The organism is Enterococcus sp. DIV2449a (assembly GCF_051711225.1).
Lineage (GTDB): Bacteria > Bacillota > Bacilli > Lactobacillales > Enterococcaceae > Enterococcus_D > Enterococcus_D casseliflavus.
In genome coordinates this window covers 2,308,701-2,366,371 of sequence record NZ_JBIOME010000001.1, presented here as the reverse complement: position 1 = coordinate 2,366,371, position 57,671 = coordinate 2,308,701, and the positions used below count along the sequence as shown (strand labels likewise).

General features: G+C 41.8%; 57 protein-coding genes, 1 tRNA gene and 1 other annotated feature (2 of these 59 cut by a window edge). Of the genes, 46 read left to right on the top strand and 12 right to left on the bottom strand.

Going from position 1 to position 57,671, the window contains the following annotated elements; all coding sequences use genetic code 11:
- Positions 1–186, top strand: a binding site (T-box leader); it begins 8 nt to the left of the window's first position.
- 127 nt (positions 187–313) lie between these two features.
- Positions 314–2,005: an arginine--tRNA ligase gene (gene argS, locus IGI76_RS11055; protein ID WP_438781543.1), complete on the top strand. Its 1,692-nt coding sequence runs from the start codon at positions 314–316 to the stop codon at positions 2,003–2,005.
- A gap of 82 nt (positions 2,006–2,087) precedes the next feature.
- Here argS and IGI76_RS11050 read toward each other — a convergent pair whose 3' ends face one another.
- Positions 2,088–2,558, bottom strand: coding sequence for an arginine repressor (locus IGI76_RS11050; protein WP_005229424.1), 471 nt, complete (start codon positions 2,556–2,558; stop codon positions 2,088–2,090).
- Between the two features lie 302 nt (positions 2,559–2,860).
- Here IGI76_RS11050 and rpsB point away from each other — a divergent pair, with 302 nt between their 5' ends.
- The 9 genes from rpsB (at position 2,861) to IGI76_RS11005 (ending at position 15,530) form a co-directional block, all read left to right on the top strand.
- A complete protein-coding gene (rpsB, locus tag IGI76_RS11045) occupies positions 2,861–3,649 on the top strand; it encodes a 30S ribosomal protein S2 (protein ID WP_005229426.1) in 789 nt (262 codons plus the stop codon).
- 110 nt (positions 3,650–3,759) lie between these two features.
- On the top strand, positions 3,760–4,641 hold the full coding sequence (gene tsf / locus IGI76_RS11040) for a translation elongation factor Ts (RefSeq protein WP_005229432.1): 882 nt from the start codon (positions 3,760–3,762) through the stop codon (positions 4,639–4,641).
- Between the two features lie 147 nt (positions 4,642–4,788).
- On the top strand, positions 4,789–5,511 hold the full coding sequence (gene pyrH / locus IGI76_RS11035) for a UMP kinase (RefSeq protein WP_005229433.1): 723 nt from the start codon (positions 4,789–4,791) through the stop codon (positions 5,509–5,511).
- A 1-nt stretch (position 5,512) separates the two neighbouring features.
- A complete protein-coding gene (gene frr, locus IGI76_RS11030) occupies positions 5,513–6,070 on the top strand; it encodes a ribosome recycling factor (RefSeq protein WP_005229434.1) in 558 nt (185 codons plus the stop codon).
- A gap of 191 nt (positions 6,071–6,261) precedes the next feature.
- The gene (locus IGI76_RS11025) at positions 6,262–7,062 is read left to right on the top strand and encodes an isoprenyl transferase (protein ID WP_015510051.1); all 801 of its coding nucleotides are present in this window, start codon (positions 6,262–6,264) and stop codon (positions 7,060–7,062) included.
- Positions 7,059–7,865: a phosphatidate cytidylyltransferase gene (locus IGI76_RS11020; RefSeq protein ID WP_010749318.1), complete on the top strand. Its 807-nt coding sequence runs from the start codon at positions 7,059–7,061 to the stop codon at positions 7,863–7,865. The genes IGI76_RS11025 and IGI76_RS11020 overlap by 4 nt, the downstream gene beginning before the upstream one ends.
- A 149-nt stretch (positions 7,866–8,014) precedes the next feature.
- A complete protein-coding gene (gene rseP / locus IGI76_RS11015; protein ID WP_005229437.1) occupies positions 8,015–9,283 on the top strand; it encodes an RIP metalloprotease RseP in 1,269 nt (422 codons plus the stop codon).
- Between the two features lie 69 nt (positions 9,284–9,352).
- A complete protein-coding gene (locus IGI76_RS11010; protein WP_005229438.1) occupies positions 9,353–11,062 on the top strand; it encodes a proline--tRNA ligase in 1,710 nt (569 codons plus the stop codon).
- A gap of 118 nt (positions 11,063–11,180) precedes the next feature.
- Complete coding sequence (locus IGI76_RS11005; RefSeq protein WP_231435235.1) at positions 11,181–15,530, top strand: PolC-type DNA polymerase III; 4,350 nt, start codon at positions 11,181–11,183, stop codon at positions 15,528–15,530.
- Between the two features lie 126 nt (positions 15,531–15,656).
- Here IGI76_RS11005 and IGI76_RS11000 read toward each other — a convergent pair whose 3' ends face one another.
- Positions 15,657–16,532 (bottom strand): IS3 family transposase, encoded by an 876-nt coding sequence (locus IGI76_RS11000; RefSeq protein WP_317726542.1) that lies wholly within the window; start codon positions 16,530–16,532, stop codon positions 15,657–15,659.
- Positions 16,502–17,068: a transposase gene (locus IGI76_RS10995; RefSeq protein WP_438781542.1), complete on the bottom strand. Its 567-nt coding sequence runs from the start codon at positions 17,066–17,068 to the stop codon at positions 16,502–16,504. The genes IGI76_RS11000 and IGI76_RS10995 overlap by 31 nt, the downstream gene beginning before the upstream one ends.
- Positions 17,069–17,366: 298 nt before the next feature.
- Between IGI76_RS10995 and IGI76_RS10990 the strand changes: the two genes are divergently transcribed.
- Both IGI76_RS10990 and IGI76_RS10985 read left to right on the top strand, forming a co-directional pair.
- Positions 17,367–17,567 (top strand): helix-turn-helix transcriptional regulator, encoded by a 201-nt coding sequence (locus tag IGI76_RS10990; RefSeq protein ID WP_231435407.1) that lies wholly within the window; start codon positions 17,367–17,369, stop codon positions 17,565–17,567.
- Positions 17,568–17,689: 122 nt separating this feature from the next.
- A complete protein-coding gene (locus IGI76_RS10985; protein WP_412045836.1) occupies positions 17,690–17,944 on the top strand; it encodes a hypothetical protein in 255 nt (84 codons plus the stop codon).
- Between the two features lie 126 nt (positions 17,945–18,070).
- On the opposite strand, the gene IGI76_RS10980 is transcribed toward IGI76_RS10985, so the two are convergent.
- From IGI76_RS10980 to IGI76_RS10970, 3 genes are all read right to left on the bottom strand, one after another.
- Positions 18,071–19,012 (bottom strand): AEC family transporter, encoded by a 942-nt coding sequence (locus tag IGI76_RS10980; protein ID WP_123834134.1) that lies wholly within the window; start codon positions 19,010–19,012, stop codon positions 18,071–18,073.
- Between the two features lie 106 nt (positions 19,013–19,118).
- A complete protein-coding gene (gene yidC, locus IGI76_RS10975; protein WP_231435405.1) occupies positions 19,119–20,048 on the bottom strand; it encodes a membrane protein insertase YidC in 930 nt (309 codons plus the stop codon).
- Between the two features lie 124 nt (positions 20,049–20,172).
- On the bottom strand, positions 20,173–20,451 hold the full coding sequence (locus IGI76_RS10970) for an acylphosphatase (RefSeq protein WP_005236969.1): 279 nt from the start codon (positions 20,449–20,451) through the stop codon (positions 20,173–20,175).
- A 95-nt stretch (positions 20,452–20,546) separates the two neighbouring features.
- Between IGI76_RS10970 and IGI76_RS10965 the strand changes: the two genes are divergently transcribed.
- Together IGI76_RS10965 and IGI76_RS10960 are read left to right on the top strand one after the other, a co-directional pair.
- Positions 20,547–21,308, top strand: a complete 762-nt coding sequence (locus IGI76_RS10965; protein ID WP_010749325.1) for a TrmH family RNA methyltransferase — start codon at positions 20,547–20,549, stop codon at positions 21,306–21,308.
- A 123-nt stretch (positions 21,309–21,431) separates the two neighbouring features.
- Positions 21,432–21,941, top strand: coding sequence for an HD domain-containing protein (locus IGI76_RS10960; protein ID WP_005229452.1), 510 nt, complete (start codon positions 21,432–21,434; stop codon positions 21,939–21,941).
- Between the two features lie 48 nt (positions 21,942–21,989).
- Here the strand turns inward: IGI76_RS10960 and IGI76_RS10955 are convergent, their stop codons facing one another.
- Positions 21,990–23,189: a YdcF family protein gene (locus IGI76_RS10955; protein ID WP_016610745.1), complete on the bottom strand. Its 1,200-nt coding sequence runs from the start codon at positions 23,187–23,189 to the stop codon at positions 21,990–21,992.
- Between the two features lie 124 nt (positions 23,190–23,313).
- Here IGI76_RS10955 and IGI76_RS10950 point away from each other — a divergent pair, with 124 nt between their 5' ends.
- Entirely contained in the window at positions 23,314–23,826 is a 513-nt protein-coding gene (locus tag IGI76_RS10950; RefSeq protein ID WP_010749327.1) for a GyrI-like domain-containing protein, read from the top strand.
- A gap of 53 nt (positions 23,827–23,879) precedes the next feature.
- On the opposite strand, the gene IGI76_RS10945 is transcribed toward IGI76_RS10950, so the two are convergent.
- The 3 genes from IGI76_RS10945 to IGI76_RS10935 form a co-directional block, all read right to left on the bottom strand.
- The gene (locus IGI76_RS10945; RefSeq protein WP_016610746.1) at positions 23,880–25,214 is read right to left on the bottom strand and encodes a serine hydrolase; all 1,335 of its coding nucleotides are present in this window, start codon (positions 25,212–25,214) and stop codon (positions 23,880–23,882) included.
- 245 nt (positions 25,215–25,459) lie between these two features.
- The gene (locus IGI76_RS10940; protein ID WP_005229460.1) at positions 25,460–25,624 is read right to left on the bottom strand and encodes a hypothetical protein; all 165 of its coding nucleotides are present in this window, start codon (positions 25,622–25,624) and stop codon (positions 25,460–25,462) included.
- 214 nt (positions 25,625–25,838) lie between these two features.
- Complete coding sequence (locus tag IGI76_RS10935; RefSeq protein WP_016610747.1) at positions 25,839–26,183, bottom strand: DUF4828 domain-containing protein; 345 nt, start codon at positions 26,181–26,183, stop codon at positions 25,839–25,841.
- A gap of 183 nt (positions 26,184–26,366) precedes the next feature.
- Between IGI76_RS10935 and sfsA the strand changes: the two genes are divergently transcribed.
- The 11 genes from sfsA to IGI76_RS10880 all read left to right on the top strand — a co-directional run bounded on the left by sfsA (position 26,367) and on the right by IGI76_RS10880 (position 36,607).
- Positions 26,367–27,092 (top strand): DNA/RNA nuclease SfsA, encoded by a 726-nt coding sequence (gene sfsA / locus IGI76_RS10930; protein ID WP_060792906.1) that lies wholly within the window; start codon positions 26,367–26,369, stop codon positions 27,090–27,092.
- 18 nt (positions 27,093–27,110) lie between these two features.
- Complete coding sequence (locus IGI76_RS10925; protein WP_438781540.1) at positions 27,111–28,112, top strand: Gfo/Idh/MocA family protein; 1,002 nt, start codon at positions 27,111–27,113, stop codon at positions 28,110–28,112.
- A 14-nt stretch (positions 28,113–28,126) separates the two neighbouring features.
- On the top strand, positions 28,127–29,401 hold the full coding sequence (locus tag IGI76_RS10920) for a DEAD/DEAH box helicase (protein WP_231435398.1): 1,275 nt from the start codon (positions 28,127–28,129) through the stop codon (positions 29,399–29,401).
- 66 nt (positions 29,402–29,467) lie between these two features.
- Positions 29,468–32,182: a sigma 54-interacting transcriptional regulator gene (locus tag IGI76_RS10915; RefSeq protein ID WP_005229469.1), complete on the top strand. Its 2,715-nt coding sequence runs from the start codon at positions 29,468–29,470 to the stop codon at positions 32,180–32,182.
- Between the two features lie 134 nt (positions 32,183–32,316).
- On the top strand, positions 32,317–32,634 hold the full coding sequence (locus tag IGI76_RS10910; protein WP_005229471.1) for a PTS sugar transporter subunit IIB: 318 nt from the start codon (positions 32,317–32,319) through the stop codon (positions 32,632–32,634).
- Positions 32,635–32,671: 37 nt separating this feature from the next.
- Positions 32,672–32,989: a PTS lactose/cellobiose transporter subunit IIA gene (locus IGI76_RS10905; RefSeq protein WP_005229473.1), complete on the top strand. Its 318-nt coding sequence runs from the start codon at positions 32,672–32,674 to the stop codon at positions 32,987–32,989.
- A gap of 81 nt (positions 32,990–33,070) precedes the next feature.
- Entirely contained in the window at positions 33,071–34,468 is a 1,398-nt protein-coding gene (locus IGI76_RS10900) for a PTS sugar transporter subunit IIC (protein WP_081116262.1), read from the top strand.
- Between the two features lie 68 nt (positions 34,469–34,536).
- Positions 34,537–34,758 carry a hypothetical protein gene (locus tag IGI76_RS10895; protein ID WP_005231914.1) on the top strand — a complete coding sequence of 74 codons (222 nt, stop codon included), beginning with the start codon at positions 34,537–34,539 and terminating at the stop codon, positions 34,756–34,758.
- A 12-nt stretch (positions 34,759–34,770) separates the two neighbouring features.
- Complete coding sequence (locus IGI76_RS10890; RefSeq protein WP_005236946.1) at positions 34,771–34,965, top strand: hypothetical protein; 195 nt, start codon at positions 34,771–34,773, stop codon at positions 34,963–34,965.
- Positions 34,952–35,365 (top strand): DUF3284 domain-containing protein, encoded by a 414-nt coding sequence (locus IGI76_RS10885; RefSeq protein WP_005229481.1) that lies wholly within the window; start codon positions 34,952–34,954, stop codon positions 35,363–35,365. Before IGI76_RS10890 ends, IGI76_RS10885 begins: the two co-directional genes overlap by 14 nt.
- A gap of 60 nt (positions 35,366–35,425) precedes the next feature.
- Positions 35,426–36,607: a GNAT family N-acetyltransferase gene (locus tag IGI76_RS10880; RefSeq protein ID WP_231435397.1), complete on the top strand. Its 1,182-nt coding sequence runs from the start codon at positions 35,426–35,428 to the stop codon at positions 36,605–36,607.
- A gap of 76 nt (positions 36,608–36,683) precedes the next feature.
- Here the strand turns inward: IGI76_RS10880 and IGI76_RS10875 are convergent.
- A tRNA-Arg gene (locus IGI76_RS10875) sits at positions 36,684–36,755 on the bottom strand.
- A 69-nt stretch (positions 36,756–36,824) separates the two neighbouring features.
- Here IGI76_RS10875 and IGI76_RS10870 point away from each other — a divergent pair.
- The 5 genes from IGI76_RS10870 (at position 36,825) to IGI76_RS10850 (ending at position 41,003) form a co-directional block, all read left to right on the top strand.
- Positions 36,825–37,757 carry a DUF7916 family protein gene (locus IGI76_RS10870; RefSeq protein ID WP_200125243.1) on the top strand — a complete coding sequence of 311 codons (933 nt, stop codon included), beginning with the start codon at positions 36,825–36,827 and terminating at the stop codon, positions 37,755–37,757.
- Between the two features lie 96 nt (positions 37,758–37,853).
- Positions 37,854–38,549, top strand: coding sequence for a ThuA domain-containing protein (locus IGI76_RS10865; protein WP_231434835.1), 696 nt, complete (start codon positions 37,854–37,856; stop codon positions 38,547–38,549).
- A gap of 107 nt (positions 38,550–38,656) precedes the next feature.
- Complete coding sequence (locus IGI76_RS10860) at positions 38,657–39,781, top strand: baeRF6 domain-containing protein (RefSeq protein ID WP_005229492.1); 1,125 nt, start codon at positions 38,657–38,659, stop codon at positions 39,779–39,781.
- Positions 39,782–40,059: 278 nt separating this feature from the next.
- Positions 40,060–40,260 (top strand): cold-shock protein, encoded by a 201-nt coding sequence (locus IGI76_RS10855; RefSeq protein WP_003126918.1) that lies wholly within the window; start codon positions 40,060–40,062, stop codon positions 40,258–40,260.
- 110 nt (positions 40,261–40,370) lie between these two features.
- The gene (locus IGI76_RS10850; RefSeq protein WP_010749341.1) at positions 40,371–41,003 is read left to right on the top strand and encodes an HD domain-containing protein; all 633 of its coding nucleotides are present in this window, start codon (positions 40,371–40,373) and stop codon (positions 41,001–41,003) included.
- A gap of 99 nt (positions 41,004–41,102) precedes the next feature.
- Here IGI76_RS10850 and IGI76_RS10845 read toward each other — a convergent pair whose 3' ends face one another.
- Positions 41,103–41,873, bottom strand: a complete 771-nt coding sequence (locus IGI76_RS10845) for an SDR family oxidoreductase (protein ID WP_015510036.1) — start codon at positions 41,871–41,873, stop codon at positions 41,103–41,105.
- Positions 41,874–42,085: 212 nt separating this feature from the next.
- Here IGI76_RS10845 and IGI76_RS10840 point away from each other — a divergent pair, with 212 nt between their 5' ends.
- The 15 genes from IGI76_RS10840 to IGI76_RS10770 all read left to right on the top strand — a co-directional run.
- Positions 42,086–44,842, top strand: a complete 2,757-nt coding sequence (locus tag IGI76_RS10840) for a helicase C-terminal domain-containing protein (protein WP_333719335.1) — start codon at positions 42,086–42,088, stop codon at positions 44,840–44,842.
- Between the two features lie 48 nt (positions 44,843–44,890).
- On the top strand, positions 44,891–45,391 hold the full coding sequence (locus tag IGI76_RS10835; protein ID WP_010749344.1) for a cell wall elongation regulator TseB-like domain-containing protein: 501 nt from the start codon (positions 44,891–44,893) through the stop codon (positions 45,389–45,391).
- 50 nt (positions 45,392–45,441) lie between these two features.
- Entirely contained in the window at positions 45,442–46,635 is a 1,194-nt protein-coding gene (locus IGI76_RS10830; RefSeq protein ID WP_086295567.1) for a pyridoxal phosphate-dependent aminotransferase, read from the top strand.
- A gap of 43 nt (positions 46,636–46,678) precedes the next feature.
- Positions 46,679–47,977, top strand: coding sequence for an asparagine--tRNA ligase (gene asnS / locus IGI76_RS10825; protein WP_005229504.1), 1,299 nt, complete (start codon positions 46,679–46,681; stop codon positions 47,975–47,977).
- 268 nt (positions 47,978–48,245) lie between these two features.
- The gene (locus tag IGI76_RS10820) at positions 48,246–49,034 is read left to right on the top strand and encodes a glycosyltransferase family 2 protein (RefSeq protein ID WP_005229506.1); all 789 of its coding nucleotides are present in this window, start codon (positions 48,246–48,248) and stop codon (positions 49,032–49,034) included.
- Positions 49,034–49,864, top strand: coding sequence for a glycosyltransferase (locus IGI76_RS10815; protein WP_438781537.1), 831 nt, complete (start codon positions 49,034–49,036; stop codon positions 49,862–49,864). The genes IGI76_RS10820 and IGI76_RS10815 overlap by 1 nt, the downstream gene beginning before the upstream one ends.
- Positions 49,861–50,565: a glycosyltransferase family 2 protein gene (locus IGI76_RS10810; RefSeq protein WP_086295564.1), complete on the top strand. Its 705-nt coding sequence runs from the start codon at positions 49,861–49,863 to the stop codon at positions 50,563–50,565. Before IGI76_RS10815 ends, IGI76_RS10810 begins: the two co-directional genes overlap by 4 nt.
- 106 nt (positions 50,566–50,671) lie before the next feature.
- A complete protein-coding gene (gene rfbA / locus IGI76_RS10805; RefSeq protein WP_060792921.1) occupies positions 50,672–51,538 on the top strand; it encodes a glucose-1-phosphate thymidylyltransferase RfbA in 867 nt (288 codons plus the stop codon).
- 15 nt (positions 51,539–51,553) lie between these two features.
- Positions 51,554–52,126 carry a dTDP-4-dehydrorhamnose 3,5-epimerase gene (rfbC, locus tag IGI76_RS10800; protein WP_060792922.1) on the top strand — a complete coding sequence of 191 codons (573 nt, stop codon included), beginning with the start codon at positions 51,554–51,556 and terminating at the stop codon, positions 52,124–52,126.
- Positions 52,127–52,138: 12 nt separating this feature from the next.
- Positions 52,139–53,167 carry a dTDP-glucose 4,6-dehydratase gene (rfbB, locus tag IGI76_RS10795; protein WP_060792923.1) on the top strand — a complete coding sequence of 343 codons (1,029 nt, stop codon included), beginning with the start codon at positions 52,139–52,141 and terminating at the stop codon, positions 53,165–53,167.
- A 42-nt stretch (positions 53,168–53,209) separates the two neighbouring features.
- On the top strand, positions 53,210–54,061 hold the full coding sequence (rfbD, locus tag IGI76_RS10790) for a dTDP-4-dehydrorhamnose reductase (protein WP_060792924.1): 852 nt from the start codon (positions 53,210–53,212) through the stop codon (positions 54,059–54,061).
- 16 nt (positions 54,062–54,077) lie between these two features.
- The gene (locus IGI76_RS10785; protein ID WP_060792925.1) at positions 54,078–55,244 is read left to right on the top strand and encodes a nucleotide sugar dehydrogenase; all 1,167 of its coding nucleotides are present in this window, start codon (positions 54,078–54,080) and stop codon (positions 55,242–55,244) included.
- A gap of 209 nt (positions 55,245–55,453) precedes the next feature.
- Positions 55,454–56,254 carry an ABC transporter permease gene (locus IGI76_RS10780; RefSeq protein WP_005229524.1) on the top strand — a complete coding sequence of 267 codons (801 nt, stop codon included), beginning with the start codon at positions 55,454–55,456 and terminating at the stop codon, positions 56,252–56,254.
- Position 56,255: 1 nt separating this feature from the next.
- Positions 56,256–57,485: an ABC transporter ATP-binding protein gene (locus IGI76_RS10775; protein ID WP_010749353.1), complete on the top strand. Its 1,230-nt coding sequence runs from the start codon at positions 56,256–56,258 to the stop codon at positions 57,483–57,485.
- Between the two features lie 26 nt (positions 57,486–57,511).
- Positions 57,512–57,671 carry the 5' end (the start) of a rhamnan synthesis F family protein gene (locus IGI76_RS10770; protein WP_086295562.1) on the top strand. It continues 2,915 nt past the right edge of the window, so 160 of the gene's 3,075 nt are visible here — the first part of the coding sequence; it begins with the start codon at positions 57,512–57,514; the stop codon falls past the right edge of the window.

The following is a 57,671-nucleotide window of genomic DNA, read 5'->3' as shown; positions in this document are numbered from 1 at the left end:
GATGAAACAAGAGAAGTAGCGATTCGAGTATCAGTTAGCGAGTTCGGGGTGGTGGAAGCCGAATTGATCAGATTGTGAAACGCACTTGTGAGAATTTGCCAAGCAAACGGAATTCTGCCGTTATCAGAAAAAAGTAGGTCCGAAAAGGACAATCAGAGTGGTACCGCGGGAAATCTCGTCTCTAGTGCATGTTATGCGCTAGAGGCTTTTTTGTTTTTATCAATAATTTCTTGCATGAAAAACATACAACTGTTTGCTTGCTTCAAACAACTTTTCATCAAAACATGGGCTCAGTCATTATAGGAGGGATACTATGAATAACAAAGAAATCGTCGCACAAGCCATCCATCAAGTAGTAAAAGAAGATCTATCGATCGAACAAGTTCAGCAATTACTGGAAAATCCAAAGTCAGCTGACCATGGGGATGTGGCATTCCCAGCCTTCTCGCTAGCAAAAGTCTATCGGAAAGCGCCGCAGCAAATTGCCGCAGACTTAGCAGAAAAAATCGATCAAGCGTCTTTTGAAAAAATTGAAGTGGTCGGTCCATATTTAAACTTCTTTATGGATAAAAAAGCAATCTCTGCCCACGTCTTAGAGATGGTTCTCAAAGAAAAAAATCATTTTGGCGATCAAACCATCGGCAATCAGCAAGCAGTACCCATCGATATGTCTTCACCAAATATTGCCAAACCCATCTCAATGGGGCATTTGCGTTCCACTGTGATCGGTAACTCAATCGGCTTTATTTTAGAAAAAATCGGTTACCAGCCAATTCGCATCAACCATTTAGGCGACTGGGGCACACAATTTGGGAAATTGATCGTGGCCTATAAAAAATGGGGGTCAGAAGAAGCGGTCAAAGCGGAACCAATCAACGAACTGTTGCGTTTGTATGTTGATTTTCACGAAGCTGCCGAGACAGATAAACAATTAGAAGATGATGCGAGAGCTTGGTTCAAGAAACTAGAAGATGGTGACCAAGAAGCAATGGATTTGTGGCAATGGTTCCGTGATGAATCATTAAAAGAATTCAATAAAATCTATGATATGTTGGAAGTTTCCTTTGATTCATTGAATGGCGAAGCTTTCTATAATGATAAAATGACAGAAGTCGTGGAATTATTAGAGGAAAAACACTTGTTGAAAGAAGACCAAGGGGCAGAGATCGTTGATTTGGCTGCGTATGACTTAAATCCAGCCTTGATCCGCAAATCCGATGGTGCGACTCTTTACATCACACGGGACATGGCCGCAGCGCTGTACCGCAAACGGACCTACAATTTTGCCAAATCATTGTACGTGGTAGGAAATGAGCAAAGTTATCACTTCAAGCAATTAAAAGCTGTTTTGAAGGAAATGGGCTTTGAGTGGGCAGATGATATGACCCACGTACCATTTGGATTGATCACCAAAGATGGGAAAAAATTATCTACGAGAAAAGGGAAGATCGTTCTTTTAGAAGAAGTATTGAATGAAGCGATCGATTCGGCGAAAGAACAAATCACTGAAAAGAACCCAACGCTTGAAAACAAAGAAGAAGTTGCAAAACAAGTCGGTGTCGGGGCAGTCGTTTTCCACGACTTGAAAAATGACCGTTTGAATAATTTCGACTTTACGCTAGAAGAAGTTGTCCGTTTTGAAGGAGAGACCGGACCCTATGTGCAATATTCTCATGCCCGTGCCATGAGCATTCTTGAAAAAGCCGACTTTGATCCTGCTGTTGTCAGCAGTTTGTCATTGGCAGATACTGAGAGCTGGGAAGTCGTCAAATTGATTCAGCGCTACCCAGAAACCGTGCTGCAAGCAGCAGAAAAATATGAACCATCCGTCATTGCTAAACATGCCATCAAATTGGCACAGGCCTTTAATAAGTATTACGCCAATGTGAAAATCTTGGCTGAAGATGCGGAAAAAGACGCACGTCTGGCTCTAGTTTATGCAGTAACGACCTTATTAAAAGAAGATTTACGGTTGCTTGGTTTACATGCACCCGACAAAATGTAACAAAAAAAGCTGTGTCCTTGTTTCGACAAAGACACAGCTTTTTTGTAGTAAAAATACAGATAGGTCACATTTGTTCGGTGTCTTATAAGACCGCGTGGTTTCTGATAAATTGATAAAAAGTTTCAGCATCTTCGTCGCTGCGGGAAATCACCGCTACTGTATCAAAGCCCGCCAACGAGCAAACTTTTTCTGGCATAGTCACTTCATCGATCGCAGCCGAAAGCAAAGGCGCATTGTCCGCAACGGTATGGATCAACGTCATAAATTGCACACGATCTACTTTAGTGACAACGTCTTCGATCATCTGTATCAAACGCTGCTCTTCTTCTTTTTCATCTTCTGACGATTGCATTCCTTGAAAAATGACAAACTTCGTCTGACCTGTTTCATCGGGCACTTTCACGATTTTCAAATCACGAATATCGCGAGAGATGGTCGCTTGCGTGGCGGAGACGCCTTGGGCTTCCAATTGCTGCAATAATTCTTCTTGCGTGCGTACAGTATGTTCAGTAATGATTTGTCTAATAAGTAAATGGCGATCAGCTTTTCGCATAGGTAAACTCCTTTAAGCATGATTGATTAAGTCAGCCTTATCATAGCAGATAAAGCCGAAAAAACCTAGATATAATAAGAAAAGAATTAGAACGTTAAAAAAAAGCTGGACCACGAATCGTAGTTTTTCATTTGAATCAGTTGCATTTCTTTTTTAGCTACTGTATACTGTTTAAGGCGTGAGTTTTTCACGTCAATCCCACATCTTGTTCCATCTGCGAAGCGGTGCTGATCGATTCAGTTCTTCAAGGAGTAAAAGAGCAAGAGAGGAAAACAAAAAAACCAAATTGGAGGAAACACAACATGGCAGTAATCTCAATGAAACAATTACTAGAAGCCGGCGTACACTTTGGTCACCAAACTCGTCGCTGGAACCCAAAAATGAAGAAATATATCTTCACAGAAAGAAACGGCATCTACATCATTGATTTGCAAAAAACAGTGAAATTAGTAGACGCAGCTTACGACTACATGAAAAATGTTGCTGAAGAAGGCGGCGTTGCATTGTTCGTAGGTACTAAAAAACAAGCACAAGAAGCAATCAAAGAAGAAGCAATCCGTTCAGGTCAATACTATGTTAACCATCGTTGGTTAGGTGGAACTTTGACAAACTGGGAAACAATCCAAAAACGTGTTGCTCGTTTGAAACAAATCAACAAAATGGAAGAAGATGGCACATTTGCTGTTCTTCCTAAAAAAGAAGTCGTTGGCTTGAACAAAGAGCGCGAACGTCTTGAAAAATTCTTAGGCGGTATCGCTGATATGCCAAGAATTCCAGATGTAATGTACGTTGTTGACCCACGTAAAGAACGTATCGCGATCCAAGAAGCACGCAAATTAAATATCCCGATCGTAGCGATGGTCGATACAAACTGTGATCCAGACGAAATCGATGTTGTTATCCCATCAAATGATGACGCTATTCGTGCCGTTAAATTGATCACTGCGAAAATGGCAGATGCTTTCATCGAAGGTAACCAAGGCGAAGACCAAGTAGCAGAAGAAGATTTTGCTGCTGAATCAACAGAAAACGCAACTTCAATCGAAGAAATCGTTGATGTTGTCGAAGGCGACAACGCATCAGCTGAATAATAAATGATGGAGCTGTTTCAAAGGCTAGGCGCCAAGCCTCACTCTCCTTTGAAACAGCTTTTTTTAAAGACAAGCAATCTTGTTTAAAAACATTTAGGAGGAAACAAAAAATGGCAGAAGTAACAGCTAAATTAGTAAAAGAATTACGCGATATGACTGGTGTAGGAATGATGGACGCAAAACGTGCATTAGTTGAAGTAGAAGGCGACATCGAAAAAGCCGTAGACTTATTACGTGAAAAAGGTATGGCAAAAGCTGCGAAGAAAAACGACCGTATTGCTGCTGAAGGTTTAGCATCTGTGGCGATCAACGGCAACACAGCAGCAATCGTTGAAGTGAACTCAGAAACTGACTTCGTTTCTAAAAACGAAATGTTCCAAGACTTAGTAAAAGAAATCGCTGAAGTAATCGCAGCAAACAAACCAGCTGATATGGATGCTGCTTTAAAATTAGAAACTTCTAAAGGCACAATGGATGCTGCGTTGATCGAAGCAACACAAGTAATCGGAGAAAAAATCAGCTTCCGTCGTTTTGAAGTTGTTGAAAAAGATGACAATGCTGCTTTCGGCGGTTACCTACACATGGGCGGACGTATTGCTGTATTGACTGTTCTTGAAGGAACAACTGACGAATCAGTTGCGAAAGATGTTGCAATGCACGTTGCAGCGATCAACCCTCGCTACGTGAACGAAGCACAAATCTCTCAAGAAGAATTGGATCATGAAAAACAAGTCTTGACAGAACAAGCATTGAACGAAGGCAAACCAGCGAACATCGTTGAAAAAATGGTTGAAGGACGCTTGAAGAAATTTAAAGCAGAAATCGCTTTGGTTGACCAACCATTCGTTAAAGACCCAGATATGACAGTTGAAAAATATGTTGCATCAAAAGGCGCAACTGTGAAATCTTTTGTCCGCTTTGAAGTCGGCGAAGGTATCGAAAAACGCGAAGACAACTTCGTTGAAGAAGTAATGAGCCAAGTGAAAAAATAATTCTGTTCCTCGAACAGATGGGAACGCATGGAAGTGCGCTCCCTTTTTTTAAGCAAAAACGGTTTTTGAAGAAATAGTGTAGATAATTTTCAACGAAAGAGCACCAATATGCTACAATAGAATTGGAGAATGTACGGAGGAATCATGATGGGCAAACCAAAATATCAACGTGTTGTATTAAAATTAAGTGGTGAAGCATTAGCGGGTGACGAAGGCTTTGGGATCAAACCACCGACGATCCAAGAGATCGTTAAAGAGATCAAGGAAGTCCACGAATTAGGCGTACAGATGGCGATCGTGGTCGGCGGCGGAAACATTTGGCGTGGACAAATCGGCGCGCAAATGGGGATGGAAAGAGCACAAGCTGATTACATGGGCATGTTAGCGACTGTGATGAATGCTTTAGCATTACAAGACACACTAGAAAACGCTGGTGTACCAACGCGTGTCCAAACTTCGATCGAAATGCGTCAAATCGCAGAGCCTTATATTCGTCGCAGAGCAGAACGTCACTTAGAAAAAGGGCGGGTCGTCATTTTTGCAGGCGGAACCGGCAACCCTTATTTCTCAACTGATACGACCGCAGCCTTACGGGCAGCTGAAATCAACGCTGATGTCATTTTGATGGCGAAAAACAATGTTGATGGCGTCTACTCAGCAGATCCTAAAACGGACCAAAGTGCTGTGAAATTTGAAGAATTGACCCATTTAGAAGTCATTTCTAAAGGATTGCAAGTAATGGATTCAACCGCAAGTTCATTAAGTATGGACAACGATATTCCATTAGTCGTATTCAACTTGAATGAGCATGGAAACATTCGCCGCGCCATTTTAGGTGAACATATTGGAACGACAGTAAGGGGGAAATAACATGGCTGACAAAATTTTAACAGAAGCAAAAGACAAAATGAAAAAAGCAGCAGAAAACTTGCAGCGGGAATTAGGACAAATCCGTGCTGGCCGCGCGAATGCGAGCATCTTAGACCGCGTAATGGTTACTTACTATGGTGTACCAACACCCTTGAACCAAATGGCTTCAATTACGATTCCAGAAGCAAGAATTTTGATGATCACACCTTTTGACAAAACAATGATCCAAGAAGTAGAAAAAGCTATCATGCAAAGTGATATTGGTATCACGCCTGCCAATGACGGAACAGTCATTCGTTTGGTGATTCCTCAATTAACGGAAGAACGTCGTAAAGAATTAGCCAAAGACGTGAAAAAAGAAGCTGAAAATGCGAAAATCGCGGTCCGTAACATTCGCCGTGATGCGATGGAAGCTTACAAGAAACAAGAAAAAGCTGGCGATATCACAGAAGATGATTTGCGTGAATCTGAAAAAGAAGTGCAAACTGCTACAGATAACAGCATCAAAGAAATCGATGCGATCGCAGCTGAAAAAGAGCAAGAGCTACTTGAGGTTTAAAAGGAATGACGAAGAGTCGCTTCAGCGGCTCTTTTTTTATGGTCGAAAGTGCCGTATGTACTTGAATATCACGACTGTTTTTTTGTTTTTTCTTAATATGGAAATCTTTTCTTGGTTTTCATAGGCAAGAAATCTGATTATTGTTATAATGTAAAAGATGAATTTCAAGAATTGGAAGAGGAGCGAATACGATGCTGCGTTTTTTTCCACAAAAAGACAAATATATCAAAGAAGCGGCTGAACATGAATTTGATCCATCACTGCCGATTCCCCAACACATCGCGATCATTATGGATGGCAATGGCAGATGGGCGCAAAACCGGCGCTTGCCAAGAGTAGCTGGTCACAAAGAAGGCATGGAGACGGTAAAAAAGATCACGAAACATGCTTCACACCTTGGTGTGAAAGTATTGACTCTTTATGCGTTTTCAACAGAGAATTGGAAACGGCCAAACGAAGAAGTGGACTTTTTGATGCAACTGCCCGTCGACTTTTTCGACACGTTTGTTCCTGAGCTGATCAAAGAAAATGTTCAAGTCAAAGTGATGGGGTTCACGGAATCTTTACCCGAACACACACAAGAAGCGGTCAAGCGAGCGATTGACCAAACCAAAGATAATACTGGGATGATCTTGAATTTTGCTTTAAATTACGGCAGCCGCGCAGAAATTTTGACTGCGGTCCAAGCCCTTTATGAAGAGCTTGCAGCTTCGGAGGAAGCCCTGCCCAAGCTCACGGAAGACATGCTGGCGACACATTTGATGACTGGTTTTTTGCCAAACGCGTTACGTGATCCTGAATTGGTGATTCGCACGAGTGGCGAAGAACGTATCAGCAACTTCTTGTTATGGCAGATTGCTTACAGCGAATTATTCTTTACGAAAGCGCTCTGGCCTGATTTCGATGCTGCTTTACTAGAAGATGCGATCGGGAGCTTTCAACAACGAAACCGGCGTTTTGGCGGTTTGAAAACGAAGGAGGAAGAAGAGTGAGACAACGTGTAATCACTGCGGTCGTCGCATTAGCCTTTTTCCTGCCAATTATTTACGTTGGCGGCATTGCCGTCGAATTGCTGGCAGCAGCGATGGCAGGGATTGGTGTTTATGAATTATTTCGGATGAAAGGACTAGCTGTTTTCAGTTTTGAAGGAATTCTTTCAATCATCGGTGCGGTGATTTTAGTTTTACCTCAAGAACGCTGGTTTTTCTTTTTGCCAGAGGGCACAGATAAAAGTGCCTTGTATTATGTAATCGTCCTTTTATTACTAGGGATCGCGGTTATTTCTAAAAATACGTATACTATCGATGAAGCTGGTTTTCCAGTGATCGTCAGCTTATATACGGGTGTCGGGTTTGAACGTTTCTTGACGGCACGTTCAGCAACAGATGGCTTAGTCGTTTTAGTTTTCGGTCTGTTTATCGTGTGGGCAACGGATATTGGGGCTTACATGGTGGGACGGCGTTACGGACAACGAAAATTATGGCCAGAGATTTCCCCTAATAAAACGATCGAAGGGGCCCTAGGCGGGATTGCTGCTGCGGTGGTCGTAGCCGGTCTGTATCTGCTAGCATTTCCAGGGAAAGATTATTTTGGACATGGTAGTGCCATCATGATCTTATTGACGGTCCTCTTTTCGATCGCTGGTCAATTCGGGGATTTAGTGGAATCGGCAATTAAACGTCATTATGGCGTGAAGGATTCAGGCAATCTTTTGCCAGGACATGGCGGGATCTTGGATCGCTTCGATAGCATGCTGTTTGTGTTTCCAATCATGTATTTATTCGGTGTTTTTTAGAAATTATTTAGAAGTGCAGGCTTGGCTTGCGCTTCTTTTTTTAAATTCTTGTTACAACGGGAATGTGAGTTCCTCAACGGGAATCGGTGTGATAAAATAAGGAAAGGCTGCCCTGAATGAGAGGGATGCTGTGAAAGAGAGGAACGAGCATGAAAACGATACTTGTATTTATCATTATCTTTTCCGTAGTGGTAGTGATTCACGAGTTTGGACACTACTTCTTTGCAAAACGGGCAGGTATTTTAGTAAGAGAGTTTGCCATCGGTATGGGGCCTAAATTGTTCGCGCATCAAGCGAAAGATGGGACGACCTACACGATTCGGATGCTGCCATTAGGCGGGTATGTCCAAATGGCGGGCTGGGGTGAAGATGAAACAGAATTAACACCAGGTATGCCAGTCTCCTTGGTTCAAGATGCAACTGGCAAAGTTATCAAAATCAATACGAGCAAAAAGATCCAATTGCCGCAAGCGATCCCTATGGAAGTGACCGACTTTGACTTGGAGGAGAAGTTGACGATCACAGGGTTCATCAATGGCAATGAACAAGAAGCGATTACGTACGCTGTGGATCATGATGCAACGATCATCCATGAAGATGGCGTTGAAGTTCGGATCGCACCTAAAGACGTTCAATTCCAGTCCGCAAAGCTTTGGCAGCGAATGCTGACGAATTTTGCTGGACCGATGAACAACTTTATTTTATCCTTGGTCTTATTCACTGGGTTGGTGTTTGCACAAGGTGGTGTTGCGAATCAAGATGCAACCATCGTGACAGGAATCGAAGCAGGAACACCGGCAGCTGAAGCAGGGCTGCAAAATGGCGATGAAATCTTAGCTGTCGAAGGTGTCGATGTTTCTAACTGGTCAGAATTAACGACTGAGATCCAAAAGTACCCAGATACTCAGATTGCTCTAGCAGTCAAACGAGGATCAGAAACACTTGATTTGACGGCAACTCCTGCGAGTCAAGAATCAGGGGAGACCACGATTGGTTTCTTAGGGATCACCGCTTCCTTAAAAACTGGGATCGGAGATATCTTACTGGGCGGCTTGCAAACGACCATTGACAATTCACTGGTGATTTTTAGAGCAGTCGGCAACTTGATTGCCCAACCAGATATCAATAAATTGGGTGGACCGGTAGCGATTTTCCAACTGTCTTCTCAAGCTGCATCGCAAGGGGTAACAACGGTGATCGCGATGATGGCGATGATTTCTATCAACTTGGGGATCTTTAATTTATTACCGATTCCTGGATTGGATGGCGGTAAGCTGGTTTTAAATATTTTAGAAGGTTTGCGAGGCAAGCCAATCAGCCAAGAAAAAGAAGGCATCATTACTCTGATTGGGTTTGGGTTTTTGATGCTGCTGATGGTTCTCGTTACCTGGAATGATATCCAACGTTTCTTCTTTTAAAAATAAGACGCACAAGCAAATCAATTGTTGATCGGGTGAACATGATTTTTTGTAGCAAAGGAGAAAAAAATGAAACAGTCAAAATGTTTGATTCCGACATTGCGGGAAACCCCCAGCGATGCGGAGACGTTAAGTCATCAACTGTTAGTTAGGGCAGGGTATATTCGACAAGTGGCGGCAGGCATTTATGTTTACTTGCCGCTAGCACAAAGGGTGTTAGAAAAGATCAAGCGGGTCATCCGTGAAGAATTGGCACAAATCGATGCCGTAGAGATGGCGATGCCTTCTTTGCTTCCGTATGAGCCATGGAAGGAGTCAGGACGTGCCTCATTGTATGGTGAATCCTTGTATCGATTAACAGATCGAAACGAACGAGAGATCGTTTTAGGACCTACTCATGAAGAGCCGTTTACGACATTGATCAAAAACGAGATCACGTCTTATAAACGGCTGCCATTGAGCTTGTATCAGATCCAAACGAAATATCGGGACGAACAGCGGCCGCGCTTTGGATTGATCCGCAGCCGCGAATTTATCATGCAAGATGGCTATTCCTTTCATGCCGATGAAGCCAGCTTAGATCAAACCTATAATCGTTACGAAATGGCTTATCATGCAATATTGAAACGCTGTGGGATCGAGTATCGGGCAGTGGTCGGGGACAATGGCTTGATGGGTGGCAGAGATTCGAAAGAATTTTTGGCATTGTCGGGGATCGGCGAAGAGCTGATCTGCTACTCGACCGAAAGCGATTATGTCGCCAATTGGAAATTAGCAACCAGTCAATACATCGCCAAAAAATCTCACGAGACCTATTTAGAATTACAAAAAGTTGTTCAGGATGAGCCTTTAACGTTAGAGGAGCTGGCGCAGGCATACGAAACAGACTTGCAAAAAATCGTTCAAGTATCTTTATTACTCGTTGACGAGCAAGTCATTATGGTGTTATTACGAGGCGATCACAGCCTCAATGAAACAAAGGTCAAGCATTACTTAGCCGCTGATCAAGTGAAGGTGCTGACTGTTGAGGAAGCGGAGTCTTATCTGACGAGTGAGACGCAGCTGCGCAGTCCCATTGCGCTTGCTGATTCGATCCAGTTGTACGCCGATCAGCATGTCCAAGATATGGCGAATCTGATCGTTCCAGCGGCAGAAAAACAAAGCTATTATCTCAATGCGAATGTGGGGCGTGATTTTCAACCATTAGCCTTTGCCGATTTTCGCTTGGTTCAAGAAGGTGATCCTTCCCCAGATGGAAAAGGAACCTTAACCTTTACGCGAGGAATCGAAGTTGGGCATATCTTCAAGTTAGGAACCAAGTACAGTGAGGCGCAAGAAGCGACGGTTGTCGATGAAAACGGCGATGAGCAGCCAATCATCATGGGCTGTTATGGGCTGGGGGTTTCTCGGCTGCTTTCAACGATCGTCGAACAATACGGCAATGAATTTGGGATCGATTGGCCCCAAGAAATTGCCCCATTTGATGTGCATATCATTCAAACGTCGATTGAAGATAGCTATCAAAATGCCTTAAGTGAAGAAGTAGAAGAAATGATGAACCAAGTCGGCTATCAAGTGCTGGTAGATGACCGCAATGAACGTGCAGGGGTCAAATTTGCAGATGCCGATTTGATTGGCTGTCCGATTCGCTTGACTATCGGTAAAAAAGCCGTAGAAGGCATCGTGGAGATCAAAATCAAGCATACTGGTGCGACCGTTGAAGTGAGAAAAGAAGAAGTCGCTTCGACCTTGACGATTTTGTTAGCCAATCAGGAATAAACAGGAACGAACAAGAATGAATAACAGATCGAGAGAGGAAATCCTTTCTCGATTTTTTAATGAAAATGAGGGCAAAAAGAGGTATACTAGTGAGTACTGAGAAAAGGAGGATCTTCAATTGTCAAAAGAAAGAGAGACCTTTGAGATATTATTAGACCAAATTGCAGCTGCCCCAAATCTTCGGCAGCATCCGTTGATGCAGACTGCCCAAATCAAACAAGTGACCGTGCATCGACAATCAAAAGCGTGGACGTTTTATTTCCAATTTGAACGTTTATTACCGGTGATGGTGTATCAGTCCTTTAAACAACATATTGAATTGGCGTTTAAAGAGATTGCGGAAGTTCGTATCATCATTGAAGCTCAAGATGGTTCCTTTGATGAGCAATTCATTCAAGAATATTGGCCATTAGCGTTAGCCAATCAAAATTGTGATCGACCACTGGTTCATCAAGTGATCAAAAACCAAATGCCTGTGCTGCAAGAGAACAAAGTGATTTTGCCAGTCAACAATGATGCGGTCATCACGATTTTGCAGCAGCAGTACTTGCCGATCATTGAGGAAAATTATAGTACCTTCGGCTTTCAAAAATTTCGGATCTTGCCGCAGCTAGACCAAGAGCAAGCGGAGGCGGCCTTAAAAGAACTTGAAGCACGCAAGGAAGAGCAAACAGCAGCGTTCCAACAACAAGCTGCTGAGAACTTAATGGCGCACGAGCAACGCAAAAAAGAAGTCAAAACAGTCGAATTTGACGGACCAATCGCCTTGGGACGTAATATTCCTGCCGATGAACCTGTGACACCGATGATCAATATCATCGAGGAAGAACGCCGAGTTACGATCCAAGGGTATGTCTTTGATAAAGAAGTCCGCGAATTGCGTTCAAAACGGAAGATTTTGATTTTGAAAATCACCGACTATACGTCATCGTTTAGTGTGAAAAAATTCTCCAACAATGAAAAAGATGAACAAGTTTTTGATGCCATCGCCAAAGGTAGTTGGGTCAAAGTACGCGGTAGCGTCCAAGAAGATACCTTCATGCGAGATCTCGTTATGAATGCGCAAGATTTGCTGGAAGTCAAACACGAAGCCCGCAAAGACTATGCACCTGAAGGCGAGAAACGGGTCGAACTCCACCTGCATTCCAATATGAGTACGATGGATGCCACCAACAACGTGGCGGATTTTGTCGCTCAAGCAGGCAAATGGGGCCATAAGGCGATTGCGATCACCGATCATGGTGGCGCACAAGGGTTTCCTGATGCCCATCATGCAGGAGAAAAGGCTGGTGTTAAAATTCTTTACGGTGTGGAAGCCAATATCGTGGATGACGGCGTAGCGGTTGCCTACAATCCTCAGCCTGTTCCACTGACCGATGCTACTTATATCGTGTTTGACGTGGAGACCACTGGGTTGTCTGCAGTATACGACACCATTATTGAGTTGGCTGCTGTGCGGATGCATAAAGGCAACGTGGAGGCATCCTTTGATGAATTTATCGATCCCGGTCATCCGTTATCGCGAACGACCGTAGAACTGACGGGAATCACCGATGAAATGGTTCGCGGGTCAAAATCAGAAGAAGAAGTCTTACGTTTGTTTCGTGAGTTTTCTGAAGGAGCCATTTTAGTTGCCCACAATGCGTCATTTGATATGGGCTTCTTAAATACCAGTTATCGAAAATACGGTATTCCAGAAGCGGAAAATCCGGTCATTGATACATTGGAACTCGCTCGTTATTTGTATCCAGAGTTTAAGCGATTCGGTTTAGGTGTCCTTTCCAAAAAATTCGGCGTCAGCTTAGAACAACATCACCGAGCGATCTACGATGCCGAGGCAACCGGTCATTTAGCATGGATCTTTGTCAAAGAAGCGATGGAAAAACATGACATGCTACTGCACGAAGAGTTGAACCGACACGTGGGGGGTGAGAACTCCTATAAAGCAGCTCGGCCTTTCCATGCCACGATTTTAGCCCGAACACAGGCGGGATTGAAGAATTTATTCAAGCTAATCTCGATGTCGAATGTGAAGTACTTCCATGATAAAGTTCCGCGGATCCCGCGCTCAGAATTGGTGAAATTGCGGGAAGGATTGTTAGTCGGAACCGCTTGTGATAAAGGAGAAGTCTTTGTCGCAATGATGCAAAAAGGGGTCGATGCAGCACGAGAACTTGCCAAGTTTTATGACTATATCGAAGTCATGCCCAAAGCAGTTTATGCCCATCTTCTGGAAACGGAGCTCGTGAAAAGCGAAAAAGACCTAGAAGACATCATTCGGAATCTGGTAAAGATGGGGGAAGAGTTAGGGAAAATCGTTGTGGCTACTGGGAATGCCCATTACCTGAACGAAGAAGATGCCATTTATCGTAAGGTCTTGATCAATTCGATGGGGGGCGCCAATCCCTTGAATCGACATAGTTTACCGGATGTACATTTCCGAACAACCGATGAGATGCTGACCGCTTTTCAGTTTTTAGGTCCAGAAGTAGCGAAAGAAATTGTAGTGACGAACCCGAATAAAATCGCTGATCTCTGTGAAAAAGTCATTCCGGTAAAAGATGATCTGTATACACCAAAGATTCCCGGATCTGAACAAGAGATCACCGACTTGAGTTACAACCGTGCCAAAGAGCTATACGGTGATCCATTACCAGAAATTGTGGAAAAACGTTTGAAAAAAGAGCTTGATTCGATCATTGGGAATGGGTTTTCCGTGATCTATTTGATCTCACAAAAACTGGTTCATAAAAGCAATGAAGACGGCTACTTAGTAGGGTCGCGGGGATCAGTCGGTTCTAGTTTTGTCGCAACTATGACCGGGATCACTGAGGTCAATCCATTAGCTCCTCATTATTATTGTCCCGATTGCCAGTATTCTGAGTTTTATGAAGACGGCTCGTATGGTTCTGGTTATGATATGCCAGAGAAAAAGTGTCCAAAATGCGGCACTCGTCTGAACAAAGATGGCCATGATATTCCTTTTGAAACATTTCTTGGCTTCCATGGCGACAAAGTCCCCGATATCGATTTGAACTTCTCAGGGGAATATCAGCCAGAAGCCCATAACTATACGAAAGTACTCTTCGGTGAAGAATACGTCTATCGTGCAGGAACGATCGGTACCGTAGCCGATAAAACAGCCTTTGGTTTCGTAAAAGGCTTTGAGCGCGATCATAATCTTCATTATCGAGCAGCCGAAGTCGATCGCCTGGCAAAAGGCGCCACTGGCGTCAAACGGACGACTGGTCAGCACCCGGGGGGGATTATCGTTATTCCCGACTATATGGATGTTTATGATTTCACCCCGATCCAATACCCAGCGGATGATCAAAATGCGGAGTGGAAAACGACCCACTTTGATTTCCATTCGATTCATGACAATATCTTGAAGCTGGATATCCTCGGACACGATGATCCGACAGTCATTCGGATGCTGCAGGATCTATCAGGTATCGATCCTAAAACGATCCCTACCGATGATCCAGAAGTGATGCGTATTTTTGGCGGCACGGATGTGTTAGGCGTGACCGAAGATCAGATTTATTCGAAAACCGGCACATTAGGCATCCCAGAATTTGGTACCCGCTTTGTGCGGGGGATGCTGGATCAAACCCATCCATCGACCTTTGCTGAACTCCTGCAGATCTCTGGTCTTTCCCATGGTACCGATGTATGGTTGGGCAATGCGGAAGAATTGATCCGTCGCGGAGATGCCAGCCTAGCGGAAGTAATCGGCTGTCGGGATGATATCATGGTGTATTTGATCCATGCTGGTTTAGATGACGGGATGGCCTTTAAAATCATGGAGACGGTCCGTAAAGGACAATGGAACAAGATCCCTGACGACTTGCGGGATACTTACTTGCAAGCGATGCGGGAGAACAATGTCCCAGAATGGTATATCGATTCTTGTTCGAAGATCAAGTACATGTTCCCGAAAGCCCATGCGGCGGCGTATGTCTTGATGGCGTTGCGGGTGGCTTACTTTAAAGTGTACTTCCCAATTCTCTATTACTGTGCTTATTTCTCTGTCCGAGCAGATGACTTTGATTTGATTGCTATGTCAAAAGGAAAAGATGCCGTAAAAGAACGGATGCAAGAAATCAATGACAAGGGAATGGATGCGTCAACGAAAGAAAAAAATCTGTTGACGGTTCTAGAATTAGCCAATGAAATGCTGGAGCGCGGCTATGAATTCGGGATGATCGATCTGTATAAATCCGATGCAGAAAATTTCGTGATCGATGGGAAAAAATTGATCGCACCGTTCCGAGCAGTACCGAGTTTAGGGCTGAACGTAGCGAAACAAATCGTGGAAGCACGAAAAGATGGTCCCTTCTTATCGAAAGAAGACCTCGCCAATCGCGGGAAAGTTTCTAAGACATTGATTGAATACATGACGGATAACGGTGTTCTAAAAGATCTACCAGATGAAAATCAGTTGTCGTTGTTCGATATGTTGTAAGCCAACGGCTGTTCACATAAAAAAAAAAGCCCATCATTGCAGCATCTAGTATTGTAGTGACCCCAAAAAGTTAGACTTTTATGGAGTGGAGAAATCCACTCCTTTTTTGTACGATAAGATTAACTGTTAGACAGCTGTTTTTACAGCTTCTCGAAACTGAACCGGACTTCGCCAATTTAATTTCTTTTTGATGCGTTTATGGTTGTAATAATAGATATATTGGTCAATTTTTGTTTTCAATTCATCTAAACTCCGATAGACTTCTCCATGAAAAATCTCTTGTTTTAATAAACCAAAGAAGTTTTCCATAGGTGAGTTATCTAAACAATTCCCTTTACGAGACATACTCTGGAAGATTTTATGCTGCTTCAATTTATTCTTATAAGCATTCATTTGATAGGCCCATCCTTGATCTGAATGGAAGGTTCTACGAAATGGACAATCATTTGTCATCTGGATTGCTTCTTCTAATCCTTCCATTATGGCTAGTGCGTTTGGTTTTTCAGAAATCCGATAAGATAGAATTTCACTATTGTAGAAATCCATGAAAGGATCTAAATACAGCTTTTTCTGACGAACGACACCTGTGGTGTCTACTTCATAATACTTAAACTCTGTGGTATCAGTTGTAATTTTTTGGTGACAGATATTTGTATAAAACCGACGATGAATACGATTTTTGGCGACAGTGCCAACCTTCCCACGATAAGAATTGTACCGTCGAGATTTTCGAGTGTAAGACTTTACTTCGATACCTAGTTTTTTTATCAGACGTTGAATCTTCTTTTTATTGACATGAATCCCTTGATTCTCTAATTCTTTTTTTAGTCGCAGACAGCCATAATCTTTATGCTCTTTGCGAATTTCAAGCATTTTTTCTTCAATTTCTTGGTCTGGGTTTGGTCTGTCAAACCGTTTCTGCCAATACATATAGGTTGCTTTAGGAAATTTCAATGTTTCAAGAAGCTCAACTAGTTTGAATGATCCTCGGAGGCTGGCGATGATTCGTGCGATTGATTCTTGCGTCTTTGCTGGGCTTCCTGTTTTCGCAGCTTCCTCAACTCTTTTAAAAAGGCATTCTCAATTTGAAGGGATCGGACTTGCTTTTCTAATACCTTGATACGATCGCGTTCTTCAGTTGTTGTATTTTCTTTTTTGTTTTCTTTTTTTCTAGTCAAAGTAAGTGGTCGCCCTTTCTCTTTTGAGAGCCCCTCAATACCTGCTTCTCTGAAATTACGCATCCAATTGGCAATAAGCGCAGGGTTGTTCATTTCTAAAGTGCTAGCAACTTCTCGATAGGACATCTCACTTGTTTGATATAACTCTAGCGCATTTAACTTAAATTGAACAGAATATTTCTGATTTTGATGTTTTCTCAATAGACCTTCCTCTCCGTATTCACGATAGGCATTCACCCAATTACTTACTTGAGACTTGCTTGAAATACCGTATTTGTTGGCAAGATACCGATATCCGCCCACGCCACTAAGATATTCTTTAACGATTTTTAGTTTTAATTCAAAAGGATATTTTGCCATACAAATAACGACCCCCAAAAGTTAGATTTTTTGGTCTAACTTTTGGGGGTCGCTTCATATAGCTAGTTTCTGCATGATGGGCTTTTTTTGTCTTGTGTATGAAAGGGGTGAACAAAGAAGGTAACTATTTTTACAGGCTTTAGGCAGTTATCAAGGATGTCACGAAATGTGGCAATCGTCAATGCTTCATTTTCACAACAAAAGAGAAGGGATTTTGTGTTTTAATATAAGAAAAGATCAGAAGGAGGAAAAAATGGTATTCCATCAGATGATAAAAGAAAGAAGAAAATAATTAGGAATGACGCAAGAAGAGTTAGCGAAAGAATTGAATGTCAGTCGCTCAGCGATTTCAAACTGGGAGATTGGAAGAAATTACCCGGATATCACTACATTGATCGAGCTAGCTCAAATGTATCAAGTTTCTTTGGATGAATTGTTTTATGATGATATCGATCTAGTAAATAAATTCGCTGAAGACAACAAGAAGAAAGAGCGCTAAAGAAAGTCAATAAGCTTTTGGTCTTCTTGTTACTTATCGGCGTCAGTTCGATCATCTATTTATTTTTGACGAGGAAACCTGAAATTGTTTTTGCCCACGAAAACGTCGCTAATCATTTCCCGATGACAAATTTCAAAGAAGAGGAAGTAAAGCGAGTAGAGGTAAAAAAGGACAAACTTTATCTCACAGTAGATCATCCACAAAACATCGCCTATTATATCGAATCCAATAAGGATGAATTGCAGGTTAATCTGTATCAAAGTAAGCAATCAAAAATCGACGAACGCATTTCCATTGAAGGACGGATTGAAATCGACCTAAGCAGTCACAATCTGGCGAAAATCAGAAAAATCGTAGTCTATAGTGACAAATCATAAGGGGAGTTACCGCTTGGACAGCGAATCAATCGAACCTTTACCATACAAAGAGAAGAAATATACTCGTTACCGAAAGAAGCGAATGCCTTTGGTAACGAGTATTTTTCGACAAAATTCGTTAACTAGCTAAAAAAAGAAAAAAAGCAAAACAGGCAGATACACCATGTACAGTAAGACGGAATAGCCTAGACAAGAAGTTGCAAATTCTTCATCCCCTTGATAGTTTCGCACAAGAATTGGGACAGAGTTTTGGACGGGCATGGAGGCTTGGATAATAAACACAGAAAGCATCAATTCAGGAACAGGGATGATTCTGCTTAATAGCCATACAACGAGGGGCGAAAGAATGAAGCGACCAAACAGGACACCAGCAATGTCTTTGGTCATTCGCAAGTTCTTGAGCCCGCCAAAGTACACGATGATCCCGATAATAAACATTGATAGAGGCGTCGTTAAATCTGCTAGGTAGCTTCCAAGGCCATCAACAAAGGAGGGCAGTGGGAATGTGAACAGCATCCAGATCAAGCCGATAATGAAACCAATCAAGGCTGGCGAAAAAATCTTTTTTAGCATGACCAATGGATGAAAGGAAATGCGGGCTTCGCCGAAATCGGGGTTATCTTTTGCTAACTCAAAAATACCGATGGTCCAAAATAATGTCGTATTTACGATGTAGTACAACAACACATAGGGAACGGCTTTTTCACCAAAAATGGCTAAATTGATCGGTAAGCCGATGAAGATCGTATTGGAAAAGGTAAACATGGCGGAAAATGCCCCTTGGTGTTTGGTTTCAACTTGCGCGAAACGGCGCCATAAATAACCGGCGAAGTAAGTGATCATCATGGAAAGCAAAGGGATGATCATCCCGGAAACTAATGAGAGAAACTCGTCTTTCGTAAAGTTTTTAATGATCGTCAAAAACATATTGGCGGGTAATGAGACATTTAACACCAGTTTTGAAAACGTATCGGCGGTTCGATTAGAAAACCATTGTTTGTAAGACAACCAATAACCGATAAACATGAGACTGAAAATGACAAAAATATTGATATATGCTTGAAACATGCGCTCACCTCTCATTTACTATAGCGAAAGGCAATAGAAGAAGCAACTGAATCCCATTTGAAAACAACAAAAAACCAAACCGCCCAATGAGCGATTTGGTCAAGAATTACTTCCGTTGCTGCTTGCCAGCGTTACGACCTTTTCCGTTAGGCTTTGTCGTGTTCAACGCTTTTTTGACAGCTTCTGTTTTTTCAGGCGTTACGTCTTTACGAGGCATAACTACCGTTTTAGGCGGATTTGCTTTCATTTCCGCTTCGACTTGGGCACGAATTTTTGGTTTCATGATGACATTCGTGATAAACGTTTGGATACAACTGAAGACCCCACCGACTACCCAATAAAGTGTCACACCAGCTGGTGCACTCATTGACATGAAAACGATCATCAATGGAGAAACGATCAACATGGTTTTCATCGTTTTTTTCTGTTCTTCCGGAATCCCAATGGTTGAGATGTATCCTTGTGCCAAGTAGGAAAGACCAGCAATCGCCACAAAGAGGATGCTTGGGTCACCTAATGATACCCCAAAGAACTCAGAGTTTTGGATTCCTTGTGTGTAACGGGCTGTGAAGTAAAGGGCAGAGAAAATCGGCATCTGAATCAGTAAAGGCAAACAACCGATACCGCCAAACATACTGACGTTGTTTTCAGAATAGATTTTTTGCATCTCCGCTTGCGCTTGCATTTGTTCTTCCCGAGTGGTTGCTTTCTTCAAATTGGCTTGCGCAATATCCACTTGAGGTTTCAGAAACTGCATTTTTTCACTTTGAATCATCGTTTTTCGAGACTGATGGATCCCTAATGGTAAGATAATGACGCGGACAACGATCGTTACGGCGATGATCGCCCAGCCGTAAGACCAGTTGAAGTTTTCAACGAGCATCGTGATCATATCACCTAAAGGTTTCACCAAAAAGCGATAAATCATTCCTGTTTCTTTCGGCGTACCATCAGCATTGGTACTGACACAGCCTGATAATGCTAATAACAGGCCAAATAATCCTGATGAAAGCAGCCATTTATTCATTTTAGACATTCTATTCTTCCTCTTCACAATAAATTTAGACAAAAATAACTATACTAAAAAAGACCGACTATTTCAATGTACAAAGAGAAATTCATTGAAAAATCAATCTTTCGACTTAGAAAACATTCAATTATCAATAATAGACTACATCAAAGCTAGTACGTTCTTTAATGGTATCGTCTGGTTGGATGTCGATTTGGTTCACTTTTCCAGCGGGAGAAGGAGAATCTTTCACTCCGGCAACAAAGGCATCGATGATTTTTTCATCTCCCATCGCTTCAATCGAAACAGAACCATCTGCCTCATTTTTTACAGATCCTGTGACCCCTAATTGATCGGCAAGCATTTTTGTGGTATAACGAAAGCCGACACCTTGGACACGCCCTTGAACATGGATTCGTAGTTTCTTCATGGACAATCCCTCCTCTGCTTTATATGATAGCGTTTTTTCAGTAAAAGAACAAGTTAGATCGATTGACTCATGCTATAATGAATCGAGGTGACAAGATGAAAGAAATTCAATCGAAAAAAAATACCTTTATCAAGGAAATCAAAAAACTAACACAAAAAAAACATCGGACACAAACCAATACCTATTTGATCGATGGCTGGCATTTGGTGCAAGAAGCATTGCATGCACAAGTACCCATCAAAGCATTGTTGGTGACCCCGCGAGGGTTAAGTGAAGCCAACGGGCAACTCGATGATTATCAGGAAGAAAGCTATTTGATCACAGAGGAGATCGCAGCGATGCTTTCTGATTTGCCAACACCACAAGGGATTTTTGCCGTGGTGGAAAAGCAAGAACAAGACTTACAGACACTGACGGGCAATTGGCTGATTTTAGATAATGTGCAAGATCCTGGAAACGTTGGCACCATGATTCGAACAGCGGATGCCGCTGGATTCAGCGGGGTTTTTCTCGGCGAAGGAACAGCCGATCTCTACAGTACCAAAGTCTTGCGCAGCATGCAAGGGAGCAACTATCATCTGCCGATCGTAGAAGGAGCGATCCCACCATTTTTAAAGCAGCTGCAGGCAGCTGGTGTGGCGATTTATGGCACCGAGTTAAACAAAGAAGCAGTCCCTTATACCGAGCTTCCTAAAGGACAAGCGGCTGCCTTCATTTTAGGCAACGAGGGGCAAGGGGTCAATCAGGAACTGTTGGCATTGACCGATAAAAATCTATATATTCCTATCTATGGTCAGGCGGAATCATTGAACGTCGCCATTGCGGCAGGTATTTTGATGTATTTTGCTGTCAGCTAGATTTTTAAGGAACTGTTAAACTATTTGAATCTATTGCACCTCACCTAGAAACTTGCAGGAATAGGTGCTATACTTTGTCTTGTAACAATCAAGCAGATCAAAAAAGGTGGCAGACAAAAATTTATGACAGAAAAATGGCAAGAAGATAGCGAATATATGTCTTACGTGGCTGACCTGTTAGAAACAGAAGCTGTAAAAAAATTAGCCAACTTTGTGCAGCATATGAACTCCACACGTTTGGAACATTCGATCAGCGTCTCTTATTATAGTTACAAATTGGCCAAGAAATGGGGCGGCGATGCTCGTGCAACAGCTCGTGCAGGACTCCTTCATGATTTATTTTATTACGATTGGCGTACTACAAAGTTTGACGAAGGTACCCATGCGTACATGCATCCACGAATCGCAGTAAAAAATGCCGAAAAAATCACTGAACTTAGTGATCTAGAAAAAGATATCATCTTGAAACATATGTGGGGAGCAACGATTGCACCGCCACGCTATAAAGAAAGCTATATCGTCACGATGGTGGACAAATATTGTGCGATCAAAGAAGCATCAGAACCCCTTACAGACAGCATGAAAGAAAAATGGCAACAACGCTTCTGGAAGAAACATCGCACGATTCAATAAGAAAAAAGTTCTTCGAACCAACTGGTTCAAAGAACTTTTTTTGTTTGTTTAGCCAAAAATAAGTTGGAGGATCGCTGCTCCTGCATAGAGAATCAGTAAGGTGATCAATACCGTTAAATGTCGTCTTTTATGCATAAAAAGGATTGCCACAAATTCTCTTAAAAAGGCATTCGGTAAATAGTAAAAGGCAGTAGGTGCTCCGATACCATCCGCTTTAAGTTGGGCTTGATCTGCATAGAGACCAGCACGAAAAATATGGTAATTGTTTGAGGCAAAGATTGCTTTGTAGCCGTTTGGCTTAAGCGAATCCATGATTTCTTTCGAAAATTTCATGTTTTCATAAGTAGTCGTGGAATTTGTTTCCACTAAAATCTCACCTTCTGGTACGCCTTGGGCAATCGCATATTCTTTCATAGCAACAGCTTCCGGCAGCTGCTCATCGCTTCCTTGTCCGCCTGACATCAGTAATCGAGGCGCGGTTTTTTTCGCTTTGAATTGCGATTCGTAGAACGAGATCGCTGTATTGATGCGTTTTGCCAATAAAGGGGAGACCGTGGTGCCATTCAAAAGGCCTGCACCTAAGACGATGATAAAGTCCTGATTATAGCGAGGATGGTTGAACTGATAAATGACTGAAATGGATAAAAAGTTCAAAAAGACTACAAACAGATACAAAAGACTTAGGGGAACAATGCCGAATAAGGTTCGGATCCAATCTGGGAAAAAGTGCAAAAGGGTATCTGAAAATAGTAAAACGGTCAAAACCACCGCTAAGATCAGGGTTAACAAATTGGCGATCGATCGCGATTCTCTTCGTAGTACGATAATGGAATTCCAGTAAAGAAAGACCACGAGTGTTGCCAAACCGAATAATAGTACAGCAACGAAGATTGCCAGTAATACAGCGAGTAAACCACCTACGAGTATGTCTTGGGTTCGGTATAAATTAATGACTAAGTAGCCGCCAAAAGCCAGCACGAACAAATTAAAAAGTAAGCCATTTACAAGTTGGTGCTTGTTGCGCCGATAAGAAAATAAAAAAAGGCCGGCGAAGGCGACGGGTATCAGAATAAAGAAACTACCTGTCCGTAATTCTGAGACAGCTAAATAAATTAGCAGGGCTAGAATCGTCCAACAACATTCAAAAAAGAAAATATCCGGATCATCTTTTTTCTTGCGCCATTTTTGAACGACGATCACGCCCGACACATAGCTGATGGCAAAAATCAGCAATTGCGTAAAATCCATGTTTTTCACTCCTTTAACGATACACTTAGTATACCGAAAAATGGCAGAAATTGCTTGTTGCTAAGGTCAAAGTTGCTGAATTTCTTGCAATTCGCTAAAATGAAGGAAAGAAGGAGGAAGGAACATGCAATTAGGTGAAGTGATTCGCGTCGAACGACCCGCTTTTTATGTGATTGGAAAAGAGGGCAAGGGGTTAGCAGAAGAAGGTGCTTCTTGGGTACCAGCGCTCTGGGAACTTGCAACAAAGGATTTTGAAGAGATCGAATTTCTCGTAAGTGATCAAAAGGCAGAAGAACTGGAGTTTTGGGGCTTGATGAGTGATGGCACCAATTGGTTAGAGCCTTGGCAAGAAACCGGTCGCTACTTGGCAGGCGTTCAAGTCCAGACAGAAAATTTTCCTCCTGTCGGTTGGGTCCGTTGGGAAATGCCCGCAATGACCTATCTCGTTGTAAAAACGGATGAAAAAAACTTAACGATGATGACTGAAAAAATGCTGATGGAAGTTTTACCAGAAAACAACGTCCAGTTGTCAGCAGCCATCCAAGAAAGGTATCTTCCTCATTTTAAGGAGGGGGAAGTTGAATTGTTTTTCCCTGTGGAGCCATTGGCAACAGCAACGGTGGAAACAGTAGAATAAAAAAAATCTGTCCGAGAAGCAGTTTTTGCTTCGGACAGATTTTTTCGTTTAGGTTAAAAAAGATTACTGAAAAAGTTGGATACGCCGCGCCAAGCACGAACAAAGATGTTGGCTTTTTCCACCGTTTGTGTTGTGATCAATCCTGCAGTCTCGTCATGATCGGAATCATCAATATAACCAAGCGTATCAGCTGGAATCGAAGCACTTACGGTACCGACTTCTGTGCCCTCAGTCAATGGCGCTTGCAGGGCAGAATCACGATAATGCTCATTAAAGTCAATGGTTGTTTCAAAGGCTGTGGCATCCATATCCCCACGCACCCATAAGGTCAAACCTTGATTTAAGGCAACGGGCACACTCAATTCTTTCCCATCTTTGACTGCAACCGTCTGGGTATCTTCTAGTTGCGCATTTTCTGGTAAAATCTCTACTTGTTCCCAAGCGTCAAACGAGTAATCCATCAAACGGCCTGTTTCAATAAAACGAACACTAGGATTTTCTGCATGACCATTGACGTTTAGCACCACGGTGATGATTCGTTGGCCATCTTTAACGGCGGTTCCGACAAAGCAGGCGCCTGCCATATCTGTCGTACCAGTCTTCAGACCGTCGACACCATCTTTCGTATTCGTAAAACCTGGAAGCATCCAGTTCCAATTGACCATCTCGACAGGCGAATAGGAACCTTCACCAAATTGTTTTGTTGAAAGGCTGGTTACTTCCAAAACATCTGGAAAGTCTTGTAACAAATGACGGGCAATCAATGCCACATCTTTTGCGGATAGTTCGTTTTCATCAGTTGAAGTTGATCCTGGGTAAATATTTTCCCCAAGATAAGCATTGTTTAAGCCAGAAGCATTGACGATCTTTGCATCGGTGATGCCCCATGATTGCACTTTTTCTTGCATTAAATCCACAAAGGCACTTTCAGACCCAGCAATCAGCTCCGCGAGCGCGACGATTGCAGCATTTGCAGATTGGATATAACTGGCATCATACAGATCTTTTACAGTATAGGTAACGTCTTGATGCAAAGGGACATTTGATAAGTTAGGGGACACGCTGAGATTTGCGGCATAATCGGAAATCGGCACAGGATCATCCCAAGCGATCGTTCCTTGTTCTACTTGCTCAGCGACAAGGTAGAGGCTGATGATCTTGGTGATGGAGGCAATACCCATGGCTGTCTCGCCATCTTGATCATACAACACTTTCCCTGTGTCAAAATCAATGGAGTAGGCGGCTTTGGCGTCAATCGAAAACTCTTGGATCTCTTCGATGCTCATTGCTGTATCATCAGCATATGAAACGAGGGGGATGCCGACAGCAGCAAAGAGGATTGCCAAAGCAGCAACGAAGGAATACCCGAACTTGGTTATTTTCTGCATATATGTAGTAGCTCCTTTTAAGTTGTATCTAAGCAAAAATTTTAACAAAGAGTATCCGCTGTTGCAATACTCTAAGAGAAAACTTAGCATTTAATTGCGAGAAGACCGCTCAAATGGGGAATGGGCGTTGTTAAACCATTACAAACTAGAAGACCTAAGGGCAACAGACAGCAAAAAAAACTTGCCTTCCTATTTAATAAAGAAGACAAGTTTTTCTGAATTGACATCGGGTCAAACGATTTCACTTAGCGACGATTGGAATGGATTCTCGGGTTTTGGTTTTGGGCTCTGACGGGAACTTTCACTGCTCTCGTTTCTTGTTGCATGGCCAATTTTGCTAAAAAGAATGTCCCAGCTAGTAACGCAGCTAAAGCAAAGATGGAAAAGAGTGAAATAAAGGTCGTTAACATAAAAATCCCTTCTTTCTGTTTAAAATAAATGTGGAAGGTAGGAATCGAACCTACACCTTAATCTATGAACGATCAAACATCACTCAACGGAACACCTTGTTCAACCACTTGTTAAGTTAATGATAGCATGGATTGCCAGGAAATGCTGATAAAAAGTCTGAGAATTGACCGAAGAAAATGTGAAGAAAACATGAACTCGATCTTCTCATGTCCCTTAGGCGATTTTTGTCAAAGAATAGTGGCAATCTTCTGCTTCATCATATAAAGTAATAACGGAGCCTTTTTGTTCCAGGACTAAATGATAGCCAAATGTGTCCAGTAACACTAATCGCATCGGAGTCAGTTCAACAATGGAAACAGGCAACGGTTTGCCTTCGATGGTCAATGAATAATCATTGGCAATTTCTAAAATGACATCTTCTTTTGTCTTTGAAGTAAAACGCCAATTTCCAATGAAATTTTGGCGGTTTTCATTTTTTTGTTTTTCCTTTCGCAACAGCAAGGAGCTGACCACGCCCGTTGCTAGAGATAAACCAATCAATAGAGACCTTTTCTTCATTTATACACGTCCTATCACTTACGATTCATCTAGTTGCACCTTGTGAACAAGATGCCCGCTTCTGCACACTAGAAAATAATTGCCATAAGTATACCATGAGAAGGTAAAAAAGCATGGTACTTTAGTTTGAAGTTTAGAAGTTTTTATCAAAATATGCTATGATTCAAAAGAGCAGGTGAGAAAATGAATTATCCGAATACCCTCTTAGCCACGTTTCTCGTTCGCGACAACCGATTCATTGCCCGATGTCTAGTCGATGGGCAAGAAGTGATCGTCCATGTGAAAAATACGGGACGAGGAAAAGAACTATTGCACAAAGGGGCACTCGTGACCCTCCAATATTGGGACAATCCGAAACGTAAAACCAATTACGATTTGATCTCAGTCAAGAAAGAAGACCAATGGATCAATATTGATAGTCAAGTACCCAATCGATTAGGCTATGAAGGCCTTTTGGATGGCACGATCCAGTTGCCAAATATCAAAGGGAAAATTGCCCTCTTACGGCGTGAAGTCGTCTATGGGATGTCTAAGTTTGATCTTTATTTTGAAACAGACGAACAAGAAAAAGGGTTTATAGAAATTAAAGGGATGACACTTGAAAACAAGCAAATCGGCGCTTTCCCAGATGCGCCAACGATTCGCGGCTTGAAACACGTCAATGAATTGATCCATGCCAAAGAAGCAGGCTATTATGCGGCGGTTTTGTTCATGATCCAATTTGAAGTGGTGCAAAGCGCCACGATCCATCGACAGATGCAGCCGGATCTGGCCGATAAGATCGCTGAAGCGCAAAGCAAAGGTGTCGAAGTGTTTGCTTATAATTGCCAGGTAAACCAAGGGATGATCGCGGTCAAAGAACCGATCCCTTTTGATTTGAACGTCGAATTTGACGACCCCAATCTATAGAAGAAAGAAGGAAAACACATGATTCATTTAGGGATTATCGGCACAAATTGGATCACCGGTCAATTTGTACAAGCAGCCCACGAAACCAAACGGTATCAATTGGTAGCCGTATACTCAAGGAAATTAGCCACAGCGCAACGCTTTGGGGAAAAATACGGGGACATCGAATATGCGACCGATTTGGCCACTTTTTTTGGCTTAGCTCATATGGATACGGTCTATATCGCTTCTCCGAACAGTTTGCACTTTGAACAAGCCAAGCAAGGTATTTTGGCAGGAAAAAATGTCATTGTGGAAAAGCCAGCCTTTTCAACGCCTGAGGAAATGGCGGAGATCATTGACCTAGCAAACCAACAACAGGTTTTATTCTTTGAAGCAGCTCGCAACATTCATGAAGCGAGTTTTTCAACCGTAGCCGAATTCTTACCGACACGCGGTGCCATTCTTGGGGCGAACTTTTCTTATATGAAATACTCGTCTCGTTATGACGCTGTACTAGCTGGGGAGGAACCAAATATCTTTTCTCCACATTTTTCTGGCGGAGCTTTAGCCGACTTGGGTGTGTATCCAGTATATGCGGCGGTCGCTTGGTTTGGTAAACCGCAGGACGTTCATTATTTTGCGCGCAAATTACCGACCGGTGTAGATGGTATCGGGACTGCTGTGCTACGCTATGCTGATTTTGATGTCACGATCCAAACAGGCAAAATCGCTGATTCAGAGTTACGATCAGAAATTTATTTTGAAGACGGGACATTAGATTTGAATGCCGTCAATGCTATTGAAGAAGCAGCATTTTATGAACGCCAAACAAAACAAACGCATCCATTAGCAGTCGCTGCTTTAGACAATCCGATGATCGAAGAAGCGCAAGACTTTGCAGGCATCATTGAAAACAAAGATGATCCTAAACAAGGACAACGCTATGAGGAATGGGTGGAACTTGCCCGCAGTGTCAATGAAACCGTCTCTTTGATGCGTAAGCAGGCCGACATCATTTTTGATGCAGATAAAAAATAAGGAATGGAACATTTATGACAGTATTTGAATTGACACAATTGCCAGACGTCTGGCAGGAAAAATGGCAAGCGGCTGGGTATCACGCACCGTCCTTGATCCAAGAAAAAACCTTTGGTCCTTTAAAAGACGGCGCGTCTGTCATAGGAATCTCACCGACCGGTTCAGGTAAAACGTTGGCGTATCTCTTGCCATTGTTAACGAAGGTTGAAAAAAAGCAAGGCAATCAGCTGTTGATCTTGACTTCTTCACAAGAATTAGCGATGCAAGTCACAGAAGTAGCACGGGAATGGGGCCAAGCCATTGGTTTGACCGTTCTGCCGCTAATTGGCGGCGCAAGTACAAAACGCCAAGTGGAAAAACTAAAAGACAAACCCGAGGTCTTGATCGGTACCCCAGGCCGTGTGTTAGAGTTGATCAAAGCCAAAAAAATCAAGACCCAGCAGCTGCAATCGTTGGTATTGGATGAGGTTGACCAATTATTGAAAGAGGGTGCCTTCACCCTGGCAGCCAAGATCAATCAAACATTACCAAAACAAATCCAGCGTAGTTTCTTTTCAGCAACCGCGAACGAAGTGATCGATGAGATTCGACCATTCGTGTCAAAAGAGCCGCTGATCATTGATGTTACCCAAGAAGATCAGAGCAAAGGCGTCATCCATCATTACTATTTGAACTATCCGCAACGACGAATCGTGGATGCTTTAAGACGCTTTGCTCATTTACCAAACTTTCAAGCTTTGGTTTTCTTCAATGAATTAAGCACTATGGGGAATGCGGAAGAAAAGCTATTGTTTCATGGCTTGCCGGTGGCCTCTCTGGCATCTGATCAAAACAAACTTGCACGAAAAGGTGCATTAGAGAGCTTTCGTCAAGGAAAACTAGTGGAACTATTGACGACCGATGTCGCCTCTCGCGGCTTAGATGTCGTGGATCTGCCTTACGTGATCAATACAGAAGTCCCTTTAGAAAAAGAATCCTATTTACACCGCGCAGGACGCGTTGGAAGAATGGGCAAAGAAGGAACTGTCGTTACGATCGTTCAAGACCATTCGTTGAAGGATTTGAAAAAAATCGCGAATCAGTTGTCCATAGAACTCAAGGAAGTCTATCTGCATGGGGGACAGTTACACACAGAAGCACCTGTTGTCGAAAAAGAAAGCAAGAAAGAAACGAAAACAACAAGTGTGCAGAAAATTTCCAAGAAAACGCCTGAAAATTTACACACTCCTGTTAAAAAGAGCAAGAAAAAGACGAAAAAGCAAAAAGACAAAGGAAAAAGACGCCATTGAGCGTCTTTTTGTGTTACCATTAACGTTGTTTATTATTAGTGTGTAAAAAAATGAGGAGGCTATCGAATGAATTCGCGAAAAGAAGAGATTTTTCAAACGATCGAACTGCATAAGCAAGGGTTGACCGCAGTTGATGTCGCTAAAATCTTACAAATCGATCGCAGCAATGCAAGCCGTTATCTCAGTGAGCTTTATAAAGAAAAGAAAATCGGCAAACGTTCCGGCCGTCCGGTTGTTTATGAGCCTTTAGAAGAAACGGTCCATGTGGATGTTTCCTCTGAAGTTAGTTTTGAAAGTCTGGTTGGAGTCCAAGCTTCCTTGAAAGTAAGTATCCAGCAAGCCAAAGCGGCGATCTTATATCCACCTAGAGGACTCCATACCATTATTTTTGGTGAGACAGGCACGGGTAAATCCTTATTTGCCGAATGTATGTACCATTTTGCGGTTGAATCAAATATGTTAGAAAAAGATGCCCCATTCGTATCCTTTAACTGTGCGGATTATGCACAAAATCCGCAATTGTTGTTTGGTCACATCTTTGGCATTAAAAAAGGCGCCTACACTGGTGCGGCAGAAGATAGTCCAGGGTTGATAGCAAAAGCCGATGGCGGCATCCTGTTCTTAGATGAGATCCATCGACTGCCGCCAGAAGGCCAAGAAATGCTCTTCACCTTCATTGATAAAGGGATCTACCGTCCTTTAGGGGAAAGTAATCAAGTTCATGAAGCCGCCGTGCAGATCATCGGTGCCACCACGGAATCATCAGAAACCTTTTTAACGACCTTCAATCGGCGAATTCCCATGGCTATTACTTTGCCAAATGTGGAAAGTCGTTCCTTAGATGAACGGTATGAAATCATTTCCTTGTTTATCAAGCAAGAGGCGACCCGTCTGAACCAACGAATCGATGTCGAACGAGATGCGATATTGGCCTTTATGCTCTATGATGCAGAAGGCAATATTGGTCAAATCAAGCGCGACCTTAAACTCGTCTGTGCCAAAGCATTTTTGCATTATCGAACCTATGGAAAAAAACACTTGCTGATACGAAAAGGCGACTGCTCCTTGCAAGTTCAAAAAGGCTTGCTGAAGATCAAAGAAATGTCGGAACGCTTGGATCGGTTTTTAGATGGCAAAGGCGACTTTCTAAGTTTTGAACCTGGCGATCCAGATGTCGTCTGGTCTCGTGATCCACAACGGAATATGCAAGTGTATAACGAAATCGAAGAAAAAGTCAGCTCGCTGATTGAAACGGGCGTAGCCAATGTCGATCTGGAAAATTTGATCTCTAAAGATGTCGATGCGTACTTTGAAAAGTATGTCGAAGAATTGATCCAAAATCCCGTTCATAAAGAACTGATTCCAGAAGACATTTGGAAACTGACAAATGTTCTTTATGATCTAGCTGGGCAAAGATTGTCTCGAACCTATAGTGAAAAAGCCCGCTTTGCCTTTGCACTGCATCTGCAAAGTACACTGGAACGTGTCAAGGAAGGACATATGATCGTTCACCCAGATTTGAATACAGTCAGAAAAAACTTGAAATCCGAGTTCCAGGTGGCAATGGATCTATCGACCATTATCGAAGAAGAACGCCATGTCGAGATCCCCTTCGATGAGATCGGCTTTATCAGTATGTTTTTAGCGATTCAAGTCAAACAACCCTCGCAGCTGCCCCTTGAAAAAGTTGAGATCATTGTCTTGATGCACGGCAAGGCGACTGCCAGCAGTATGTTGGAAACGGCACAAGAGCTGCTTGAAACTGACCACGGCAAAGCGATGAATATGTCTTTAGATATGGAAGTCGGTCAAATGTATGAGCAGCTATTGAACTATGTCACTGACAATAAGGAAAAGATGAGCAACGGCTTATTGCTTTTAACTGATATGGGTTCCCTCAATTCATTTGCGAATTTGATTTCCGAAGAGACCGGGATTCGTACGAAAGCCATCTCGATGGTCAGTACGATGATCGTCTTAGAGGCTTTGCGAATGGCGGAAAGTGGCCGAAGTTTAGAAGACATTTATCAAAACATTCAGCGTTCTTTTGAAACCATCGTGCAAGAACAGTTCCGCACAGTTCGCGAAGCGAAGGGAAATAAAAAGGCAGTCATCGTCACTTGCTTTACTGGAGAAGGTGTCGCTGCCAAACTTTATCAACGAATTTATCCCGTCGTCGATCAATCAAAAGTCGAGATCATTCAAATGCAATTTATTGAAAAAGAAACCTTCAAGAAACATATTGATGGCTTGCTAGAAGAATATGAGATCAAAGCCATTGCGGGCACCGTCGAGATCGATTATCAAAATATCCCGTTCTTTTCCGCCTATGATGTCTTTGATGACAATCGGTTGAATGTACTGAAGCGGATCGTTTCAGATGAAGTGCCGATTGAAAAAATCGTACGTTCATTAGAAAATACTTTAACGCATGTGGGGTCCGTCTATCATCTGATCGAAAGTCTACAACGAATCGTTCATCAAATTCAAAATCAATTGCATGTGATTGTGGAACCTACCGTTGATGCGGGCTTAGTGATTCATTTAGCCTTTCTAGTGGAAAGTTTATTGAAGAAGGAACATTCTCGTACCTTCCCCAATTTGGCGGCCTTCCAAAAACGCTATCGTATCGAAACAGATGTGTTACGAACTCATTTATTGCAGATAGAGAAAAACTATCAAATCAAAATCTCTGAAGATGAGATCGCCTATTTAACACAAATGTTCTTAGAAAATGAAATAAAAAGTTATGATGAATCCGCACACAATATTAGTGTGTAATGAAAAATCCGTGAGTGTGCAAAAGAAAAATTGGTTCAGACCATTGATATATAAAGGTCTGGACTTATTTTTTTTTGGCACGCTTTTTGCTTTATAGTAAAGTGTAACTTACAACAGAAAGGAGCAGATACGCGATGGCAAAAAAAACGATTATGCTTGTTTGTTCAGCAGGAATGAGTACCAGTCTATTGGTGACGAAAATGCAAAAAGCAGCCGAAGCAAAAGGAATGGAAGCAGATATCTTTGCTGTTTCAGCTTCAGAAGCCGACCAACATTTGGAGTCGAAACCAGTCGATGTTCTATTATTAGGACCACAAGTACGATTCATGAAATCACAATTTGAACAAAAGCTAGCACCAAAAGGCATTCCTTTGGACGTGATCAATATGGCAGACTATGGCATGATGAACGGCGAAAAAGTATTGCAACAAGCAGAAACATTAATGAACTAAGATTTTTAGGATCGAAGTGTAAGGAGGATTTTTAAAGATGGATGAGCAAAATTTGGAAGCCATTATGGGATTGATCATGTATGGTGGTAATGCAAAAAGTGACGCAATGGAAGCAATCGCGGCAGCAAAAGAAGGGGACTTCGAATTAGCTGACCAAAAAATCAAAGATGCTGAAGCATCTCTTGTGGAAGCGCATCATTCGCAAACAGGATTATTGACACAAGAAGCGCAAGGCAATCATATGACCGTGACATTGTTGACAGTGCATTCACAAGATCACCTAATGACGTCAATCGCATTTACCGATTTAGCGAAAGAAATCATTGATGTCTATCGACGTCTAAATAACGAATAATCTTTGAACGGATAGAAGTAGTTATTGTCGATGAATCAAAAAATCTTCTTTGACGAATAGAACTTATAGGAGGAATTAAGAATGGATGGATTAACAAGTTGGATGGAGAGACACATTCTCCCAGTTGCAGCTAAAATTGGTGCGCAAAAGCATTTGGTTGCTTTGCGGGATGCCTTTATCGGAATGATGCCAGCAACGATGGCTGGGGCAATTGCAGTATTATTGAACGCCTTCATGCGTGATTTTCCAAACACTTATCTAGGTGCGGACAATGCAATCACCAAATTTTTCACACCAGTGATCGCCGTCAACGGATTAGTTTGGACAGGTACCTTAGCAATCATGGCGGTTATCTTCTCAGCATCTTTTGGCTATAATTTAGCAAAGGCTTACAACGTTGATGCACTATCAGGTGCGTTGGTTTCTTTAGCAGCATTTATTATGGGTATTCCACAATCAGCTTCTCTTTCTTTAGCATTAGAAGAAGCACTACCAACCAACGTAGTAGACTTGATCAACAGCACAAGTGCTACATCAGGATTTGCAGCAGATGGTTCAACGATCAGTGCTGCTGGCTGGGGCTATTTCCCATTTAGTGCTTATATGGGCGGCTCAGGATTGTTCACCGCAATCATCTTTGGTTTCGTTTCAGTTATTATCTTTGCAAAATTGATGCAAAAAAATATTATTATTAAAATGCCAGATTCAGTGCCACCAGCAGTTTCTCGTGCTTTCGCAGCAATTATCCCAGGGATCGCCGGGCTATATGCATCAGGTTTGATTTACTACCTATTTGAACGTTTCGTTGGTATGCCAATTATTGACTGGATCTCCGAATCGATCCAAAAACCATTATTGGGTCTTTCTCAAGGATACTTTGCCGTATTTATCATTGTATTACTTGTCCATGTTTTGTGGTTCTTTGGCTTACATGGTACAAATATCATGGGACCCGTTTTACAATCGATTTACGGTGTGGCCATGGTTGAAAATACCAATGCTTACCAATTAGGGGAAGCAGTTCCTTATAAATGGGTAGCAGGTTCGTTCGAAGCGTTTGTTTGGCCTGGTGGAGCAGGTGTGACTTTAATGCTCTTGATCGCAATCTTGCTATTTTCTAAACGTGCCGACTACAAAACAGTTGGTAAACTAGGGATTGGACCTGGTTTGTTTAACATCAATGAACCAGTAATGTTTGGTCTACCGATCGTGTTGAACCCATTGTTTATCATTCCATTTATTGTTGCACCATTAGTTACAGCGACAATTGCTTACTTTGCAACAACATTAGGCTTAGTTGCACCAGTTGTGGTAAATGTGATCTGGGTAATGCCAACGATCCTAAGTGGCTTCTTGGCTACCGGTGGGGACTGGCGTGCAATCATCTTGACGATCATTAATTTGGCTGTAGCTTTATTGATCTGGGCACCATTTATTATTGCTGCCAACAAAATCAATCCAGCAGACCAAGAGAACTAATCAAACGAAGCAAACGTTCTAGATGGGTGATTTCACCCATCTAGCTATCTTTTTTAGGAGGAGAAAAAATGATTATCGTAAATTCCGCAATGCAGCAAGACAACATCAAAGCATTACTTGAGTCTTTGTCAGAAGATGAGATCAAGTATACCTTCAAAGAAAAAAAAGGGATTCAGTTGATTTTTGAAACAACGGCAGATGACAAAGAAAAAGCAGTGAAGCTTGCCAAGGACGCAATCAAAAATACCGATTGGGGCCGAGTACTATACTTCAACGTCGTTAGTCAATAGTGAGGTGATATCATGTTTAAAAATGGATTGTTTTTTATAAGTATCGGTAGTATGTTATTTATATACAGCGCCAATGCGCAGTCAGGTGAATACCACTGGGTGAATCTCATCACGTCAGTCATTCTAATGGCTATTGGAGGAATCATGGCTTCAATTGGACACAAACGCAACAAGAAAGACAAGGAGGCGCAAGATGGAAATCACTAAAAAAATGAATGTACCCGCTGACTTTTTATATAAAACGATCATCGATTCCGTTTTACATGATATTAAACAAGCGACAGATCAAACGTTGACAGAAGACCAATTAGAAGGCTATAGTTATCTAAAACAATTTTATAAAGATAGCAATGCCAACATAACGATTGAAACAGTCAAGAAAAACCAAGCCTATGCGTTCCAAACGGCGACGAAAAAAAATACCTTCCGTGTACACTATCAAATTGAAGCGATAGATGACGCGCATTGCACCTTGCACTATGAAGAAAAAATGACTTCTGAAGGAATGATCCAACAATTGAATGACATGCTCTTAGGCACCATTCTAGGATATTTCAAACGCAAGCAATTTAAAAAAATGTTGAGTATGATGGAAGAAGCATATTAAGGGGTCGACTGACGCCTTTTTTGCGTTTCTTGCGTGTTTTCAAGTAGAGGAGATGAAGGAATGACAGATGTCAAAAAAATGACCGAATTCGGTTCGCAAGAAGTATTGGAATTGGTTTCTTATGCCTTTCAGTGGGAGTTGAATGAAACAAATATCAATCGCTATCGCAAGCTTGCGGAGAATTCATGGAATTATGGTTCCTACGACGAGGATGGAAAACTAGCGAGCCAAATCATGGCAACTATTTTTGATGTGAATTTTCATGGAACGACCTATCCAATGGCAGGGATCGGTTTTGTGGCTTCTTATCCAGAGTATCGCAGCCAAGGTCGGATCGATCGGATCATGAAACAAATCATTAAAGATTGCTATGAACAAAAAATCGTTCTGTCCTATCTGGCACCTTTCTCCTTTGCGTTTTATCGCAGATATGGGTATGAATATACCTTTGAACGCACCGTTTATGAAGTTGATGCGCATCAATGGCCCGATGGCAAGAAAGTGAACGGAAGGATTCAACGCATGAATTGGGAGGAAGCACAGCCGATCATTCACGAGATTTATCATCAATTGCCTCGCCATCAAAAAGGTGGGCTGATTCGCCAAGCCTGGTGGGAAGAAATCAAGTTTGTTTTGCGCAGACCGTATACGTTTGCGATTTATCGCAATGAAGCGGGCGTTCCTGAAGGGTATTTGATCTACTTTGTTGAAGGAGGACGCTTTGATATTCAAGAGTGGGGCTATTTGACCGCTGACGCGTATCAAGGATTTAATCGGTTTATCGTCTCTCATGCAGATTCAGTAGCACAGATTAACTATCGACCAGGGTTTGATGGGGAAGTCCTACAAGCAAACGCGGCCAAACCATTGGCTCACTACCAAGTGCGTCCGGACATGATGGCGCGCGTCATCGATGTGGAAGGGTTTCTAAAAAGTTATCCATTCACATTGAAAAAAGCCGGCGGTTTTGCCATAGAAATTCAAGGGGATGAATATGCCCCATGGAATAATGGCTGTTATGAAGTGACAATCGAAACCGCTCAGCATCAGGTCACGAAAACGACGGCTACCAAGCTGCCAAAAGCAACCTTGTCGATTCAGCGTTTTGTGCAGCTGTTCATGCAGGCACAATCCCTCGATTCTCTGGTCTTTTTCCAGCAAATGGAAACGGAGAAGGAAGCTGCAGTGATGATTCAGGAAAACTTACCAGACGGAAAGCCGATTCTGGAAGATTATTTCTAAGCAAATCGAGGCAGAGGTATTTACTTTCCAACAGAAAAAGATTCCTTAAAAATAAGGAATCTTTTTCTTCAAAAAACGTTCCCTGCCGGAATCGAACCAGCAACTAATCCTTAGGAGGGACTTGTTATATCCATTTAACTAAGGGAACACAATAGCTATATTTTACCTGTTATTCGTGTTTCTCGCAAGATGAGAAGGAAAAGAAAGGAAGAAAAACATGGTCAAACGATTGATAAGTGCAAACTATAGTGAAATCAAAGAAATGTCGGCGCAAGAATTAAAGCAATCCATTAAAGCGAGCGAAGGACGAGTGATCGTCTGTGAAACGGTGGTTCAAACCATGCCGCAAGCTGGCGATATCACCAACGCAGAAGTCGCGGCAGCTTTTGGGGCTGACTTGATTTTGTTGAATGGCTTTGATTGTTATCGTCCAGCTATTTTTGGGATGCCTGGTATCACATTGGAGCAGCTGCTTGATCCTACACAAACGATTGAAAACCCGATTCCTCAACTAAAACAACTGATTGGACGACCTGTCGGCATCAATCTTGAGCCGATCCCAGCTACGACGGAGATGATGAGTGAAAAGATCAGCATCAGTCAAGGCCGAACAAGTTCGGTTGACACCATCAAAAAAGCCCAAGAACTCGGGGTGGACTTTCTCTGCTTTACAGGCAATCCTGGAACAGGTGTGACCAACCGAGAAATCGCTAAAGCAGTAAAATTGGCAAAAGAACATTTCTCTGGGTTGATCATCGCTGGAAAAATGCACAGTGCCGGCTCAGATGAACCTGTGGTTGATCGAGAAGCCATCATTTCTTACGCTGAAGCTGGGGCAGATATTTTGTTACTGCCTTCCGTTGGCTCGATTCAAGGCTTTCTAGAAAAGGATCTGATTGAAGCTGTTCAAATTGCCAAACAATATGACTTATTGACGATGTCAGCGATCGGAACGAGTCAAGAGAGTGCGCGTCCGGAAACGTTGCGACAATTAGCCATTATCAACAAAACTTGTGGGGTCGACCTGCAGCATATCGGTGATGCCGGTTATGGCGGCATGGCACCGACCGAAAATATTTTTGAAACATCGGTTGCGATTAGAGGCATGCGCCATACGATCAATCGTGTCGGACGTTCAATCAACCGTTAAATCAGAAAAAATTACTAGCGAAGGAAAACGGAGAATCGTTCTGCTTCGCTTTTTGCATTTTTTTCGCTAAGTTAGAAAGAAAGGAGGAAACACAAAATGAAACAAGCATTGATCATTTACGGAGGATGGGAAGGACACGCCCCAAAAGAAACCAGTCAGTTTTACCAAACGTTGCTGGAGTCAGAAGGATATCAGGTGACACTCGCCTCAGATTTTGAACCTCTCTATCATAAAGAAGAATTAAAAAGGCTGGATCTGTTGATCATGAATTGGACGCGAGGAGAATTGCCTGATGAGCCGCTACAAAATGTCACTCAGGCTGTAGCAGAAGGGTTAGGATTAGCAGGCGTTCATGGCGGCTTTGCCTCGGCTTTTCAAGCCAGTAAAGGCTGGTTGTTTCTGACTGGCGGCTGTTTTTTGGCACATCCTGGTGGATTGGAAACGACCTATAGCATCGATCTTACGACAGATCACTATATTACGGCAAATACGCAATCGATCCCTCAGTTGACGACGGAGCAATACTATTGTCTGGTTGATCCAGCCGTCACTGTGTTAGCTACCTCAATATTTGCCGCTAAAGATCATCCGAATGCAGCTAACCAAGAAGTCATACTGCCAATGATGTGGATCAAAAAATGGGGCAAGGGCAGAGTCTTTTTTCAATCCATTGGACACAGTCTAAAAGAGCTAGAAGAGCCCACCATTCAGACTTGGACTAAACGAGGCTTTCTATGGGCCACCAGAAATACCTTGGCTGATCCGCTGAAAAATAGCCAGTATAGTGAGTAATCAGAAAAACGAATGAAGAAATAAACGCGTGCAATCGTTTTACTTTATGGAAGAAAATAAGCATGGTACACTTTATTTGTATTTGATTAAGCAGGAGGTAATGTGGAATGGGAAAATTTGGAAAAAGTTTTTTATCGCAGGTAATATCTGACGGAATCAAAGGACCATTTGTCACGATCATGCTCAATACGCATGTCGGCCACCAGAATGTCGAAAAGGATCAAATCAAATTTAAGAACTTTGCCAAAGATGCGAAGCGCCGCTTTGAAAAGAAATACCCAGAACATTCTTGGGATCTTTTTCAAACAAAAATTGATGAACTGCTTGCAGATCAATCATTTTGGCGTAACAGTACAACGAGTGTGGCGGTGATTATCACACCAGAAGATGTACTAGTTCATCGGTTAAGTATTCGTGTGGATGATCAATATTACGTAGGGGAAACCCCGTATGTATTAGCTGTCATCAAAAACGCACAATTTAATTACCCATTTTATCTCTTAGCGTTGAATCGCGATTCAATGCAAGTCTATCAAGTTGAAAACAATCAAGTGCGTGAAGTCGAGTTGCCAGAAGAGGCACCGACAACGATCGAAAAAGCGCTGGGGGAAGAAATCACTGGCGGCGGCAACTTTAATTACAGTGCCCAAGGTGGCCCTAACTCAGGAGGAGAAGGCGTCGCTTATCACGGCTTTAGTGCCAAAGATGAAGAAGTCGAGATCGATCACGTCAACTACTACCAAGCAGTTGATGCATTTTTTAAGAATGATTTTTCAAACGAAGAGCATTTACCAATGTATCTTTTTGCTTTACCAGAAAATCAAACGCTGTTTAAAAAAGTGGCAAAAACGAACTTTTTCAAAGCAGAACCAAGCATTTCCTCTTCACCAGCATCGTTATCTTTGAAAGAGATCCAAACGTGTACGCAAAAGCTGATTGCGGAGTTGACACAAAAAGAAGTTGGGGAATACGGCAAGCTGTTGGATCGGAAATTTATTGACCAATTGGTTGATATCGTACCTGCAGCTAAAGAAGGCAGGATCGCCAATCTGTTTGTAGCGACTTCCAATCTCGCCGATGGGTTTGGAGAAGATCCTGACACGGAATACGATCGTCGCCAAGTGTTAAATACGCTGGCAATCGATGTTTTAGAAAATGGCGGCGAGGTATCTATTTTGGAACAAAAAGATGCCCCAGGAGAAAAAAGTTTGACTGCGATTTTGCGCTACTAAACGCAGTTGCGTCCTTCGTAAATAAATCGTTTCCAAAAAAGAAAAGACTGTTGCAGATCTTTAGTGCAGCAGTCTTTTTGCGAATCATAAAAAAATAAAGGCGTTTTCATTTTTTTTGATTTTCTATTAGTCATAAAGAAGATAATGTGCTATAATACAAAGTGTAGTTTTTGTTATGGTAAATTATGGTAGCTTGTTTCATCTTAAACATCTTCCACATTTTCACCTTATACAAGTAATTGCAAAATATGTGTATAAACACAAGGAGGATTTTTATTATGGAAACAGGTACAGTTAAATGGTTTAACTCAGACAAAGGTTTTGGATTCATCACTGCAGAAAACGGTAACGATGTATTCGTTCATTTCTCAGCTATCCAAGGCGAAGGCTTCAAAACTTTAGAAGAAGGTCAAGCAGTGACTTTCGATATCGAAGACGGACAACGTGGCCCTCAAGCGACTAACGTTAACAAAGCGTAATTTGTGAATGCCTTTTAAGAGCAGCTTAGCTGCTCTTTTTTTTTGTGCGCGTGATATTTGCTTGCGGAGAAAGTAGTTGTTATACTCTTAGAAAAAAAGGAGGCAAACTGATGGGATTGAATGAATTTATTCTTGGATTGGCTAATTTAGAAAAAATCCAACGAGCACCTGGATTTTTTAAGTTTACCGAGCACAGCGTGGCCGCTCATTCGTTTCGAGTAACCATGATTGCCCAGACCTTAGCCGATATCGAAGAACAAGCGGGAAATCAAGTCGATTGGCAAATTCTTTATGAAAAAGCCTTGAACCATGATTACACGGAACGTTTCATTGGCGACATCAAAACGCCAGTCAAATATGCAAACAAAGAATTGCGGGCGATGTTATCAACCGTTGAAGAAAAAATGACCGATGCCTTCATCGAAGAAGAAATCCCCCAAAGCTTTCAAGCGACGTATCGCAGACGCTTGGCGGATGGCAAAGACAACAGCCTTGAAGGACAGCTGTTGGCAATTGCGGATAAGATCGATCTTTTGTATGAGTCTTTTGAAGAGATCTCAAAAAGCAACCCCGACAAAGTGTTCAAAGAAATGTTTCGTGAAGCGGTTTTGACGGTCAAAGCGTTTCAGCATCGTCCATGTGTGACCTATTTCTTTGAAGCCATTTTTCCCGAGTTATTGAATGCAGATTTTTATGGCAAGACTGCTTTTCTAGAAGAAATCGCAGCTTTGGTGGAAAAATAAACAAAAAGAAAAAACGAAAAATCAAGAAATGATCCATCTCACAGGTTTTACTTGAAACAAGTGAGGGGAGCAGGTTTGATTTTTCGTTTTTTTGTTGTATTAAAGCAAAGATTCCGCTCCATCAATATAGACTTCCGTTCCAGAAATATTGCCCGCAGCCTCTGAAGATAGAAAAAGCACAAGGTTGGCGACTTGTTCTGGCACGCCTGTTTCTTGTTTTAATGGTCGAGAACGTTCTGGATATTTGACGGGGATCTCAACGCGAGCAACCTCTTCTTCAATTTCTGTGCTGGCATCGATATTCGTTGCGATCGCCCCAGGGCAGATGGCATTGACCCGAATATTATAACCAGAAAGTTCCAGCGCAGCCATTTTTGTAAAGGCGACTTGACCTGCCTTAGATGTACTGTAAGCAGTTGCACCAAAATTGCTGAAGATGCGGTTTCCATTGACTGAACTCGTGATGACAATGCTGCCGCCGTTTGCTTTCATAAATGGGATCGCAGCTTTGACGGTAATAAAGGTACTGCGTAAATTTGTGTTGATTGTCTGGTCCCATTCCGCCACCGTCAATTCTTCGATCGGTGTCCAAGTACCGTTGATGCCGGCATTGACGTGAAGTACATCGAGACCACCTAGTTCTTCCACAAGACCACTCATCGCTTCTTGCAGCTTCTCTGCTTCAGTGACGTCAACGGCACGATAGTGGGTTTGTGCGTCATAGTCAGCAAGAAACTCCTGCAGCTCCTCTTCGTTGCGATCAATCAACCCAACAAGAGCACCCTGGGCTAGAAATTGTTCTGCCACCGCTTTTCCAATCCCTGAAGCAGCCCCCGTTACAATCACTCGTTTGTTTTTGAAATCATTCATTTTTTTCGCCTCCTTATAGTAAATTATAAAAAAGATCTCTTTTTTTGTCGAAAAAAGCGATCAGCGACGAGTGACAAATTCCTTTGGCTGATAAATACGGATACTAGATAGTAAGGTTCTTCTTCCTGCGAACCCTCGTATCCGATGGGAAAACAGATGTAATCGCCATTGATTTTGTAGTATAATGCAGACAGTGTGCAAGGAGGAATACAATGAAACCCATATACGCTGTGGTGGATCTTGAAACAACAGGAACCGATTCGACGATTGATCGAATTATTCAATTTGGCTGCGTCTTAGTCCAAGATGGCAAGATCATTAATCGTTTTGCCGCAGATATCAACCCTGACCGCAGAATTTCTAAGCAAATTCAACGATTGACACACATCACAAACCAGCAAGTAAGCAAAGCGCCTTATTTCGAAGACATAGCTGACACGATCTACAACTTACTCAGCAATACGATTTTTGTGGCGCATAACATTTATTTTGACTATCATTTTTTAAGCAATGAATTTGTTCGTTGCGGTCTGCCGCCTTTATCGATTCCAGGGATCGATACGGTGGAATTGGCGCAAGTGTTTTTGCCGACAGAAAGCAGCTTTCGCTTAGGTGATCTGGCAGACAGCATCGGCTTTCGTCATGACAACCCGCATCAAGCCGATAGTGATGCAGAAGTGACCGCAGCATTATTTTTATACATTGAAGCAATCATGCGACAGCTACCACGGACGACTCTTAAACAGATTGCGCTTTTAAGCGGTCAGATGGGGATGCAAACGAGTGAGTATATTCACGGAATTTTGAAAGAAAAAGGACCAGAGTTGGCGGAAGATTTCGAAGTGATCGACGGCGTCGTCCTGCGAAAAAAAACTGTTCCGCTTTTTGAAGCCACGCATTTTCAAGAAACGTATCCGAAAGTAAAAACGGAAAAAGAACAGCGCTTTGGCGAGCACTTGATCTATCGGAAACAACAAGCACGTTTGATGAATGCGGTGTATACGCATTACACCCAACCAGAGAAAAATTTGATTATTGAAGCAGAAACGGGGATGGGAAAAACCATCGGTTACTTGTTTCCAGCCGCTTATTTAGCGACGCCAGAAAATCCATTGATCGTTAGCACCTCATCGATTCTTTTACAAAATCAGATCATTAGCAAAGACATTCCATTGGTGAACCAAGTACTGCAGCAGCCTTTGCAAGCGGTCTTGGTCAAAAGCCATCGTCATTACATTGATTTGCAGCGCTTTAAAGCGACGCTGGATCAACCGGTAGAACAAAAGCAATACGCCCAATATCAGATGGGGATCTTAGTCTGGCTGACCAAAACAGAAACAGGTGACTTTGATGAATTGAATTTAGTTCGTCTTGATCATCCTTTATTTACCGACATTCGCCATCGCGGGGTCGACTTTTTAGCCAAAGATCAACCCTTCTATGAACAAGATTTTGTTCGACATTTATATCGGCGGATGGCGCAAAGCAATGTTTTGATCGTCAATCATGCCTTTTTAATGCAGGAAAACCGACGGGCGCAGCCACTGTTGCCAACGAGTGATTATTTGTTGATCGATGAAGCCCAACAGTTGCCGCAGCAAGCAGAAGGCTTTAGTCAACATGTCTTTGACTCTGCTCATTTCAAGCGGCAGTTTTTACAGCTGAATGAAGAAGGACTATTTGAAGAAATTGCCCAGATCATTACCGAGGACGATTTTTTGCAACGGATGTTCTCGTTGTATCGAAATGCATTGTCGGTTTTGGTCGAAACACAAGAACAGTATTTTCGCACCTTATCGATCGATGCCCCAGAATTAAAAGTCGTTCAGCATAATGACCTCTATGATGGGTCATTAGAGCAGGACAAGCTACATCAAAAATTGAGCCTCTATTATCAGGAAATCAATGAGATTCAACAGCAGCTGCGTCAGCGATTCGAGTTGACCAATGATCGGTGGTATGCAAGACAACGGATCGTGATTGCCCGTTTATTTGATTTCTTTAGTCAAATGGACGCACAGGAACAAACAGTGACCGCGTGGTTGACTTGGTGGCATCCTCGTTACGTTCATTGGCTGAAAAAGTATCCCCAGTCAGGAAATGCTGTGATTGAGTTAGCTGATCTAGAAGGACAATCGATCGTGGAGAGCACATGGTACCAACGCTATCAGCACATCATTTATCTAGGGGGGACATTGAAGATCCCAGGCAACAAAGAATATTTTGCCCATCAGATCGGCTTGACGGATGTGCCAGTCAAAACGATTCCTGCCTTTTATGATTACAGCAAACAAACGCGACTGTATGTAATCAAAAAAGGTCTCTCGATCCAACAAGCATCAGCTGCCGAATACGCGGATTATTTAGTCGAAGCGTTAGTCCCGATTTTGTTTGACAATCCGCAACCAGCGCTTGTGTTGTTTACGGCGCACGAAACTTTGAAAAATGTCTATGATCGATTGAATAAAAAAGCCCTGCATTATGGCAGAGAAATCGTTGCTCAAGGGACTGGCGGAACCCGTGAGAAAATCTTAAAGAAATTTTTATTAGCGGAAAATGGTATCTTATTAGGGACTAGCAGTTTTTGGGAAGGGGTCGATTTACCAGGACAGGCACTGAAGATCGCTGTGGTGACCCGATTGCCTTTTGAGAACCCTAAACAACCCATGGTCCAAGCACGGCACGCCTTTTTGGAAGCAGAAGGCATTGATTCTTTTAAAGAAGATGCCTTACCTAAAGCGATTTTACGGCTGCGCCAAGCGTTGGGGCGCTTGATCCGTTCCGAGGAGGATACCGGCGTGATGGTCGTCCTTGATCGACGCTTGCTATCGACAAAGTATGGCAAACGAATGGTCAAAGGCTTACCCAAAAACTTACCTCTGATTGAAGCAAGTCCAACCGAGATCGCCGAAGACATCCAACATTTTTTTGCGCAAGAGGAAAAAGCAGCAGCCGATTTTGAAAAATGAGTTGAACATCTGATATAATGGATTTTATTTAAGATTGGAGTACGAAGTGTGAAAACAAAAGACAAAGAACATCGGCGTGTGGTTATTTTGCTGAGTGCGATCACAGTCTTACTGGTCGTTATTCTCTTCGCTTCTATTTTCTATCTCCGTTCTTCTCGTCCAATGCGACAAGCAAGAAACGAAGCAATCGAAATAGCAGAAAGATACACCGATTTAGCAGAGGTCGAACAATTTTATTGGTTTACCCGTGAGGAAACCTCCTTTAGCATTGTTGGAAAGGATACGAATAACAATGAGATCGTTGTGATCATCCCAAAAAGCGGTGAGAAGGTTTCTGTTTTTAATCAAGCGGATGGGCTGACGGAAGCACAAGCTAAGGCATTTGTTCGCGACAATCATCAAGGTCAGGAAATCCAAAAGGCCGCATTGGGTATTTTTGAAGGCGAGCCAACTTGGGAAGTCATGACGAAAGATGGCGATGGTCGTTTGAACTATTATTTGATTGGTTTCAAAGATGGCGAAGAAATCAAAGCGATCACTGAACTATAGGAAGACGCTTATGATAGAATGAATTTTGGATCGTAGAAAGGATGATAAACATGGTACTTTCAAAAAGAGCAGAAAAATTGGAACCCTCCGCAACGTTAGCGGCATCTGCTAAGGCAAAAGCGTTAGCGGACCAAGGTGTAGACGTATTAAGTCTAACTGTCGGTGAACCCGACTTTATTACCCCGAAAAACATTCGCCAAGCAGCGATCGCAGCGATTGAGAGCGGCAAGGCCAGTTTTTACACAGCAACTGCGGGGATTCCTGAATTAAAACAGGCGATTCTTGCTTATATGAAAGAGTTTTATGGTGCTGACTATGATTCAAACCAAGTGATCGTGACAGATGGCGCAAAATTTGCCCTTTATACGCTGTTTCAAGCGCTCCTTGATGAAGAGGATGAAGTACTCATTCCAGTGCCTTATTGGGTCAGCTATGCGGAACAAGTCCGTTTAGCGCAAGGGACACCTGTGTTTGTTGAAGCCAAGCAAGAAGCCGATTTTAAAGTTTCTGTGGCTCAATTAGAAGCTGCTCGTACAGAGAAAACGAAAGCCATCATTTTAAACTCGCCTGCCAACCCTACAGGGGCGATTTACTCAAAAGAAGAGTTAACGGCAATCGGCAACTGGGCAGTGGAAAATAATATTTGGATCATTGCCGATGATATCTATGGTCGTTTGGTTTATAACGGCAATACCTTTACATCGATCGCAAGCTTATCAGAAGAGATACGCAAACAAACCATCGTGATCAATGGCGTTTCTAAAACCTATTCTATGACTGGGTGGCGGATCGGATTTGCTGTCGGCGATGCAAAAATCATCAAAGCGATGATCGATATCGCTTCCCAAGCTACTAGCAACCCGCCGGCTGCTAGCCAATACGCAGCAGTTGAGGCACTGACTGGGAATCAAGAATCGATCGAAGTGATGCGTCAGGCCTTCGAAGAGCGCTTGAACAAACTATATCCGCTAATTGCCGCTATTCCTGGTTTTCAGGTGACGAAACCCCAAGGCGCGTTTTACTTGTTTCCAAATGTCAAAGAAGCCATGACGATGTGCGGCTATCAAACCATTGATGCCTTCGTGGAGGCCTTGCTGATGGAAGCCCACGTAGCAGTAGTGACTGGTGCTGGTTTTGGTACACCAGATTATTTACGCATCAGCTATGCAACTGATTGGGACACGTTAGCGGAAGCTACCAAACGAATCCATGATTTTGTTGAAAAGAAACGCCAAAAAGCTTAAAATGCTCTATGGTGCCTTTATTAATTAGATAGGAGAGAATCAAGTGGAATCTATTCAAATTTTAGATGCAAAAAAACACGTTGGCGAAACCGTTCAAATCGGAGCATGGGTTGCTAACAAACGTTCCAGCGGCAAGATCGCCTTCTTACAACTTCGCGACGGAACAGCGTATTTTCAAGGGATCGTTGTAAAAAGTGAAGTAGGTGAGGAAGTTTTCCAATTAGCAAAAAATTTAAATCAGGAAACTGCCGTACTGGTCACTGGGGAAATCAGAGAAGACAGCCGCTCAAAATTTGGCTATGAAATTGGTATTTCTGGTTTAGAAGTTGTTGGGGAAAGCCATGATTACCCAATCACACCAAAAGAACACGGAACAGATTTCTTGATGGACCATCGTCATTTATGGTTGCGTTCCTCAAAACAACACGCCATCATGCAAATCCGAAACGAAATCATCCGGGCAACGTATGAATTCTTCAACAAAAATGGCTTCATCAAAATCGATCCACCAATCCTAACCGGATCAGCACCAGAAGGAACGACTGATTTATTCGAAACCAACTATTTCGATCAAAAAGCATATTTGTCTCAGTCTGGTCAATTGTACATGGAAGCTGCCGCTATGGCGTTTGGCAAAGTCTTTTCTTTTGGTCCAACTTTCCGTGCCGAAAAATCAAAGACACGTCGTCACTTGATTGAATTTTGGATGATTGAACCAGAAATGGCCTTTATGCACCAGGAAGAAAGCTTGGAAGTCCAAGAGCAGTACGTGGCATTCTTAGTGCAAAATGTGCTCGATAACTGTGACTATGCACTAGATGTCTTAGGTCGTGACCGTGAAGTCTTGAAAAAATACACCAAATTACCATTCCCACGAATCTCTTACGATGATGCAGTGGCATTATTACAAAAGAACGGCTTCGATGATATTCAATGGGGCGATGACTTTGGCTCACCACATGAGACCTTTATTGCCAATTCATTCGATCAGCCCGTCTTTATCTTAAACTATCCAAAAGCCATCAAACCTTTCTATATGAAGCCACATCCAACGAGAGAAGATGTCGTGATCTGTGCCGATATGATCGCACCAGAAGGCTATGGCGAGATCATTGGAGGTTCTGAACGTGCCATTGATCATGAATACCTGCTAGAGCAAATCCGCGCCCACGGCTTGGACGAAAACGAATACTCATGGTATTTAGACCTACGCAAGTACGGCTCAGTTCCTCACACCGGCTTTGGTCTTGGATTAGAACGGACCGTTACCTGGTTATCAGGAATCGAGCACGTAAGAGAATCCATTCCGTTTCCACGGTTGTTGAATCGGATTTATCCTTAATTTAAAAAGATTTTGTGCGAAAGCGTAAACGATTCACTCATCACACCATCCCTTGCTAGAAAGTCTCTAGCGGGGCTGGTGTTTTTATCTGCTCTTGATGATGAGGGATTACTTCAGAAAAGAAGCAAGCAGCAATCCAACGGGCGGCTGGGACTGAATAGAAGAAATCGCTTTGCTTGCTCGAGTGTGCTTTTTTTACGCGCGGGGATGTGATATAATAACAAATTGACTAGTATCTCTCATTTTATAACATTAAGGACAATACACTATGGATAATAGAAAAACGAATAAAATAATCATCAGTATTGTGACACATAATAGTCGTGATATATTCAAAACATTGGATCATCTGGAGAAAGAGATAGGAGAGGATCCACGCTTTGAAGTGAAAATATTTGATAATAATTCGAAAGCAGAATACATTGCTAAAATGCAAGATTATCCATTTGTCACTGTCATCTCAGCCAATGAAAATCTTGGATTTGGTCATGGACACAATCAATTATTAATGAATGCAACGCAAGAATACGGATTTATTTGCAATCCTGATATTCTTGTCACGAAAGAATCAATTGAAGGATTATTAAAAAGAATTCAAGAGAATGAAGCAGCTGTCGTAGTTCCTCAGGTTTTGAACGAAGATGGCTCTATTCAGTATTTAGTAAGAAAACGATTAGCTGTATTCGATTATTTCTTGCGATTTATTCCGTTTCATTGGGTAAAAAAAGTATTTAAAAAAAGACTGTCTGCTTATGAGTGCCGTGACCTTCCACAAGATCAAACCAGTTATATCCGAATGGGCTCTGGTTGTTTTATGTTGGTAGAAATCGCTCGCTTTAAAGAAATCGGCGGCTTTGACGAACAGTTCTTTATGTATTTTGAAGACAATGATTTGTGTTTGAGATATGAAAAAGCGGGGTACCGCATTTTGTATACGCCCTTTGAAAAAGTCGTGCACTTATACGGTAAAGGAGCTCATAGAAGTGCAAAACTCTTTTTGGTGTTTATGCATTCGATGATGAAATTTTTTAATAAATGGGGTTGGAGGCTGTTTTGATGAACCGTTTATTTGTGACGATCGTAATGTATGAAAGAAGCTGGCAAGAAGCGTCGGCTTCACCGCTTTTGGAAAAAGCGGTGAAGAACCAGCAAATCCAATTGCTGGTTTATGATAACAGTCCACAAAGTCATGATGAGCCTTTTTTTCAGCATCCATTAGTGACCTATTTCCATGATCCAGCCAATCCCGGCCTCTCCAAAGCATACAATAAAGGGTTTAAGTCTGCGTCTAGCGGCGATTTTGATTTGCTGCTTCTCTTGGATCAAGATACGGAGCTGACAAAAGCCTACCTAAACTTTCTTATGACTGAGACGATCGGAACTGAAATAGGTGCTGTTGTGCCGCTGATTTACAGTGGCACAACACAGGTATCACCGGTCTTAGCTGATCGTTACATCAATCGAAATCTGGCATATCCTGCTATCGGTGAGCAAAAACAGCGGATTATGGCAATCAATTCCGGCACCGCAGTCACTCTCGCGGCTATAAAAAAAATCGGCGGATTCAATGATGCTTTTCCGCTGGATTTTTTAGATCATTGGCTTTTTCTTCGCTTACATCAAGAAGGCTTTCGGTTTTTGATCGCAAACCAAAAGTTGAATCATGATCTTTCAGTCATGCATTATAAAACGATGACTAGGGAAAGATATGAGCAGATTCTTACCAGTGAATCGAAATTCTATAGGGATTTCGATAAAGAAAAGAAAAAGGAACATGAAAAACAGCTTTTTTTTCGAACAATAAAACAAGCACTTTCACCCAAAATGTGCCGATTCAGTCGAAGAACATGGAAAGAATACTTGTCATTTAGGAAGTATCATTTATGATATCAGTATGTGTAGCCACTTATAACGGAGAAAAGTATCTTCAAGAACAGCTGGACAGCATTCTAATTCAACTTGCACCTGATGATGAGCTGATTATTTCGGATGACTTCTCTACTGACAAGACAAGAAATATCCTCGATTCTTATCGCGCAGATCCCCGAATCAAACTTTTGGAAGGACCGCAAAAAGGCATTATCAAGAATTTTGAACACGCAATTAAGCAGGCTTCAGGCGATCTGATTTTTTTGGCCGACCAAGACGATGTGTGGCTTCCCGATAAAGTTGCTGATACAAAAGCAAAATTTGATGAAAAAAAAGAGACACAGGTAGTCATTTCTGATTTGAGAATTGTCGATGAGCAGCTTGAAGTGATTGAACCCTCCTATTTTGCCTATCGGAATGTAAAAGTCGGATTTTTACGAAATGTGCTTAAAAATAAATACATCGGAGCAGGCATGGCTTTTCGAAGAGAGTTGAAGCCAGCTATTCTTCCGTTTCCGCAAGCAATTCCAATGCATGATATGTGGATCGGTGCAATGGCAGGCAACCGTATCGAACTTATTGATAAGCAGTTAACGTTGTATCGAAGACATGAAAAAAATGCCAGTGAAATCAAAACATCCGCTTCATTTGGCCAGCAATTCGTGTGGCGCTGGGGTTTAATAAGAAGCCTGTTCATGAGAAAAGTATTTGATAAATAAAAGTTACATTTTCATTTCAAAACTTTGAATTGAATGACAAAGCTTTCTAGAAATGAGATAATGCTGTGGTGAGAAATACAAGTAAATTATTTAAGGAGCGTAATGAATGAAAGGGATTATTTTAGCAGGCGGTTCAGGAACACGCCTTTATCCATTAACAAAAGCAACTTCTAAACAATTGATGCCTATTTATGACAAACCAATGATTTTTTACCCAATGTCTACATTGATGTTGGCGGGGATCAAAGAAATTTTAATTATTTCCACTCCTCAAGATACTCCTCGCTTTCAAGAGTTATTCGGCGATGGCAAAGACTTAGGACTGCAAATTGACTATGCAGTACAGCCAAGTCCTGACGGCCTCGCTCAAGCATTCATTATTGGGGAAAAGTTTATCGGCACTGATAGTGTTTGTTTAGTCTTAGGAGACAATATTTATTATGGCGGCGGTCTATCGAAAATGCTTCAACGAGCTGCTGCAAAAGAATCAGGTGCAACTGTTTTTGGCTATCATGTAAATGATCCTGAACGATTTGGTGTAGTGGAGTTTGATGACGATATGCACGCCTTGTCTATTGAAGAAAAACCTGAGAAGCCGAAATCAAATTATGCTGTAACAGGTCTGTATTTCTATGATAACGAAGTAGTCGAAATAGCCAAGAATATCAAACCGTCTGCGCGTGGAGAATTAGAAATTACCGATATCAATAAAGTTTATCTAGAAAAAAATAAACTTTCTGTTGAAGTCATGGGAAGAGGTTTCGCTTGGCTTGATACAGGAACACATGAAACATTGCTTGAGGCATCTACTTTTATTGAAACGATTGAAAAACGGCAAAACTTGAAAGTTGCGTGTTTGGAAGAAATATCATTCCGAATGGGCTATATCACAAGAGAGCAGTTGGTTGCTTTAGCTGAGCCATTGAAAAAAAATCAGTATGGTCAATATTTATTACGACTAGCTGCTGAATAAAGAGGAGACGCTTTGATGAAAGTTATAGAAACAAAATTGACAGATGTAAAATTAATAGAGATGGACGTTTACGGCGATCATCGAGGTTTTTTTACTGAAAGCTATTCAAAAGAAAAATTTTCAGCACAAGGAATTGACTTTGATTTTGTTCAAGATAACCACTCATTATCTGCTGAAGCAGGTGTGTTAAGAGGCCTGCATTTTCAAAAAGGTGAAGCAGCACAGACAAAATTGATTCGTGTGGTGACTGGTGCGGTACTTGATGTTATCGTAGATATTCGTAAAGGCAGCCCGACCTATGGAGAGTGGGAAGGGTACTTGTTAACCGAACACAACCATCGTCAGTTATTAGTACCTCGCGGATTTGCTCACGGGTTTATGACACTGACCCCAAATGTGAACTTCTTGTATAAGTGTGACAACTATTATAATGCTGAAGCTGATGGCGGCATTGCATTTGATGATCCCGATTTGGCAATTACTTGGCCTATAGATGTGAAAAAAGCGATTCTATCAGAAAAAGATAAAAAACATCCAACACTGAAAGAATTTGAAATAGAAAATACATTTGTCTATGGTGAAGTATAAGGAGTGAAAGTGATGAAAAAAATTATTGTAACCGGTGGAGCAGGATTTATCGGCTCTAACTTTGTTCATTATGTGATCAATAATCATCCTGATGTTTTTGTAACAGTTTTAGATAAGCTGACCTATGCGGGAAATAAGAACAATCTTAATGGTCTTCCAAAGAATCGCTTCGAATTAGTTGTCGGCGACATTGCTGATCAGGAGCTGGTAGATAGATTGGTTCAGGATACAGACGCTGTCGTTCATTATGCTGCAGAATCTCATAATGACAACTCGTTGAAAGATCCTTTTCCGTTTGTTCAAACCAACATTATTGGAACGTATACGCTGATAGAAGCATGCCGAAAGTATAATGTAAGATACCATCATGTTTCAACCGATGAAGTATATGGCGATCTTCCTTTGAGAGAAGATCTTCCGGGACATGGCGAAGGAGCGGGAGAAAAATTCACGGACAAAACGCCGTATAACCCATCAAGTCCTTACTCTTCAACAAAAGCTGGTTCCGATCTTTTGGTAAAAGCTTGGGTACGCTCATTCGGTCTCCAAGCGACGATCTCCAATTGTTCTAATAATTATGGACCTTATCAACACATTGAGAAATTTATTCCTCGACAAATTACCAATATTTTGAGCGGCATCAAGCCGAAATTGTACGGTGACGGGAAAAATGTCCGTGACTGGATTCATACAAATGATCATTCATCAGCTGTGTGGACGATTTTAACAAAGGGACAAATGGGTGAAACGTATCTCATCGGTGCCGATGGTGAAGAGGATAATAAAGCAGTAATTGAACTGATTTTAGAACTAATGGATCAGCCCAAAGACGCGTATGAGCACGTAAATGATCGACCAGGTCATGATTTACGCTATGCAATTGATTCGACAAAATTGAAAGAAGAATTGGGCTGGCAACCGGAATTCACCAATTTCCGAGATGGCTTAGCCGATACGATTGAGTGGTATCGCAACAACGAAGAATGGTGGAAGACAGAAAAAGAAGCGGTAGAGAAAAATTATGCTGCGAATGGACAATAAATAAAAGCAGGGAAACCTGCTTTTTTTGAAGGGATGAGAAATATGATTTTACTGACAGGCGGAAATGGGCAGCTGGGCACGGAGCTGCGACATCTATTAGATGAAAAAGGATTAAAATATGTCTCAACGGATGCCCAGGAAATGGATATTACGGACGAACAAGCAACTCTTGCGTTTATTCAAGAATTAAAACCGACCGTTATTTATCATTGTGCTGCATACACAGCAGTAGATAAGGCGGAAGATGAAGGCAAGGAACTTGATGAGAAAATCAATGTCAACGGGACGGAAAACGTGGCGAAAGCGGCGAAAGCGGTAGGAGCAAAGTTTGTTTACATCAGTACTGATTATGTGTTCGATGGAACGAAAAAAGAGGGGGTCTACAAAGAAACAGATAAGCCGAATCCTCAAAATGAATACGGTCGTACAAAATTGTTGGGTGAACAAGCAGTGAAAGATCTTTTAGATGAATACTTCATTATCCGAACTTCATGGGTTTTTGGTAAATATGGACATAATTTTGTATATACAATGAAACGTTTAGCGCAAACGCACCCGCGCTTAACCGTCGTTGATGATCAATATGGCCGTCCAACATGGACCCGAACATTAGCTGAATTTATGGTTTATATTATCGAAAACAATGCAGACTATGGGATCTACCATCTATCAAATGACAATAGCTGTTCATGGTACGAATTTGCCAAAGAAATTCTGAAAGAAACGGATGTTGAGGTTGCACCTGTCACTTCAGCAGAATATCCGCAAAAAGCAAAACGACCACAATACTCGGTGTTGGATCTTACAAAAGCAAAGAATACCGGTTTTGTTATTCCTACTTGGGAAGAAGCATTGGCTGATATGACTGCATCTTTAGAGAAAGAAGAAAACTAGAAAAAGAGGGATCATGATGAAAGTTTCCGTTTTTGGTTTAGGTTATGTAGGATTAGCAAACGCTTTGTTATTGGCGCAAAAAGAAGAAGTACTTGCTTATGATATTGTGGATGAAAAAATCGATCAATTGCAAAAGAAAATCTCACCTCTTGAAGACAAAGAAATTCACCAATTTTTGGAGCGGACAGACTTGTCCGTTCATTTCACCAAAGCTTTTGATGAAGCTGTTGACTTTGGGGATGTATTAATTATTGCGACGCCTACAGATTACGATGAGCATAAAAACTATTTTGATACGTCGACTGTAGAATCGGTGATTGAAAAAGCGCTGGAGTTGCGTCCAGATGCTGTGTTTATTATTAAATCAACAGTTCCTGTAGGGTATACATTAGATCTTAAAGCACGTTTTAACACAGAGAACATTTTATTTTCACCTGAATTTTTGCGTGAGGGAAAAGCTTTATACGACAATTTGCATCCTTCGAGAATTGTTGTTGGAGAATGCAGTGAGCGAGCGAAAGAGATCGCCGAGATGTTCAAGCGAAATGCATGGGAAAATGAAATTCCCGTGCTTTTAACAAATCCGACTGAAGCTGAAGCAATAAAACTGTTTTCTAACACGTATCTGGCGCTGCGCGTGGCATATTTCAACGAATTAGATACCTATGCGGAAGTGAGGGGACTTGATTCACGACAAATCATTGAAGGCGTCGGGCTGGATCCTAGAATCGGCTCCCACTACAACAATCCGTCTTTTGGATACGGTGGCTACTGTCTGCCCAAAGATACCAAGCAGCTCCTAGCTAACTATGATAAGGTTCCGAATAATATCATTCAAGCGATCGTCGAAGCAAATACGACCCGCAAAGATTTCATCGCGGAGCAGATCCTTGATCGACAACCGAAAGTTGTGGGCATCTATCGATTGACTATGAAAGCTCATTCTGATAATTTCCGCTATTCTTCCATTCAAGGAATTATGAAGCGGATCAAAGCCCATGGAATCAACGTAGTAGTATACGAGCCTTCTTTAAAAGAGAAATCCTTCTATAACTCTGAAGTTATTGATGACTTTGAGACGTTTAAAAAGATCTCTGATGTTATTGTAGCAAATCGTATGGAAGATGTACTGCATGACGTAGAAGACAAAGTATACACAAGAGATTTGTTTGAAAGAGACTAAAAACTTTGAGAAAAAGGAGGCCAAATTTCGTTCGTTGAATGCGGCTTTCTTTTTTTCGTTTAATCTGTCAATGAAACATTAATTTTTTTTCTCAATTTTTGAAATGATCTGGTAAAGGTTGAGAAAGAGGGGAATGTCGAGTATACTTTTTAAGGATAGCTTTAAAAAGTTTTACCGTAAAAAAGATTAGTGGAACCTTAAAGGAGAAAATGATGTTCGAGCGTAAAAATAGAATTTTATTGAAAGAATTAGTAAAAACCGATTTTAAACTAAGATATCAAGGAAGTATTATGGGCTATGTTTGGTCTGTTTTAAAGCCCTTGATGCTGTTTACTGTCATGTATGTGGTCTTTGTACGTTTTCTTAAATTTGGACAAGATGTTCCTCACTTTGAAGTGGCGTTACTTTTGGGAACCGTTCTATGGAGCTTTTTTAGCGAAACGACAAATTTAGGTATGTCATCAATCGTCACACGAGGCGATCTGCTTAGAAAACTAAGCTTTCCTACACATATCATTGTTATTGCTGTATCGATCAACGCCTTAATCAATCTAGTAATCAGCCTTGTGATCGTTCTTTTATTTGCGATGATCAATGGAGCGGATATTTCAATCTATGCTTTTTTAGCACCGCTGCTTCTGATTGAACTCTATGCCTTTTCATTGGGCGTGTCTTTTATTTTGGCAACAATCTATGTTAGGTTTCGGGACATTGGACCGATCTGGGAGGTTGTCCTTCAAGCGGGTTTTTACCTTACACCGTTAATTTACCCATTGACACTTGTAATGAATATGGACGTGAACATTGCCAAACTTTTGATGATGAATCCAATGGCTCAAATTATTCAAGATATGCGGCATATCTTAACAAGTACAAGCAATATTACGGTATGGCAATTAATAAATACGAATTGGATCGTCGCAATTCCATATGTTTTGCCATGGATCGTATTAGTTGCTGGCTACATGATTTTTAATAAAAATTCGAAAAAATTTGCGGAGATTATTTAATATGAATAATGAAATAGCAGTGAAAGTTGATCATATAGGAAAATCGTTTCGTCTTCCTACAGAAAGTACAACGAGTTTAAAAAGAACGATCGTTAATTATTTTAAAGGAATCAAAGGATATAATGAGCAAAAAGTCCTAAGAGATATTTCGTTTGAAGTGAATAAAGGAGATTTCTTTGGAATTGTCGGAAGAAATGGGAGTGGAAAATCAACCTTATTAAAAATTATCTCCCAAATTTATACACCTGAAAAAGGGTCTGTAGAAGTGAACGGAAAATTGGTTTCCTTCATCGAGTTAGGTGTTGGATTCAATCCAGAATTAACTGGGAGAGAGAATGTCTATTTGAATGGCGCTATGCTTGGTTTTTCCGAAAAAGAAGTGGATGGAATGTATTCCGATATCGTTGAGTTTGCGGAATTAACTGAATTTATGAATCAAAAATTAAAGAATTATTCAAGCGGCATGCAGGTTCGACTTGCGTTTTCTGTAGCGATTCAAGCGAAAAGCGATATTTTAGTCTTAGATGAAGTATTGGCTGTCGGGGATGAAGCGTTCCAAAGAAAATGCAATGACTATTTCATGAAGGCCAAAGATGAGAACAAGACCATTATCCTCGTGACTCACTCAATGGAATCTGTTCGTAAATACTGTAATAAAGCACTGATGATCGATAAAGGGGAAGTAAAAATCATCGGGACCCCAGATGATGTAGCAAATCAATATTCTTTAGACAATGTTACACAGACGGGGACCTCCACCGTTATTGAAAAAACAGACGATATCGATGTAAAGAAAGAAGAAGAGAACGATTACATTAAAGACTTCAAAGTACGGTTGCTATCAGATGAACTAATAGAGAAAGATCAAAAAAGAATAGCGTTTGAAGTTTCGTATGAAGTTTTAGAGGAAATGAAAACATATATAGCTTTTTCTTTAACGGATATTGATCGAAATATTTGGGTATATAATGACAATTCATTAGATCATATGACCACAGGCTTAGGGAAAAAAACTTTGCGTTATACATGTAATTTGAACGAAATGAATGGTTGCAAACTTCGGTTAGGTGTTTCAGTCAGAAATGAATCAGACCAACCATTCGCGTTCTCTGATAAGGAGAATTCACCTATTATAATTATTTCTCCAAAAAAAGAAATGTCTAAAAGCGAGAGAATTTCTTCTAGCGGATTAGTTAGACGAAATGGATCTTGGGAAGAAATCGAAATATAGTCTGGTAATGAGGTGGGCAAAACTTTATGGGGTTAGTATCTGTTATTGTGACATGTTACAATCACGAAAAATATATTGAACAATGTTTAAAAAGTGTACTTTCTCAAACATATCCTGAGATTGAACTGCTTGTTATAAATGATGGTTCAACTGATAAATCAGAAGAAATAATTCTTAAAACTCTTG

Excerpts from the sequence above, each read along its gene's own strand:
- argS (WP_438781543.1), top strand. The coding sequence starts at position 314 with ATGAATAACAAAGAAATCGTCGCACAAGCCATCCATCAAGTAGTAAAA.
- IGI76_RS11050 (WP_005229424.1), bottom strand. The coding sequence starts at position 2,558 with ATGCGAAAAGCTGATCGCCATTTACTTATTAGACAAATCATTACTGAA.
- rpsB (WP_005229426.1), top strand. The coding sequence starts at position 2,861 with ATGGCAGTAATCTCAATGAAACAATTACTAGAAGCCGGCGTACACTTT.
- tsf (WP_005229432.1), top strand. The coding sequence starts at position 3,760 with ATGGCAGAAGTAACAGCTAAATTAGTAAAAGAATTACGCGATATGACT.
- pyrH (WP_005229433.1), top strand. The coding sequence starts at position 4,789 with ATGGGCAAACCAAAATATCAACGTGTTGTATTAAAATTAAGTGGTGAA.
- frr (WP_005229434.1), top strand. The coding sequence starts at position 5,513 with ATGGCTGACAAAATTTTAACAGAAGCAAAAGACAAAATGAAAAAAGCA.
- IGI76_RS11025 (WP_015510051.1), top strand. The coding sequence starts at position 6,262 with ATGCTGCGTTTTTTTCCACAAAAAGACAAATATATCAAAGAAGCGGCT.
- rseP (WP_005229437.1), top strand. The coding sequence starts at position 8,015 with ATGAAAACGATACTTGTATTTATCATTATCTTTTCCGTAGTGGTAGTG.
- IGI76_RS11010 (WP_005229438.1), top strand. The coding sequence starts at position 9,353 with ATGAAACAGTCAAAATGTTTGATTCCGACATTGCGGGAAACCCCCAGC.
- IGI76_RS10995 (WP_438781542.1), bottom strand. The coding sequence starts at position 17,068 with ATGGCAAAATATCCTTTTGAATTAAAACTAAAAATCGTTAAAGAATAT.
- IGI76_RS10990 (WP_231435407.1), top strand. The coding sequence starts at position 17,367 with ATGACGCAAGAAGAGTTAGCGAAAGAATTGAATGTCAGTCGCTCAGCG.
- IGI76_RS10985 (WP_412045836.1), top strand. The coding sequence starts at position 17,690 with ATGACAAATTTCAAAGAAGAGGAAGTAAAGCGAGTAGAGGTAAAAAAG.
- IGI76_RS10980 (WP_123834134.1), bottom strand. The coding sequence starts at position 19,012 with ATGTTTCAAGCATATATCAATATTTTTGTCATTTTCAGTCTCATGTTT.
- yidC (WP_231435405.1), bottom strand. The coding sequence starts at position 20,048 with ATGTCTAAAATGAATAAATGGCTGCTTTCATCAGGATTATTTGGCCTG.
- IGI76_RS10970 (WP_005236969.1), bottom strand. The coding sequence starts at position 20,451 with ATGAAGAAACTACGAATCCATGTTCAAGGGCGTGTCCAAGGTGTCGGC.
- IGI76_RS10965 (WP_010749325.1), top strand. The coding sequence starts at position 20,547 with ATGAAAGAAATTCAATCGAAAAAAAATACCTTTATCAAGGAAATCAAA.
- IGI76_RS10960 (WP_005229452.1), top strand. The coding sequence starts at position 21,432 with ATGACAGAAAAATGGCAAGAAGATAGCGAATATATGTCTTACGTGGCT.
- IGI76_RS10955 (WP_016610745.1), bottom strand. The coding sequence starts at position 23,189 with ATGGATTTTACGCAATTGCTGATTTTTGCCATCAGCTATGTGTCGGGC.
- IGI76_RS10950 (WP_010749327.1), top strand. The coding sequence starts at position 23,314 with ATGCAATTAGGTGAAGTGATTCGCGTCGAACGACCCGCTTTTTATGTG.
- IGI76_RS10945 (WP_016610746.1), bottom strand. The coding sequence starts at position 25,214 with ATGCAGAAAATAACCAAGTTCGGGTATTCCTTCGTTGCTGCTTTGGCA.
- IGI76_RS10940 (WP_005229460.1), bottom strand. The coding sequence starts at position 25,624 with ATGTTAACGACCTTTATTTCACTCTTTTCCATCTTTGCTTTAGCTGCG.
- IGI76_RS10935 (WP_016610747.1), bottom strand. The coding sequence starts at position 26,183 with ATGAAGAAAAGGTCTCTATTGATTGGTTTATCTCTAGCAACGGGCGTG.
- sfsA (WP_060792906.1), top strand. The coding sequence starts at position 26,367 with ATGAATTATCCGAATACCCTCTTAGCCACGTTTCTCGTTCGCGACAAC.
- IGI76_RS10925 (WP_438781540.1), top strand. The coding sequence starts at position 27,111 with ATGATTCATTTAGGGATTATCGGCACAAATTGGATCACCGGTCAATTT.
- IGI76_RS10920 (WP_231435398.1), top strand. The coding sequence starts at position 28,127 with ATGACAGTATTTGAATTGACACAATTGCCAGACGTCTGGCAGGAAAAA.
- IGI76_RS10915 (WP_005229469.1), top strand. The coding sequence starts at position 29,468 with ATGAATTCGCGAAAAGAAGAGATTTTTCAAACGATCGAACTGCATAAG.
- IGI76_RS10910 (WP_005229471.1), top strand. The coding sequence starts at position 32,317 with ATGGCAAAAAAAACGATTATGCTTGTTTGTTCAGCAGGAATGAGTACC.
- IGI76_RS10905 (WP_005229473.1), top strand. The coding sequence starts at position 32,672 with ATGGATGAGCAAAATTTGGAAGCCATTATGGGATTGATCATGTATGGT.
- IGI76_RS10900 (WP_081116262.1), top strand. The coding sequence starts at position 33,071 with ATGGATGGATTAACAAGTTGGATGGAGAGACACATTCTCCCAGTTGCA.
- IGI76_RS10895 (WP_005231914.1), top strand. The coding sequence starts at position 34,537 with ATGATTATCGTAAATTCCGCAATGCAGCAAGACAACATCAAAGCATTA.
- IGI76_RS10890 (WP_005236946.1), top strand. The coding sequence starts at position 34,771 with ATGTTTAAAAATGGATTGTTTTTTATAAGTATCGGTAGTATGTTATTT.
- IGI76_RS10885 (WP_005229481.1), top strand. The coding sequence starts at position 34,952 with ATGGAAATCACTAAAAAAATGAATGTACCCGCTGACTTTTTATATAAA.
- IGI76_RS10880 (WP_231435397.1), top strand. The coding sequence starts at position 35,426 with ATGACAGATGTCAAAAAAATGACCGAATTCGGTTCGCAAGAAGTATTG.
- IGI76_RS10870 (WP_200125243.1), top strand. The coding sequence starts at position 36,825 with ATGGTCAAACGATTGATAAGTGCAAACTATAGTGAAATCAAAGAAATG.
- IGI76_RS10865 (WP_231434835.1), top strand. The coding sequence starts at position 37,854 with ATGAAACAAGCATTGATCATTTACGGAGGATGGGAAGGACACGCCCCA.
- IGI76_RS10860 (WP_005229492.1), top strand. The coding sequence starts at position 38,657 with ATGGGAAAATTTGGAAAAAGTTTTTTATCGCAGGTAATATCTGACGGA.
- IGI76_RS10855 (WP_003126918.1), top strand. The coding sequence starts at position 40,060 with ATGGAAACAGGTACAGTTAAATGGTTTAACTCAGACAAAGGTTTTGGA.
- IGI76_RS10850 (WP_010749341.1), top strand. The coding sequence starts at position 40,371 with ATGGGATTGAATGAATTTATTCTTGGATTGGCTAATTTAGAAAAAATC.
- IGI76_RS10845 (WP_015510036.1), bottom strand. The coding sequence starts at position 41,873 with ATGAATGATTTCAAAAACAAACGAGTGATTGTAACGGGGGCTGCTTCA.
- IGI76_RS10840 (WP_333719335.1), top strand. The coding sequence starts at position 42,086 with ATGAAACCCATATACGCTGTGGTGGATCTTGAAACAACAGGAACCGAT.
- IGI76_RS10830 (WP_086295567.1), top strand. The coding sequence starts at position 45,442 with ATGGTACTTTCAAAAAGAGCAGAAAAATTGGAACCCTCCGCAACGTTA.
- IGI76_RS10820 (WP_005229506.1), top strand. The coding sequence starts at position 48,246 with ATGGATAATAGAAAAACGAATAAAATAATCATCAGTATTGTGACACAT.
- IGI76_RS10815 (WP_438781537.1), top strand. The coding sequence starts at position 49,034 with ATGAACCGTTTATTTGTGACGATCGTAATGTATGAAAGAAGCTGGCAA.
- IGI76_RS10810 (WP_086295564.1), top strand. The coding sequence starts at position 49,861 with ATGATATCAGTATGTGTAGCCACTTATAACGGAGAAAAGTATCTTCAA.
- rfbA (WP_060792921.1), top strand. The coding sequence starts at position 50,672 with ATGAAAGGGATTATTTTAGCAGGCGGTTCAGGAACACGCCTTTATCCA.
- rfbC (WP_060792922.1), top strand. The coding sequence starts at position 51,554 with ATGAAAGTTATAGAAACAAAATTGACAGATGTAAAATTAATAGAGATG.
- rfbB (WP_060792923.1), top strand. The coding sequence starts at position 52,139 with ATGAAAAAAATTATTGTAACCGGTGGAGCAGGATTTATCGGCTCTAAC.
- rfbD (WP_060792924.1), top strand. The coding sequence starts at position 53,210 with ATGATTTTACTGACAGGCGGAAATGGGCAGCTGGGCACGGAGCTGCGA.
- IGI76_RS10785 (WP_060792925.1), top strand. The coding sequence starts at position 54,078 with ATGAAAGTTTCCGTTTTTGGTTTAGGTTATGTAGGATTAGCAAACGCT.
- IGI76_RS10780 (WP_005229524.1), top strand. The coding sequence starts at position 55,454 with ATGATGTTCGAGCGTAAAAATAGAATTTTATTGAAAGAATTAGTAAAA.
- IGI76_RS10775 (WP_010749353.1), top strand. The coding sequence starts at position 56,256 with ATGAATAATGAAATAGCAGTGAAAGTTGATCATATAGGAAAATCGTTT.